Genomic DNA, 55,000 nt, shown 5'->3' on the forward strand with positions numbered 1-55,000 from the left:
TTTTTTTTATTGGTTAAAATAAATATTACTACCACCCCCCAGGGGGGTGGGGATATATTATAGGAAGGTGAAGTTTGTGTGGGTCTTGCTCAAAAAAGTTAATCAAAACCTGATCATAGCTATACCCGTTGCTATGTTGCTGGGATTTCTGGCAGGTATAATTGCCGATACAGCCATGCTGAAGCCATGGATAACACCTTTGACTATTGTTATGGTATATCCAATGATGGTTACGCTTAACTTCAAAAAAGTATTGGTAGGGAAAGATACGAAAGCACAAGTTCTGGCGTTATTAGTAAACTTCGGAATGATACCGCTATTGGCATATCTGACAGGACAAATCTTTTTCCCGGATGAGCCCTATCTTCAGCTTGGGTTATTAATAGCGGGTTTGGTGCCGACCAGCGGCATGACTGTATCGTGGACAGGTTTTGCTAAGGGGAATGTTGAAGCGGCGACCAAGATGACAATTATTGGCCTCCTCGCAGGGTCGTTAGCAACGCCGTTTTACCTTCAATTCTTGCTCGGAACGGTAGCTAACGTTGATTTTGGCGAAGTCTTAAGTCAAATTTTAACTATAATCATCGCCCCAATGATCGCCGGGTTCTTTACCCGACAGCTATTGGTCAATAGATACGGGCAAGCGGCATTTCAAAAGGAAGTTGCTCCTAAGTTTCCACTTGTATCAACGGTGGGGGTTCTAGGAATCGTCTTTATCGCCATTGCTTTAAAGGCGGGTACAATTATGCAAAGCCCGGAGCTGTTAATTCGTATCTTTATTCCGGTCATGGTTATTTATATAGCAAATTTTGCCGTGAGCACGCTTGTCGGTAAGAAGCTACTGCCGAGAGATGATGCCATTGCGCTGGTGTACGGAACGGTAATGCGTAATTTATCCATTGCTCTGGCGATCGCAATGAACACTTTCCGCGAAGCGGGGGCAGAGGCTTCCTTAGTTATAGCTGCGGCGTACATTATTCAAGTGCAATCGGCCGCCTGGTATGTCCGGTTTACGGATGCGCTATTTGGGCCTCAAACTGGCATCCGGGATAGATAGTCAAACCTGACTCTCAATCTTTCGATATATGTCGGAAGTTGTTTCTTTTTGCGCATTGTATTCTGCCTACGGTTGTATATCATGAAATTATCAGTGGTTCTATTTTCTGTTAGCCCTGCTTGTTTTATCCAAAAATAAGCCGGAAGAGGCGCCGCGGGTGCAGCCACCTCTACCGGACAATAGAAGTGACTATCCTGTGTATTAACCGGCAAAGGCCGGTTATCGATTATTCCGATAAAAATTAAGGGCGGAGGAGTAAAAACTCCTCCGCCCAAACGCCCCATCCCTACAGATAACGTTGGCCGAAAAGGAAGCAAACCAGGGTTAAGTCAATCCGGCAACTCTGGGGAATGGTATCACGCGGCATAAGTGGGGTTAAATATAGAGAAAACACTATCCCACGAACTGGTCAACACATTGCAATCCACCGAGAAACACTCAAATAAACTTGCACGGGTTTAAACCAGAGAATGTAGGGATGGTGCTTACTTAAAGCATAGCACGAACTGACAAAAAGTGCAATACTTATCTGAAAATTTCCGCTAATTTTTTGCGGCCTTGCCCAGAATTTTCGCGGCAGGTAGTACACCAGCCGTTGACTCACCTGTCCATCTATTGTAAATTAAGGAAAAGTATGTAGAAAGGAAGGCAGGTATTAAGCATGAACAAGATCAATTGGGGGATTATTGCAACAGGCACGATTGCGAAAAAGTTTGCCGCCACGATTGCCCAGCTCGCTGACTGCGTGGAGATGAACGATAAGGCCTGCCAAGTGTTTGAAAAATACGGCGGTAGCCAGCTTATCGGTCAAAACGTGTTTACCTGCCATTCCGAGCCTTCCCGCAAGAAATTAGCGTATTTAATCACTAATCAGGAAACCAATTGCTATACCATTGAAAAAAACGGCATAAAAAAGCTCATCTATCAGACGCCGTGGTATAAAGACGGCCAATTCGGCGGTTTGGTCGAATTATCACTGGAAATTCCCTTCGAGATGCCGCACTTTGTACGGACATAACCCTTCCTTGCGGAAGGGTTTTTATATTTATCCTGCCTGGCCGCTAGCCGTCTGCGTTATTTGGTCACGCAAGAGGCGTTTTAAGATCTTGCCTGTCTGGTTTTTCGGCAGAGCATCAACGAGAATGAAATCACGGGGGATCTTGTAACCGGCCAGGTTGGCTTGGAGGTATTCCCGAATTGCCCGTTTATCAAAGGTATAGCCTTCTGCCATGACAAGGTAAGCACGTACGTTATCTTCAGCACAAACTGGCAGCACATCCCGGAAAGCTCCGGCGTTGCTGACAAGGTTCTTATGGGTCAGGACTGCCCCTTTAGGATTGCCTGTTGTTCCTGAAGTATAGATGATTGCACAGGGATGGTCGGCGAGTAAAGCCGGTGGTCGGCGGTGTAAGACTGTCAATAGTTTCTTGAGTTAGGGCTTGTTTGAAATCGGGGATAACGGGGTGAGTTAATTCTTGCGCATAGCCGTAATTTTTTTGAATATGAGAAAATATACTATGCTTTACGCAATTTTTTTGTTTACAGGTAAAATCCTCGAGTAGTTGCAGCCTATGAATTCTAGTTTATGGCCTACATACTTTACGCCTGGCGATGACATACTAAAACTAAAAAGCTTGTTTAGCTTGGGCGGAGGTAGTTCAATGGAAAAGATTCGTTACTTTATTACCAAAAACTGCAAGAAGTGTGACGCTTGTTTGGAACATTGCCCGGAAGGCGCCGTGAGTGCCGGTAAAGACGGGAATATTGTCAATGACAATTGCACTGGCTGCGGTGAGTGTGAAGCGGTATGCCCTAATGGCGCCATTGTCAGGGAAACCGACCCCTACCGCACGATTAACCGGGAGATGGATTCTTTCTTTGGCGGCGGGGCATGGCCGCTGGGTGACCGAAAATGGTGAAGTAGGCGAAACTGTTGACGAAAGGGTGGTTTTAGTATGAATGCGATATACCTTGTCTTAATTTCGGCTCTTGTTTTAACGCTGGCCTACCGTTACTACGGCTATTTCCTTGTTACCAAAGTCCTTGTCATCGATTCGCAAAAAACAACGCCAGCCCACCGGTTAAATGACGGGCGTGATTACATCCCAACCAACAAGTGGGTGGTTTTTGGCCACCATTTTGCCGCTATAGCCGGGGCAGGTCCGCTGGTAGGACCGGTGTTGGCCGCTCAGTTCGGCTATGTGCCGGGTATGCTATGGCTGCTTATCGGCGCTGTGCTGGCCGGCGCTGTCCACGATACTGTCGTCCTGTTCGCTTCGGTGCGTCACAATGGCCGGTCACTAGCCGAAATTGCCAAAGATGAGGTCAGTAAAGTGACAGGCGTAGCAACAAACTTTGCGGTTCTCCTAATTGTATTGCTGGCCATGGCCGGTCTGGCGATCGTCGTTGTTCATGCTCTGCATGACAATCCTTGGGGCACTTTTACCGTGGCATCGACTATCCCCAGTGCTATGCTTATCGGCATTTATATGCATATGCTGCGTCCCGGGAACATCCGCGAAGCTTCGATTATGGGCGTGATATTGGTGCTGCTGGGAGTCATCGCCGGACCGTATATAAAAGCTTCTGCCATTGCCAATTGGTTTTTGTATGACGAAAAACAGCTTAAAATCTTGCTGCCAACCTATGGTTTTCTTGCCGCCGTTTTACCGGTTTGGCTGCTGCTTGCCCCCCGTGACTATCTTAGTTCGTATATGAAAATAGGTACCATTGCCGCTTTGGCCCTGGGAATTATCATTGTGCGGCCCGAAATTCACGCCGAACCTTTTACCCGGTTTATAAACGGCGGTGGGCCCATTATCCCCGGTCCCGTATGGCCGTTTCTAATGATTACCATTGCCTGTGGCGCCATTTCGGGTTTCCATGCCCTCATTGGATCGGGGACAACGCCGAAACTGATTGACAACGAACGCGACATCCAGCTGGTAGGCTTTGGCGCCATGCTGACCGAGTCTTTCGTTGGGGTCATGGCCCTTATTGCTGCCACGGTACTGCTGCCTGGCGACTATTTTGCTATCAATACGCCCAAAGCCGTTTTTGACAAATTGGCTCCTCTTGGTTATACCATGCAAAACCTGCCCGAACTTTCCGCGCTGGTCGGAGAAAACGTGGCTCATCGCCCCGGCGGCGCCGTTTCGCTGGCCGTTGGCATGGCCTATATCTTTTCCAGCATTCCCGGCCTGAAAGGGATAATGGCTTATTGGTACCAGTTTGCCATCATGTTTGAGGCCTTGTTCATCCTGACCACCATTGATGCTGGCACGCGTGTCGCCCGCTATATCGTTCAGGATATCCTCGGGCGGGTATATGAACCTTTTCGGAAAGTGAATTGGTGGCCGGGCGTGCTTATCACTAGCTTCCTTGTCTCTTTCGGATGGGGTTACTTGCTCTACGGCGGCAGTGTATCAACCATCTGGCCGATTTTCGGCGTGTCTAACCAACTTTTGGCTACCCTGGCGCTGGCCATTGGTACTACTATTATTCTCAAGCACCACAAGCGCTGGGATTATGCCATGATTACCCTCATTCCCACCATTGTGCTGTTTGTCACCACGGTAACAGCGGGGGTGCAGTCAGTTATTACCAATTATTGGCCTAATGGCATGATCCTTAATACCGTACTTATGGTGCTGATGATCATTGCTGTAATTGTGATTATTGTTGACTCCGCTTACCGGTGGACAAAAATTAAATAGCCCGGCAGGGCTTTTTTTTGAGCGGCAGGTACCGGTCGGTTTTTTGCCGAATGATTGAGCATCTCTTATGAGGATGAGGAGGGGTTTAGTTGGAACAAGTCTTGCCCAATCTTTACCGGGTGGAAGTTCCTTTGCCGAACAATCCTTTGCGGGCGCTCAATTCTTATCTGGTCGTTGGACCGCGGCGCAGTCTGCTGATTGATACCGGGCTTAACCGGGCAGAGTGTCGGGAAGCTCTGCTTGGTGCACTGACCAATTTGGGAATCGATTTGGCGAGTCTTGACTTTTTCATTACCCATTTACACGCCGATCATTCCGGACTGATTGGTGAGCTTGCCGGCCAGGAGGCGACAATATATGCTTCGGCTGCCGATGCGGCGGTCATTAACTCCATGGGCATTTCGACCGAGCATTGGGATCGCATGGCTGCTTATGCGCGTCGCAGCGGTTTTCCTGACGAAATCCTGGCGGAGGCAATTCGCAAGCATCCAGGCGTGCGGTTTTCTACCCGCCGGCCGGTGCCGTTCATAGCGGTACGCGAAGGTTATCGCCTGGTTATTGGCGACTATGAGTTTACGTGTATTACTACCCCCGGACATACACCTGGGCATGTATGTCTTTATGAACCTAACCGGAAAATTCTTTTTTCCGGCGACCATATTCTCGACCATATTACGCCGAATATTTCGCTTTGGTCAGATGAAGAAAATGTATTGGCCGTATATCTTACCAGTCTGGAAAAAGTCCGCCGACTGCGGGTTGAGCTTGTACTGCCCGGTCATCGCCGTATATTTTCCGATTGCCGGCGGCGGATTGACGAGCTGGCGGAACACCACCGGCAGCGCCTTGTGGAAATCATAGGCATCCTGGAAGACAACGGTGCCCTCAGTGCTTACGAAGTGGCGGCACGGATGCGATGGGACTTGTCCTATTCTACATGGGAAGATTTCCCGCCGCCCCAGAAATGGTTTGCCGTTGGCGAGGCGATTGCTCACCTGCGGTACTTGGAGGAGCGGGGACAAATCCGCCGCGCTGGCTGCGATCCGGTGATAACCTTTGCTCATAGCGAGAACATCTGCCCAGGTTAAAACAAACGAGCTGCCAGAGGTTGGCAGCTCTTAAATTATATCTGGAGACACCGGCCTACGCCATTTACATCAAATCAAAGTGTTGGTTTTTCGTTCTTTTGGCGTTCAGATAGCTTTCAATCTGCTGCGTCAATAGTTTGTTATTCGCTTCGATCATCTCAGCGACGGCGGCGGTAATATCCTGCGATGCCTGCATTTTTTGCCCCGCAACCTGGAGGAGCTGTTCTTTGTTCATACCCAGCATGGTTTCACCTCCTTGCTCCTGTTAGTATGTGCGCTTACCTGGCTGTTCCATCAGAATACCGTTTAACATTATTTAGCAGGTAAAGCAAATTATCATTATCATTACCTGGGGAAAACTAAAAACGTCGGTTTTGGTCTGGTGGACAGGAGGTTGAGGCGATGATGGACGCGAGTTTCTGGGTTGGCGTGTTCAGCATTACTACAATCAATTTATTGCTAAGCGGCGACAATGCTTTGGTGATTGCTCTGGCCAGTCGCAATCTGCCCGCCCGGCAGCAGCGCTCGGCCGTTTTTTGGGGAGGCGTCGGCGCAATTATTTTGCGGATTATCCTGACCTTAATTGCTATTTTTTTATTGCAAATACCATATTTGCAACTATTGGGCGGACTATTACTGCTGTGGGTAGCTATTAAGCTTATTAGCGACAAGAAAGAACCCTATGAAGAAATCGAGGCAGCAAACAGCTTATGGGCGGCGGTCAAGACCATCCTGGTTGCCGACTTAGTTATGAGTCTTGATAATGTATTGGCCATAGCCGGTATTGCCAAAGGCAACGTTCCACTGCTGGTTATTGGTCTTGGTATTAGTATTCCCATCATTATCTGGGGCAGTAAAGCTATTATGTTATTGATGGAGCGCTGGTCGGTTATAATTTTACTTGGTGCGGCGTTTCTTGGCTGGACAGCCGGGGAAATGGTGTTGGCCGACAAGCAAGTTGAAATTTGGCTGGCGGCCTATTCTTGGGCTTACTGGGCGGTCCCAGCGCTGTTCGCCGCCGTCGTGGTTGTCATAGATCTAATCCAAAAACAACGGGACAAGGAAAGAGGTTCTGCTTAAAGCTACACAAGGCCTAGCCTCCCGCTGACGGAGGTTAGGCCTTGTGTCACGATTTCACAAATAAATCGCTGCTCAAGTATTTCATGCCGCTATCGCAGAGGATAGTGACAATCGTTGTTCCGGGTGCACACTCTTTAGCCAGTTTGAGGGCAGCGGCCACGTTACCGCCGGCCGTATACCCGACCAGTAATCCCTCTTCTGCTGCCAGGCGGCGGGCAGTTGCCACCGCTTCCTCGTCGGTGACGGTCAGGTAACCATCACATAGATCTTGCCGCCATAATCCCGGAATCATGGCATAGCTCGAACCTTGCAGCTTGTGCTGGGGGCTAGTGACAGGCTTGCCGGCCAGTACCGGCGCCGACGCCGGCTCTACAGCGAGGCAGCGGATGGCCGGATTTTTTGCTTTCAGGGTGCTCGCCACGCCGACAAAAGTACCGGCCGTACCCACGACGTCTAAAAAAATGTCTATTTTTCCTTCAAGCTGATCCCAGATCTCTTGACCGGTGGTTGCGGCATGGGCGGCTACGTTGCTGGGGTTATGGAACTGATCCACAAAAAAGGCTTGTAATTCTTGGGCAATTTGGCGTCCGCGTTCTTCAACGAGTTTCAGGTCTTGTCCTGTTACCTGGCCGGGTTTTCCACCTGGCCCTTGCGGGACAAGTTCAACTTTGGCGCCCAGAGCCTGCAGGATCATCCGCCGTTCGGGACTGTTGCCTTCCGACATAACGGCAATGAAGCGATAGCCTTTGATGGCGCAGACAATGGCAAGGCCAATGCCGGTATTACCGCTAGTTACTTCGACAACGGTGTCACCCGGTTTGAGTTTTCCCGCACGTTCGGCATCCTCAATCATTTGGCGGGCGATACGGTCTTTCATGCTTCCGCCTGGACTAAGGAATTCGGCCTTGGCGTAAATTTGCCCTGGTAAGTCGGCGTCCAGCCGGGCTAGGCGAATTAGGGGCGTGTTGCCGATGGCCTCGAGGGCAGACGAGCAAACTTTGGACCGGTTATTCATCTCCTGGCCTCCTCGCACTTGTACTCTATAAAAAATTCTCTATTTGTAAATCCTCCCGGAATTTAATTGGTGACTTTAGCGGAATGTATTGCATAGGATGTAAAAATAGCTACGCTAAGACTGAAGGAGGGTAAAGCAGTGCGTCGGATTGAACTCGTTGATGTCTGCCGTCTGGCCAGCGAAGCGCGCGGCGAGATTGACCGCATTTTTCTCCACTGGTCCGCCGGCCATTATGGACAGCCATATCCGGATTACCACATTAATATCGACAAAGAGGGAGAAATCTATACCCCTGTCGAAAGCTTGACCGAAGTGCTCCCCCATACCTGGCGGCAAAACACTGGCTCCGTAGGGGTAGCTTTACTGTGCTGCGCCTATGCTACCTCAAATGACCTGGGGCCAGAGCCGCCAACCGAACTGCAGATTGAGTGCATGGCCCAAATCATCGCCATCTTATGCCGCGAGCTGGGGCTTCCTATCGATTATGACCATGTGCGTACCCACGCTGAACAGGCGAATATTGATAGCTATGGGCCGGATACTACCTGGGAACGCTGGGACCTCTGGTTTTTGCATAATGGCGACGAACCAGGGAGCGGCGGCGATATTCTACGGGGCAAAGCCATTTTCTATCTTGAAAGAGAACTCCAGGATTTTAATTGCGAATAAAAAAGTGATGAAAGTCCACGTATGAAAGATTTGCAAAAAATCCGTTCCTTTGCCACATGAATTAAAATTTCATTATAGCAAACTTGGAACGGATGTAAGATCGCTAGATGTTTGGTCTGATTTGCAAGATTATACCCTGTTTGGGTTACTTTTTTTGCTGGCTGACATACGATGACGGCGAAAGTCTAAGTTTTTCAGCATATCTGGCCGGCTGTATAGCGGGCGTCGGTCTGGGTAGTCAGCGCCGCTTGGATGGCCAGCTCCAGCCCTTTGACAATAGTCTCAATGCTCATGGAAGGCTGACCGGGGTTGCGTACGGCCTGTTCCGGCAGGTACGGGATATGGACGAACCCGCCGCGGCGGATGTTGCCCTCCTGGGCCAGGTGGTGCATCAGGCCGTAGAACAGGTGGTTGCAGATAAAGGTGCCGGCGGTATTGGAGACGGTGGCCGGAATGCCGCCGTCTTTCATTTTTTGCACCATGGCCTTGATCGGCAGGGTGGAAAAGTAGGCAGCAGGACCGCCGGGCACTACCGGTTCGTCGATGACTTGGTTGCCGGCGTTGTCTTTGATGCGAAAATCGTCGACGTTGATGGCCACCCGCTCGGGCGTGATATCTAGCCGCCCGCCGGCCTGGCCGACAGCCAGCACGATGACCGGATCAATTTCGGCGATGTAGCGGATAATGGCATCAATGCACTCCTGCCGCACTACCGGCAGCTCGCGGGTGACAATGCAGGCGCCGGCGAGCTCACGGCCATTCAGCAGTTTGATGGCCTCAAGGGCCGGGTTGACCGGTTCGCCGCCAAAGGGGCCGAATCCGGTGACAAGAACTTTTTTCATATCATTTCACCTCCGAAAAGCTAGGAAATACATCAGGCAGATATTGATAATAAGGAGCGGTATGGCGGTGAGCACCTGGGCCTTAATAACCCCGTTTTTGTCCTTTATTTCCAGCAGGGCGGCCGGCACAATGTTGAAATTGGCGGCCATGGGCGTCATAAGTGTGCCGCAATAGCCGGAGACCATGGCAATGACGCCGGCGATGGCTGGGTCGGCGCCGTGGACTTTGATGACCAGCGGGATACCGATGCCGGTGGTTATTACCGCGAAGGCGGCGAATGCATTGCCCATGATCATTGTAAACAGCGCCATGCCGACGCAGTAGGCGACCACTGTTGCTAGCAGGCTGTCCGCTGGCACGACCGAGCTTACCAGATCAGCCACTACCTTGCCTACGCCGGCTTTGTCAAAGAGAAAGCCGAGCGCGGCCAGGAATTGGGACAAGATAACCGCCCAGCCGATGGCGTCCAGTAGACGGCGGCCTTCATTGAACGTCTGGCCGACCTTTTCCCGGGTAAGAGCCAGGGCTAGTGCCAGGCCGACTACTGAGCCGATGCCAAAGCCCACCAGGGCGCCCAGTTTGGTGTACTTGGCGATAAGGAAGGTGATGATGGGCACCGCCAGCGCCGGCACAAACAGCCACTCTTTAAATTTGTGGGCCATGGCCAGGCGAGTCTCGCGGCTGGCTTCGTTGTAAGATCCGAGTCCCATCCATTTGGCGCCGGCGATGACAGCCATAAGTACGACCACGCCGCCGACAACACCTGGTGGCAGCTGCGTCCCCCAGATGAACGTAATGCCGTATAGGCCCCAGAACAAGGCTGTGCCCCACTTGGCTTTATGGGCGTTGTCAACTAGGGTATACGCGGTGAACACTAGCAAAAAAGCGCCGGTCAGGTAGTAGACATGGTCAAGCGTGATGTTCATTAGCGGGCCACCTCCTTGCCGGCGTTGCCGGGCGGGGTATTGGCGGCGTCATTCAGTTCCCTGGCTAGCTGGCGGTCGAACAGGGTAAAACGTATGGCAGCGATGAGCAGCGCGGCGATACCGGTAGGAATGGCGTATTTGGCCATGACTAACAGGTCGGCTTTGTAACCGGCCTGCTCCAGCACGCCTTTGATGAGGAGGAGACCGCCGGCAGCGATAAAGATGAGTTGGCCGAAGAAATTGCCGTAGTTTTCCGCTGAGGCAGCCATCGCCCGCACCCGGTCAAGCAGCGCTGGCGGCAGAGGTTTTCCCCGACCGGCGGCGGCTTCGGCCATCGGGGCGATAAGCGGCCGGATGAAGGTGGGGTGGCCGCCCAAGGCCAAGCCCAGGGCTACTGTGACTTGGCGGAATACCATGTAGGTAAGCATGATTCGCCCGGCCGTAACGCCTTTCATTCTGGCAATCAGCATTTCTGCCCGCTCGCGCAGGCCGTAGCGCTCAAGGATACCGATGACCGGCAGGATGAGGATGAGAAGACTCATGTAGCGGTTAGTGACAAAGGCATTGCCGATGGCTTCCAGGATTTCCAGCGGGGTCATGCCGGCTACCAAACCGGTAGCAAAACCGGCGACGATGACTACTAGTAGCGGGTTGAACCGGAACATCAGCCCCAGCACAACGATAATGACACCGATGAGTTTGAGCAAAAATAAGACCTCCTTTACCAACGAAAGGATAATAGGTATCATAGTGTTGGGAATACTTGTTGGGAAAGAAAAATCCTGCCGGAAAAATGACGGCAAAAAAAATAAATTTATAGTGAAAAGTGGATTGATCGCTGGCAATTTATGGTAAGGTGTACAATGGGAATTGTTGTGGTCAGCAACCCGCTTTTTAAGTGGGTTGTTTTGCATTTTAGTGCGCCCGGCGTGGGCGCAAGATTACTTTTAGTAAGCATGGACGAGCTGTTGCGTAATTATTTATTTTAAAACCGAGCAGGATAAAAATTGGTACGCACGAATAATTTAGCGGACTTGTAGTAGGTAACTGACGTTTCAGGCAAAAGGAGGAAAAAGCAGCTTGAAAACTTGGCATAACAATAATCGGATCCCGATAAAATGTTGGACTGATGACATTGAGGATGAATGTTTAAAACAGGCCAATAACCTTGCTAATTTACCATTTGCTTTTCACCACATCGCGTTAATGCCTGATTGTCATAGCGGTTACGGCATGCCAATAGGTGGCGTGTTGGCAGCTCACAATGTAGTCGTACCAAACGCTGTGGGCGTTGATATCGGGTGCGGCATGGTTGCGGTTAAAACTTCAGCTAAGGAAATTACTACCGAACAGATTAAGAAAATACTTGGCAAAGCCAGGGAAGTTATTCCTGTCGGCTTTAATCACCATAAAGAGCCGCAAGCGAGTGATGTGTTTAAAGAGGCGCCTAGCCATATTCCTATAATTAGGCAAGAATTGCAGTCTGCTAAGTACCAGTTGGGAACTTTAGGCGGTGGCAATCATGTTATCGAAATTCAAAAAGGCGACGATGGTTTTATCTGGTTAATGCTTCATTCGGGTAGCCGAAATTTAGGTAAAAAAGTGGCTGACTACTTCAACAAAAAAGCTGTTGAGTTGAATAAAAAATGGCGTGCGGAAGTACCTAAAGAGTGGGACTTAGCTTTTCTGCCCGCAAATACAGAAGAAGGGCAAAATTACATTGAGGCTATGAACTTCTGCCTGGCTTTTGCTTACGCCAACAGAAGTAAAATGATGGATCGCTTTATTGAGATTTTTTACGATATTACAGGTCACACACCAGTGGAGCAGATTGACGTTCATCACAACTATGCTGCTTTGGAAAAACATTATGGCGAGAAGGTATGGGTTCACCGTAAAGGTGCAATCCGGATGCGTAAAGGCGAAATAGGGATAATTCCTGGAAGTATGGGAACACCTTCGTATATAGTTGAAGGCCTTGGAAATCCAGAGTCATTCCATAGCGCTTCGCATGGCGCTGGCCGCAAGATGTCGCGCCGAAAAGCTAATGAGGTAATTACTGAGGAAATGGCGCAAGAAGCAATGAAGGGGATTGTCTTCGGCAGGTTTAATGGTAAATACGACGAGTGTCCGCAAGCATACAAAGATATCGACGAGGTAATAGCTAATGAGTTGGATTTAATTAAACCGCTGGTAAAACTAGTGCCTTTAGGCGTGATGAAGGGGTAGCAGGTAAAAATATTTGCTTTTTATTAAAACAAATAAGTCGCATATTCGTGGAAAAAGCGCCGCTCCCTATTTGTAGGATTCTAGTAAAATTTACTAAAATAAAGCCCGTTACCGGGTTGGTAACGGGCGGATATTAAAAGTGCAGCGCCTTTTTAGGACAGGCTACTACGCAGCGGCTGCACTTAAGGCAATCAGGATGCAGGTAGCCGCTATCAGTGCTTTTGGCTTCATACGGCGTTAGTCCGAACGGGCAGACTCTGCTGCACAGCTTACAGTTTACGCAAGTAGCGTCTACCTGGAGTGGCTTAGCTTTGGCGCTAAACCAGCTGGCCATCGTCCCCATGGGGCAGAATGAACACCACGTCCGGTGATGAAAAAGAAAGCCAAGAATAATGCCAACCAGCGTGGTGATAAAGATTAACCGGAGGAACACCATGCCCATGGCTGGCCAGTCACCCCAGGCATAATACATTTGCACGGTGAAAACCGTCATAATAAAGAAAATCATAAACAGGCGAAAACCCTTACTGCGGAAAAAGGCAGGTATTGGCTTTTTGGGTGAAAACTTAGCCAGAACGGTGTCGTAAAAACTGCCGCGCGGGCAGAAATTGCCGCACCAGTAGCGGCCTTTGAACGGAGCCAGCAATACCGGCGCCAACATGCACACAATGGCAATGACCCCGATTGCGGGATAGAAATAACCAATAGCCAGAAAGGCCAGCAAGATCCAAAATAGGTATGGTTGAATTTTATTTGGCATGATTGATAACCTCCTTAATTTATATTGGCTTTACTAGGGGAATTTATGCTAAGTCCAAACCCCTCCCCTGGGGGGCGGTATTATTATACTAAAAAAAAACCTCCTGTGCAAGTAGTTGCGACAGGAGATAGTATCTGCTTTTGAGCTTGCTTTTTTACGGGCGTTAACACGGAACGCGAAATTTACGGCCATACGAGTGAATATAGGCAGCGCGAGGAATGTTCGCATCATCAAAGTATATGGTGGCGCGATGGCGGAATTCCTCACCGCAAAAGTAACGCAAGTCATAAATATGAACGGCTTTACCGTTTTCGTTCTGTTCTTCCTCCACATGCCTGAATGGAGTAAAGGTCTGAAAAAACTGACCGAGAAAGGTATTTTGCGCCGTAGCGGCTGTTTCGGAAATCTTTGTTTGGATAATTCGGCCCGCACGGCAAGTACCGGATAGAGGGCGCCAACTTGACCCACAAAATAACGATCAGTTGTTTCAATTACAAAGTCCCAAAACAAGATTCGCCGTAGGGATGGCATAATGGTAATCCGTATAACCATATGACCGGCAAAATAGGCGGTTAGCCATTTTGCTGCCCGGTAGCGCAAGGCCAGACGCAGACCCAGATAAGAAAATAAAAGGGTAAACGTCGCCAGTGCCACATGGCGCATCGGTACGGGATAAGCATACAGGCTAAGCATTAGCAGGATAAGAATTGGATCAAAGACGTTAAGCAGGTGGCAGCTTTTGCGCTCCTTGCGCACCGGCCAAAGAACGGCGGCGCCGTGGGTATTAAAATAGTCGACCAGAATATGGGAAAGGCCGCCGGCAAATGCCCAACCGCAGACAGTGGTAAAAGATACGCCGGGCATAAAAAAATAAAGGCCGGCGGCAATTAGCGCCGACCAAACGGTCACGCCCGGTACGGAGTGCGACATGGCGCGATGTTGTCGGAGATAAGCCATGCCGCCGCGGAGGCCGGCGATAATATCCAAGTCTGGTGCTTGTGCGCCAAGGACTGCGGCAATATAAACAGGGTCACTGGGCGATAGAGGGTGACCAGACAGGCCCGCGACCGCCATGCCAATAAGTGCGTGTGACAAAGTGTCCATAGTACCACCTTTCCAAGAAAGTCCGCATAAGTTTACATAACATTATAACATAGATTACGGGAAGGTGGTCTATGGTAAGTTTTGGCGTGTCGGTTTTTAGATTGTTTCACTGTAGGGCGGGCAAAATAAAACTAAACTAAACTAAACGGAGGTGAAAGAAAGGTGCGACCAAAAGCAAAAGGCGATACCCGTCCGCTCCTTATGAACAAAGAAGGCGAGTTTACTCATGTGGGCGGCATTGCCGACGATTTAGGCGGCGTCGATCCGGCGGCGGACGCCAACCTTGTCCGCTTATCCGGGGGGCCATGAAAAAAGAGCAATTGTATACAACATCCGCTTATCCGGACGTCTTGACCGGGCAAGGGATTTATATTATTATTGGAATATAACTGAATAGTCCCTAAAGGGGAGTAGCTGTAAGATAAGGTCAACAACTCTGCACTTGCTGCATGGCCTTATCATTGGTTAGCCAATAGTGAGACCTTTAGTATATTTCCGGAATATACTAGCTGTAAAGGTCTGCCCCCTGGGGAAGAGTTCAAAAGACCTTACGCGGTAAGGTCTTTAATTTTTTGATACGGAGGTGCACCATCAAGTGCAAGACGGCCTTTTAAACTGATCAGATTAATGCAATTGGCACAAAAAAATATAGAAAGGGGTTATTTCGATGGAACTATTGGCAGCGTTAGGTAGTATTACGTTTATCAACCTGATACTAAGCGGTGATAACGCGGTCATCATAGCTCTGGCTAGTAGAAACTTACCCCCAGCACAACGCAAAAAGGCCGTTATTTGGGGTAGCGCCGGAGCAGTTATCTTGAGAATTGTCCTGACCTTGGTTGCAGCTTTGCTGCTCAAAATACCTTATGTGCAGTTTGCAGGCGGTTTGGCATTATTATATATTGCGATTAACCTGCTGGCCGAAGATAAAAAGGAGGTTTCCTGTCAGGAAGCTTCCAGTTTTATGGAAGCAGTGAAAATCATTTTGTTTGCCGACTTAATTATGAGCCTGGACAATGTGTTGGCTATCGCCGGCATTGCCGACGGCAATATGATGCTGCTGATCTTCGGCCTGGCCATGAGCATTCCGCTCGTGGTATTCGGCAGTCAAATGTTAATGACTCTTATGGACCGGTTTCCGATTATTATCTATGTCGGCGCCGGTATTTTAGGCTGGACGGCGGCGAAAATGATTGTAGCCGACCAAGCGCTGGGAGCGATGCTTCAGCCCTATGCTTTGATGGTCGAAATCGGCCTGACGGCACTGGTTATCGCTGTTGGCCATTGGCGTAAGACCCGTGGTCACAAGGAAGCTATTACGGGCTCGGAGACGACCTCTTTCCCCGGAGATACGGAAAAATAATAAAAGGGCGCCTAACCGTAATGTTAGGCGCCCTTTTTCCGGGCATTAGCCCTTTTGGCCGGCCTGGTAAGCCTTATCGAGGAGTTGGACGGTATGAACGGCGTCTTGCCGCAGGTTATTCTGGACCAGGCCGTCAATGATATGCATACGGCACAGGCCGCAGCTTGTTGCAACCAAATCAGCGTCAGTGGCGGCAATGTCGGCGACTTTGCGGTCATTGATTTTCCGGGACAATTCATAGTGCGCCAGGCTGAATGAGCCGCCGGCGCCGCAGCAGCGGGCCGGTTCTTTCATTTCGACGAATGTCAGGCCAGGAATGGCTTTGAGGACTTCCCGCGGCTGGCTGGTCACTTTAATGCCGCGCGCCATATGGCACGGGTCATGCATAGTGACGGTAGCTTTGACTTCACCCAAATTGTCACGGCGGAATTTCACTACATCTACGAGAAACTCGCTGATTTCGTAGGTCTTTTTCGCCAATTTTTCGGCTTTGGTTTTCATGTCCGGGTCAGCGGGGAACAATTCGGGATACTCCAGTTTCCAGGCTTCCGTACAGGTGGCGCAAGGGGTAACAATATAGTCGAGATTGTAGCCTTCGAAAGTTTCAATGTTGTGTTTGGCGAAAACCCGCGCCAAGTCCGGTTCGCCGTTCATGTATACTGGGATGCCGCAGCAATGCTGGAGTCTTGGCAATACCACTTCCACATCGTTGGCTTTCAGGACATTAATGACCGACTGGCCAATGTCGGTATAAATATAGTTGACTACACAACCGGTGAAAAAGCCAACTCGCAGCTTGGGTTTGGCGACTTTTACGGTCTCGGGATACTGGCTGCGCAGCGGAGTGGCAGCGATAGGGGCGGTAATGCGCTTGCGGTCGAGGCCGGGCATGGGGAAGCGAGCGATAGTCGCCAGCCGTCCGGGCAGTTTTTTGAAGGCCAGGGGTCCGAAGATGCCGGCCATTCGCATACCCAAATCAAAGAGGGCGCGATTTTGGAGGAAAGTAAAAACCGCTTTTTTCACAGGGTGCTGGCCGCGGGCCTTGACAGCGGCTTCCCGGCCCCGCACAATGAGTTCGTCGGCTTTTACGCCGCAGGGACATTTCATGGCGCAGGACTTGCACGAGGTGCAGACCGTCATCAGCTTGGCGAACCGGTCGGTAAAGCCAAGCTGGCCGTTATTTACCGCTTCCAGCAGCGCCAGTTTACCGCGGGCGACGCCGGTCTCGGTTTTGAGTTCTTTATAAACCGGGCATACTTCCATGCAGTTGCCGCATTTCATGCAATTGGCCAGGGCATCGCTGATTTGAGCCAATACTTGTTTGGCGTCCGTTTCGGCCATGTTTTACCCCTCCCCAACAAGTTTTCCGGGATTGAGAATGCCGTTGGGATCAAGGGCCTGTTTGATAGCCCGCATAGCCGCCATTCCTACCGGACCAAACTGTTTTTCCATATATTTAAGTTTGCCAAGGCCAATACCGTGCTCGCCGCTCAGGGTGCCGCCAAGATTTAAGGCGGTAGTGAAGATTTCATCCATGGCTTGGTATACCCGTTCCATTTCCTCCTGATTGCGAATATCGCAGACAATGGTCGGATGAAGGTTGCCGTCGCCGGCGTGACCAAAAGTGCCGATGGTTACGCCATACTTGATGGCGATTTGGCTGACGGCGCGGATCATGTCGGGAACCTTGCTGCGCGGCACCGTAGCGTCCTCGACAAAGGTGGTCGGGCGCAGTTTGGCCAACGCCGGCAGTGCGGCGCGGCGGGCCGCCCAAATTTTGTCCCGTTCGGCAACATCTTTGGCCACGATGATTTCAGTTGCCTTGTTGGCTTTTAGTTCTTCGATGACCTTTGTCCCATCCTTTTCCACTACTTCCGGAATGCCGTCTACTTCAATGAGCAGTACGGCTTCGGCGTCGGTAGGCAGGCCTATATGGGCATAATCTTCCACGGTGCGGATGGTGGTGTTGTCCATGATTTCGAGCGTCGCCGGGATAATCCTATTGGCGATGATGCTGGCGACGGCCTTGCCGGCGTTGTCCAGGTCGTCAAAGATGGCGAGAATGCTTTTTTTCGCTTCCGGAGCAGGGACGAGTTTCACCATGATTTTGGTTATGACCCCTAGTGTTCCTTCTGAGCCGGTCATGAGTTTGGTCAGATCGTAGCCGGCGACGTCTTTAACATTTTTACCGCCGGTATTGAGGATACGGCCATCGGCCAGCACTACCTCGAGTCCCATGACATAGTGCTTGGAAACGCCGTATTTCAGGCCGCGCAGGCCGCCGGAGTTTTCGGCCACCGTTCCGCCTAAGGTTGCGGTGGCTACCGTGCCCGGATCGGGAGGATAAATGAGACCCAGTTTTTCTACTTCCCGGTTCAAATCGGCCACCACAATCCCCGGTTCGGCTACGGCAACCAGGTTGGCGGCATCGATCTCAATAATTTTGTTCATCCGTGTCATAAGCAGCACGATGCCGCCCTTCATGGGTACAGCGCCGGCGCTGAGATTGGTGCCCGAGCCGCGGGGGTAGACAGGGATTTTTTCGCCGTTGGCCAGGGCAAGCACTTGCGAAACTTCGGCCGTACTGCCGGGCATAACTATCGCATCGGGCAGTTGGCTGAAGCCGGGTGTGGCGTCATAGGAATAGCATATTAGCTCTTCCTTTTGCGTCAGAACATTTTCCGCCCCGACGATTTGTACCAACCGGTTGATTATTTCCCTCTCCATACATTACTCCTTTATAAAAATAATGATATCAGGTGTAGCAATTCGCGAGCCATACTGTTTTTTCCTGCGTGCCGCGGTTTATCGGTCATCCGACTTTTGAATTTTTCGATAATGATAAATAATGATGATAAAATTAATGCCGCTGCTAGCGCATTGACATAGCTGGCGGCATCTGATACGCTAATGATGTAGTATTGTAGAAAGGGCCCCCAAGACCGGCAGAATGGTAGGATGGTAGGAGAAAGAGCAGCTTCTTGCACTCCTAGCCGGAGTGTTTTTTCTTTTTCTCGCTACCGGGAAGAGGGGTGATATGGCGCTTGGCGGGGGACCTGGCCTGCAGTACGCCAGTTTAGGTAGAAAGGTAGGATGGTTAGTATGTCTATCCAGTTGTCTATTGTCATCGGCTATATTGTTCTATTATTTGCCATTAGCGTTTATGCCAAAAAGAAGGCTTCCTCCGGCAGCACTGATTTTCTGTTTGCCAGCCGAAAATTGAACACGGCCTTAGTGGCGGTAAATATTGCCGGCCTGGCTGTAGGCGCGGCTTCGACCATTGGCGTGGCGGAAAATGCTTTTCAGGTTGGTATTGCCGCCGGGTGGTACAATGCCGCTTGGGCAGCCGGTGCGGCGGTTATGGGGCTGGTAGCTGCCAGCAAATACCGCGACCTGAATTGTACTACGGTACCTGAATTATTCGAACGGTATTATGATGAAAAAGGTAGAATTATCAGTGTCATTGGCCTGATTACCATTCAAGTTGTAATTACATCGCTGCAGTATTTGGCGGGGGGCGCCATTCTTTCCTCGCTGCTTCCCGAAGTATTTACCTTTAAGAGCGGGATGATAACCAGTGCCGTGGTGTTTATCGGCATCACCTTAATTGGGGGTCTTTGGTCGTCTGGTCTGTCTAATATCGTTAGTGTTGCTTTGATTTATTTGGGCGTGCTGGTAGGCACTGCCATGACGATTACGCAACAAGGCGGGCTGGCCGCCATTGCTGCCAAACTGCCGGCAGGGACGGATTGGTTCGGCCCGGTTGGCGGTCTTGGGCTGGCAACCATTGCCGGCTGGTTTGTCGTTATGATTACGCAAACGATTACGGCGCAGGGGCCGGTGCAGATTGCTTGTGGCGCGGAATCGGCGGTGGCAGCCCGGCGAGGGTTTTTATGGGGGGCTTTACTGATTTTCCCGATTGGATTTTTGTGCGCCTTGATGGGCCTGGCGGCAAAAGTTGCCTATCCTTCCGTGCAGGCGACCATGGCTTTGCCCAAGATTATCATGAGCCTTGGTCCTGTTATCGCCGGTACGACATTAGCCGCATTATGGGCCGCCGACGTGTCGACGGCATGTACGCTTTTGCTTGGCGCCGGCACTTTATTTGCGCAGGATATATATAAGCGCTTTATCAACCCTTCCGTCGATGACAGGACATACCTTTTAATTAACCGCCTTACAATTTTGGGGCTTGGGGTCGTTACGCTGTGGATGGCTTTTAACGCCGTCGGCATCCTTAAGACGCTGTTAATTGGGCTAAGTCTAACGACGGCTTTTACCCTGGTATTTTTATGCACGATTTTTATGCCGTGGTTATGCCGGCGCAATTCGGCCTTTTATACTACGCTGGCGGGAATGGCCGCTCTGCTGGCGTGGCAATTTATACCCGCGATCCGGATTTTTGCCCATCCCATTTATTTGGAGTGGCTGGTCTGCGTTATTACCTTCCTAACTGTGGCGGTTATCGATAAGCAAAAAATCGCCCATGGTGGCGAAGAACCAGCCGTGGGTGCCGAGATAAGGGTGAATGACATTCATGGATAATGGTCTTACCAGCATTGACGTTGGCCGCGCCGCCCTGCGCATGGCCCTCAGCGAGACGCGTCAGGACGAGCAGGAAGTGAGACTAGCTCTGTCGCGCCGCGGTATTCAAGCCGTCGCGGTTGATTTTGGCGGCGAATTTATTTCGTCGGTGAAAAAAATTATTGAGCGGGCGGTGGTGGCTGCTCAACGCCAGGGCGTTGTTGCTGCTAACCATGTCGGCGAAGGAGCCGTCGCAGGGGCGGCCCGGGCGGCGCTTGAGCAAATTAGCGGCAAGGCCATCGGGCTCAATGTAGGGGGGAAAATCGGCATTGCCCGTCATGGCGAACATCTTTGCGTGGCCATTTACGCAGGGGTCGGCGTACTTAATCTGAATGAAGTCGCCGTCGGCCTTGCGCACCGGTCACTGCCGCTGGAATAAGGCCTCAATGGTGACAGACGTAAGAATGTTAATTGCAAATAATGTAGTAATGCCGGATCAAGATATATTTCCAGGGAAATTATGGCAATGATAAAATGATAATAGGAAGAAAAAAGCGGCTGGTGACGCCAACCGCTTTTTCTCATCTGAATTTCTTAACTGAATAATATTACTTTTGTTTTCCGTGCTTTTTGGGTTCATTGATGCGTTCGCCGTATAGACCGCACCAGATGAATAAGGCGATGCCGATGATGATAACGGTTAGGCTAGTCAACTGGGCCGATTTCAGGCCAAAGAGCAGCGTGCCATAGTCACCGCGGAGAAATTCGAGGAAAAAGCGGGCAGTGGAGTAGAGAACGGCATATAGGATAAACACCTGGCCTTTGGCATGATTGGTGGTACGGAAAAGGAGCAGAAGGACAAAAATAATGACGTCAATTTGTCCCTCCCATACTTCGGCCGGCCATAACGGCTGGTCGCCATAAACCTGATAAGCCAAGGTCGTCGGGGGATAGATAATACCAAAGTTACCGCCGGTAGGGCGGCCAAAGGCGTCGCCGTTGAGCAGGTTAGCCATCCGGCCGATGGCTTGTCCCATGATAACCGCCGGCGCGGCTACGATGTCGGCAAAAGCCCAGGTGTCGATATTATGCCGTTTGGTGTAAATATAACCGACGATGGCGCCCAGGATAACACCGCCCTGAATGGCCATCCCGCCTTGCCAAACAAAGGGGATTTCCCAAAGATGGTATTTATAATAGTCCCAATCAAAGAAGAAGACATCCCACAGCCGAGCACCCACAAGACCGGCTAAACCGCAGTAAATCCCCATATCAAGGATGTGATGGTGCCAGCGGCCGTCCTGTTTAGCTAAAAAATAAGCCGTCGCGGTGGCGAGCAGAATACTGAGACTGAGGATAAGACCGTAAGCGCGGATTGGGAAATCGCCGATGAAAAAGAGGTATTGATGCATTTGGGAACCTCCTGCCGTGCTAAATATTTTATAGCAAGATATTTTAATCAACAAATTGTCAAAAGGAATTAATTGCCAAAAGGAATTAATTGACCGTACCGGGAATAGTATTCCCGTAGATGATGCAGTTTTGGAGGTAATATATGCACAAGCGCTTTCTGATTATTGCCCTGGCCGTTATTCTGGCGGCGGTCGGACTGTGGCATCTGGCGGCAGTAAACAATTCAAAACAAGACGCTGTTGCCGAAACAGGGGTTACGGTAGGGACAAAGCTAACGCCGTTTACCCTTCCTGATCTGGAAGGCAAAAGTATTGCCCTCGGTAAACCCGGTAAGGTGACCGTAATTAATTTTTGGGCAACCTGGTGTCCGCCATGTCGGGCCGAAATGCCCGAACTGGACCGGTTTTATCAAAAATACCGGCAAACAGTGGATTTTTATGCGGTAAATGTGCAAGAGCCGCCTGGGCAAGTGGCGGAGTTTCTCGCCAAGAACCAATACAGTTTACCGGTAATCACCGATAAAGACGGCGCGGTAGCGAGAATGTATCGCATAAACGCCATCCCCACGACAATTGTCGTCGATGCCCATGGCGTTATCCGCTACCGTAAGTCGGGCGGTGTTACAATGGCCGAACTGGAAGGGGTCATGAAAGGATTATTATAAGGGGGGGGAAGGGTTTGGCCGAAAATAGCCTTACTTTGCTTACGGCGTTTGCCGCAGGCGTCGTATCTTTTTTGTCACCCTGTGTGCTGCCCCTTTTGCCCACATATACGGCAGTCCTGGCCGGCACGGGCACACAGACCGGTCGCATTAGCCAATGGCGATTTTTAATGAACGCGGCGTGCTTTTTCAGCGGGTTTATTATTATTTTTGTCGCCATGGGGGCAACGGCATCCTATTTTGGGCAAGTGTTTTTCAAGTACCAGGATATAATCCGCAAGGTGGGCGCCGTGTTTATGATCCTGATGGGAATTCATTTGGCTGGATTTATCCGTCTGCCGGCCTTGTACCGCGAGTACCGACCGCTGCTTAGTGGCGCTTTTGAGGGGCCGTTGGGCGCGTTTATTTTAGGAATCGCCTTTACAGCCGGCTGGACACCCTGCACCGGCCCTATTCTCGCCTCTATTTTAATTTATGCAGGCGCTTCCGCCACGGTAGCTCAGGGCGCCTTCCTCCTTTTTATATACGCCATCGGTTTTTGCCTGCCGTTCATCGTCCTCGCGCTGCTATTCAACCGCTATTTACATAAAGTGCGTCGTTTGTACCAGTGGCTTCCGGCCATTCAGCGCGCAGCAGGCGTAATCCTTATTATTGTCGGCTGTTTTATCTATTTTGATTGGCTGCAAAAGGGCCTTGGTTTTATCTGGAATTTGCTTTAACCCAAATAGAAACCACCCCCGGACGGGTGGTTTCTACTACTTTAAGAAGGTAATTATTTGTTTGACAATTTGGTCAATTTTCTGCCGGTCTTCCGGAGTGGCGTCAGGGTTGTTGAGCAAACACTCGACAGCATTGTTTTCGAGGATAAAGATGCCGATTTTTTCGATGGAAGAACGGATTGCAGAAAGCTGAATCAAAATATTGCTGCACGACTGCTCTTCCTCGACCATGCGTTCAATACCGGCGATATGGCCTTTGACGTTGCGCAGCCGGTTTAAGACCTCAGTGCGGATGGATGCATTCACCATAGGCGGACACCTCTTCCTTGTCCCCCTGGGGGGTGGGTTAGTTACATTATAAAAGATTTGGTTTAAATATGCAAACAGTTACCCGGCACAACTACCGGGGCGAGAGAAATTTCTGCGGGAGGGCCTGGAAAGGAAAAATCATATACAAGGGAGAAAATGTTAAAAATAAAACTTAGCCGCCAAGGAGGGAACCATGTGAAGGTCAATGTTGTTTGGAAAGGTCAACGAAAGTTTGCGGCCACTGGTGAGTCGGGCCATAGTGTTCTCATGGATGCCAGTATCGAGGCCGGCGGTGAAGGCAAAGGCGTTAAACCGACGGAAATGGTGCTAATGGGTGTAGCCGGTTGCAGCGGCATTGATATTGTCATGATTTTAGAAAAGATGCGGGAAAAAGTCAGTCGTTTCGCGATTGAGGTGGACGGAGAGCGGGCAGACACTGAACCTAAGCGTTTTACCACGATCAAAGTGACTTATAAGCTGGAAGGCGAGATGCGGCCGGCCAATGTCGAAAAGGCGATTCGCCTCAGTCTTGATAAGTATTGTTCTGTTTCCAACAGTATGAATGCCCGCTTTGCGTTTGCCTACGAAGTAAACGGTATACGCTATCCCGAAACAGGCTTTATGGCTTAATCCTAACCCGGCCACTGGTAAGGCGCCGTTTTTTACCCGTTTTTTCACCGCCTGCTCTAATTAGGACATGCGCCGCAGCCATATAAGCTACATAAAATGTAGTAAATATATTATTAGGGGGTGCCCTAATGCTAATGCGGCTGCATCGTCCCCTCCTAATTTTTGTCGTTATCTTCGCGGTGGCCCAAGTTCTCCATGTTATCATGGCTGTTACCGCCGGCGATACTATTAGTTCCACCAGTTATCTCTTACACACCGGCGCTTTGTTAATTATTACTCTTTATGTCGTGCATACGCAGAGCGAACTGGGGCTGACAAAGGAAAAAGTCGCAGTCTACCGGGAGCTGTGGGCGCGGTTGCCGTTTGCTGCTCTGATCACTAAACAAGGACAACCCGAATTGGTGAACGACAGCTTTACTAAGCTTATTTCGCCTGACGGCGATGATGCGGTGAAGTGCCACAATTCGAACTTGTTGTGTCCATTTACGGAATGTCTTGTCGAGAAAGCTTTGGCTATGAGAGAAACGCAGGTAAAGGAAGAGCGGCTTGATGATGCCAAAGGTGGCAGCAAGTTTGTCCGGCGCTACGCCATTCCTGCCGTTTTGGGCAAACAGTGTCACTATGCCGCGGAGATTATTCTTAATTTGACGCCGCAAAGCCTGATGGCTGCCAACCGGGAGCAAGACTATCGCCAGATGCTTACAATCTTAGTGAATATGTTTGAAATGAAGGATCCCTACGGCCAGGGACATTCGCAAACAGTCTGCAACCTGGCGCAGGAGCTGGGGACGGCTCTTAACTTATCGCCGGAAGAAATGGAAGTGCTGGCCACGGCGGCAATTCTCCACGATATCGGCAAGATCGTCATTCCCGCCAATATCCTTAGCAAAATGGAACCCCTGACCGAGGATGACTATGTGATCATCCGCCGTCATCCTATTGTCAGCGCCGATATTGTGGAGGGTATCGCCGCTTTTCAGGCAGCGGCGCCCATTATTCGCCATCACCACGAGCGTTATGATGGCCAGGGCTATCCGGACGGTCTGTGCGGCGAGGAAATTCCGCTTGGCTCCCGTATCCTGGCGGTAGTAGACGCTTTTGACGCCATGACGGTGGGACGGACTTACCGGGGAAAAGCAGATGTGAATACAGCCATCGATAATATTATCCGCGAAAAGGGCCGACAGTTTGATCCGGTTGTGGTGGATGCATTTACGGTCTTGGTCAAAACCGGGCGGGCCCAAAAATAAAGCCCGCTAATGCGGGCCTTCTACATAATTTATATCGTTTTTGACCATTGGGCGAATTTGGCGAGGAGTTCGCTGCGAGCCGTTTCTACTTCGCTGCCGTGCCATTCCTGCCCGGTATCGCCGTCATACCACACGTCTTTCTGAGCAAAGGTCCCGGTTGGGTAGAGTTTTTCGCGGATTGCCGCGTGCATGCCGTCCAACATGCTCTGTTTTAGCGTCTTACGGGTTACTCTGGTGCCGGTTTTTTCCGTCGTCTTGATTTCAAGCCCACTATCTCCCAAGTCAATTTCGACATGGCTGAGCAGTTTGCCCTGTTGGTTGGCGGCGGCAATTGCCTTTTTGGCCGCGGTGATGGCGTCGCTGCGGCTGATATTATCATCGGCGACGGTAATCCGGACGGTGCCAATAATTAACTTATACATAATCCACCTCCCCTTCAATCATTTTATGAATGATTTTCCGCCTTAGAACTCCCTTAAAACTAGTGGTTTTGTTGACTTTTGTTTTACGCTGCTATATAATGGTAGACGATAATCCGAAGACGCAGGGTAGTAAGCACATAAAGATAGTCCAGAAAGTTGGCGGATGATGCGAGCCAACCTGTCGGTGTGCTGAACTCACTGCCGAGGAGCGGTCGTGAAGGAACTTTAGCGACTGACGGCTGACCGGCGTTAACGGTCCTAGAGCGGGCAGCGATAGCTGCCAAGCAGGGTGGTACCGCGAAGTATTTTCGTCCCTGGCTGCATCAGCCGTGGGGCGTTTTTTAATATACAAAGTTTAGACAGGAGGTCAGCATGAACGAACGCTATAACCCCCGTGAAATTGAAGCAAAATGGCAAAAGGTATGGGCTGAGGAAAAAGCTTTTGCCTGTGAAATGAACCGGCAAAAACCGGAGTATTATGTACTTGAAATGTTTCCGTATCCTTCCGGCCACTTACATATGGGCCATGTGCGCAATTATTCCATTGGCGACGTGATTGCCCGCTTTAAAATGATGCAAGGTTATAATGTCCTGCATCCCATGGGGTGGGACGCTTTTGGCATGCCGGCGGAAAACGCCGCGATCAAACATGGCATTCATCCCGCGAAATGGACATGGGACAATATCGCCAATATGCGGCGGCAGCAGCAGGAGCTCGGTCTTTCTTACGATTGGGACCGGGAAGTTGCGACCTGTCACCCCGATTATTATCGCTGGACGCAATGGTTGTTTTTGCTTTTTTATCACCGCGGTTTGGCTTATAAAAAGAAGGCGGCAGTTAACTGGTGCAATGACTGTAACACAGTACTTGCCAATGAACAGGTGGTAGACGGACGGTGCTGGCGGTGCGATTCCGTAGTCGTCAAAAAAGAGCTTGAACAATGGTTCTTTAAGATTACCGCCTATGCTGACCGGCTGCTCGAAGACCTCAAAGAACTCAAGGGCTGGCCGGAGCGGGTAAAAGTTATGCAGGAAAACTGGATCGGCCGCAGCGAAGGGGTTGAATTCAGTTTCGACGTTCCTGAAGTGGGTGAGAAAATCACGGTTTATACTACGCGCCATGATACCGCCTTTGGGGTGACGTATGTGGTCTTGGCCCCCGAGCATCCGCTGGTGAACAAGCTGATTGCCGGCAAGCCTCATGAGCGCGAAGTGCGTGCCTTTATCGAGCGCATCCGCAATATGAACGAAATAAACCGGACTTCCACCGAAACGGAAAAAGAGGGGATGTTTACTGGCGCTTATGCCGTTAATCCTTTCAATGGCGAGCAGGTGCCTATTTGGATTGCCAACTATGTTCTTGTAGATTACGGCACGGGAGCCGTTATGGGTGTTCCGGCCCACGATGAACGGGACTGGCAGTTCGCGACCAAATATGATCTGCCCAAACGCATCGTTATCCAGCCCCAGGGTGCTGAATTGGATCTGGCAAGCATGACCGGCGCTTATGACGGTCCAGGGATAATGATTAATTCCGGGCAGTTTACCGGCCTGGACAACGAGGCGGGCAAAGCGGCCGTCGCCGACTGGCTGGAGGAAAAAGGACTGGGTAAGCGGCGTATCAACTACCGGTTGCGCGACTGGTTAGTATCCCGCCAGCGTTATTGGGGCGCGCCTATTCCGATTATTTACTGCCCTGTATGCGGCATAGTACCCGTTCCCGCAGAGGATTTGCCGGTACTGCTGCCCGAGAATGTCAGCTTTGATACCGGCGCCGTTTCCCCGCTGGCCCAAGTGGAAGAATTCGTCAACTGCACTTGCCCGCAGTGCGGCGGTAAGGCCCGGCGGGAGACAGATACTATGGATACTTTCATTTGTTCTTCTTGGTACTATTACCGCTATACCAGCCCGCACAGCGATACGGAGGCCTTTAATTCGGCCAAGGCCAATTATTGGATGCCCGTGGATCAATATATTGGCGGCATTGAGCATGCCATATTACATCTATTGTATTCGCGCTTCTTTACCAAGGTGCTTAAGGATGCGGGCCTTATTAATGTAAACGAGCCCTTTAAGAATTTGCTGACCCAGGGCATGGTTATCAAGGACGGCGCCAAAATGTCGAAGTCCAAAGGCAATGTTGTGTCGCCGGAGGAAATCATCGGCAAATACGGGGCTGATACGGCTCGACTCTTCATTCTCTTTGCCGCCCCGCCGGAAAGAGACCTGGAGTGGAGTGACCAGGGTGTGGAAGGGGCCTTCCGGTTCCTAGGACGGCTGTGGCGGATTGTTCATCACTACGCGCCTGTCGCCGGCGCTGCTGACGAAAGTTATGACCCCGCGGTCCTCGGCCCAGAAGAACGTGAGTTACGGCGGGTGCTGCACAGTACGATTAAAAAAGTTACGGAGGATATTGGGGAGCGCTTCAATTTCAATACTGCCATCAGCGCCATTATGGAACTGGTAAACGCGTTATACGCCTTCCGGGAGCAGACAGCGGCGCCCAATCCCGGCCTGGTGCGCGAAGCCCTTTCTGCCCTTCTTCGGCTGCTAGCGCCGTTTGCCCCTCATATTACCGAAGAACTTTGGAATCAGACCATTGCCCAGGGCAGTGTTCATAAGCAGGCATGGCCCAGCTTTGATCCGGAAGCCATCAAGGTTGACGAGGTAGAAATCGTTTTGCAAATTAACGGCAAGGTACGGGAAAAAATTAAGGTTCCCGTCGGATTGGACGCGAAAGAACTGGAAGCAATTGCCCTGGCGCAGGAGCGGGTAAAAGCGCTGATAGCGGACAAACAAATTGTGAAGGTCATTTGCGTGCCGCAAAAACTGGTGAACATTGTTGTAAGATAAAACATTCGCCGGCCTGGTTTACCAAGCCGGCGATTTTCCTTAAGGAGGAGAGATTTTAGCCGCCTGTAACGAATAATGTATCTTACAACGCTTCAGGAGGTATGGCTTTGAATGCACAGACACTCGGGGTTCTGCTGATAATTTTTTCGGCCTGTGGTTTTGCCACGCTGGCCATCTTTATTAAATTTGCGTATGCGGCCGGCGCCAATACCGTCACGGTTTTGGCCTATCGCTTTACTATTGCCGCTCTTCTTTTTGGGGCCGTTATCCGGCTATGCGGCCTTGACTTTCGGGTAACGGGCAAGCAGGCCGTGCAGCTTTGCTTACTGGGGGGTATCGGCTACGGCCTTATGTCAACGCTATTTGCTCTCACGGTACTTTACTTACCGGCCAGCCTTGCCGGAATAATTTTGTATACTTACCCTGCATTGGTTAGTGTCTTGTCTTTTCTGGTCGGAGACGAGTTGTTTGGATGGCGAAAGGGGGTGGCGTTGGTTATTTGTTTTACCGGTCTCGTGCTGGTGCTCGGCGTGTCCTTGACCGGTCTTAACACTACTGGCGCCGCATTTGGCCTTGGTTCAGCCCTGGTTTATTCCTGTTATATTGTTGCCGGCAATCGGCTGCTTAAAGGGATCGATCCACTGGTATCCACTTTCTACGTTTGCACGGCGGCGGCCGTCGTCTTTGTGGCTGGCGGCATGCTTAGCGGCACCCTTATATGGAGCCTTTCGCTGCAAGGATGGCTTGCCATTTTGGGTATTGCCGTTTTTGCTACTTGTATCGGTATTCTTGGTTTTTTTGCCGGCATGTACCGGATTGGCGCGACCAATGCTTCGATCATCAGTACTTTTGAACCGGTAATTACGGTGCTGTTGTCTGCTTTGTTGCTGGAAGAAAGAATTACGGCCATACAGGGCTTTGGCGGTCTGCTTATTCTTGCCGGGGTGCTTGTCCTTCAACTAACAGGGGGTTCGACTGCCGTTGCTAAAACGTGTGATGAAAGAGGAAATATGGATAAATTTGGAGAAATATAGCTGCATTACCGTCAAGGAGGAGATCAAGTGGACGGGGTGCAGAAACGGCTGGTCATTATCTTGTTGATGGCAGCTCTGATTGTTGCCGGCAGTATTTATCATTATTGGCAAAAGACGACGGTGACGGAAACGGTCGCCAGCGGACCGGTTGTGACGGCTCAGTCACGGACTGACGAAATAGTTATTTACGTCAGTGGTGCGGTGAATAAACCCGGTGTTTTCAAAATGCCGGCCGGGGGACGGGTATTGGATGCGGTGAATTACGCGGGCGGGCTCGCCGCCGGCGCGGATAGTACCCGGGTAAACCTGGCCCAGCCATTAAAAGATGGAATGCATGTTCATGTGCCGGTAGTAGTGCTGGCGGCCGGCCCCGGCGGATCTAACTCGGCCGGCGGTGCCGGCAAGGTGAACGTTAACACGGCCAGCGCAAATGAACTTGACAAACTGCCAGGGATTGGGCCGGCGTTGGCCCAGCGCATTATTGACTATCGCCAAAGTATTGGCGGTTTTAAGGATCTGGAAGAAGTAAAGAAAGTTCCGGGAATTGGCGAAGCCAAATTTAATCAAATTAAAGATAAAATTTCTCTGTAACGCGGGCGATGAGGAATGTTACGCTTTTTATAACTGCCGCGTTTGCTGCCGGAATATGGGCAGCTGATTTAGCCAACTGGCCCTGGCCGGCACTGGTTATTTCCTTTGTCGCGCTCCTATTGGCTGCTGCTTGGCAGGTGGGCCGCTGCCCCGCCCGCGCGGCCTGGCTGCTGGCCGGACTGTTTTTTGTGGCCGGTATTATCCGCTTTCTTCATGCCGATATGCTGCCGGCGAACGACATCAGCCGCTATGCCGGAAACAGCGTTGTCTTATCCGGCACGGTCGCCGAGTCGCCGCGCGTAACGCCGGTCAGCGACGAGCAGGTGAAAGTGCGGTACCGCCTAACGGCAGAGTTGGTCCAAACTGAGCGGGATTATAAAACGGTTAGGGGCGGCATTATCGTAACTGTCCGTCAGCCGGCTAACCAGACAGTGGCGGGATATGGCGACAAGATTACTGTTTCCGGGATAATAGCTGCGCCTCGCGGCTATCAAAATCCTGGCGCCGCTGATTGGGCCGCCGCGCTTAAACGGCAGGGCATTACGGCAATACTCTTTTCCCCCGGCAAAGTGATAGTTACACCGGCGCCGGCTTCATCCTGGTACGGGCGGCTACAAGCCTGGCGGCAAGCGCTGAAAGGACAAATCGCCGCCACACTGCCCCCCAGCGACGCGGCGATTCTGACTGGGCTTGTTTTTGGCGGCTATGAGGGAATTAAGAAAGAGGTCATTGCCGACTTCGCCACAACAGGCATTATCCATATTTTATCGGTATCGGGAACGCATATCGCTTTGGCGGCCGGGGTAGCCCTCTGGCTGGGCAGGGTATTAAAGCTGCGCCCGCGTATTAGTGCGGCCCTGGCGGCGGTGACGGTTCTTTTTTATATGACGTTGGCGGGCTTGGTTCCGCCGGTGGTTCGTTCGGGCTTGATGGGACTGACGGCGTTAGCGGCGCTAGCCGCCGGCCGGGAGCCGGATGCGCCCACGGCATTGTCCTTATCGGCGCTAGCTATGCTAGCCGTTCAGCCTGCCCTGCTTTATGATATCAGTTTCCAACTGTCGTTCGCCGCCACGGCCGGACTGGTTTTTCTTTACCGTAAGACTTTGGCGGTGTTAACCACTGTTTTACCGGAGTTGCTGGCCGGACCGTTTGCGGTGACGTTGGCGGCCCAGCTGGGCGTGCTGCCTTTTCTGGCCTGGTATTTCAATACTTTGTCCTTAAGCGCTTTTCTCGCCAATCTTATCATTGTACCCCTCGTAGAGGGTGTAGTAATTTTGGGTCTTGCGGCATGCCTGGCCAGCTTGTTTACCGGATGGGGGGCGAAAGTCCTCTTGGCCTTGTGCGGGCTGGCAATCGGCGCCGTGGTGCAGCTTGCCGCATTTTTGGCCGCTTTGCCTGGCGGTGTCGTCTATTTGCCGCCCTTTACAATTTGGGCTGGTCTCATATATTATTTTCTCATAGCTTGGGCCTACGGGTACCGGTTTGGCATTTTACCGTCCCTGCCGGTGGTGATGCGGCGGTGGCCGCAGGCTATCGCCATGGTTGGCCTGGCGGCTGCTGTCTGCTTGGCTGTGGCTCTGTGGTATCCCCGGCCCGTCAGTGTCCATTTTATTGATGTTGGGCAGGGTGACGCTACTTTGATAACAACGCCGCATCGGCGGGCCATATTAGTTGATGCCGGCGGCACAAGCGGCGATGCCGACGGTTTTGACGTCGGCGAACAGGTGGTGCTACCTTATCTTCGCCATCACGGCGTCCAGGCGCTTGACTATCTGATTTTAACCCATGGCCACAGCGACCACGCCGGCGGTGCTGCCGCTATCGCTGCGTCCCTGCCGGTCAAAACGGCCCTGGTGGCGCAAGAGGAGCAAATTTCGCCGGTGATGCAGGCTTTTCTGAGGGGCAAGAAATCCGCGGTCGCCGTTCCCGCCTTTACCGGGCAAAATATTATTATCGACGGAGTTTCCCTAACAGTTGTCCATGCGCCGGTTGGCGGTGCCGCCAGGAATGAAGCTTCCGTTGTCGTCCGGGTGGATTACGGCCGTCATAGTTTTTTGCTTACCGGCGATTTGGAAAAAGCGCAGGAGACGGCCCTGGTAGCCGACGGTATCGAGCCCTGCAGCGTTTTAAAAGTCGGACACCATGGTTCGAAAACGTCAACCTCATCGGAATTTCTCGCCGCCTTGTCGCCACAGTATGCCGTTATTTCCGTTGGTTATCAAAACCGTTTCGGGCATCCGCACCCGGAGACCCTTGCCCGCCTGGACAGGCAGGGCGTCAAAGTTTACCGGACGGATCGGGATGGCGCCATATTATTTACGACGGACGGCAAGACGCTCACGGTGAGTACTTTTGGCGACAGACATGCGGCCAGCCCAAATAGGGGAGGACAGCGATGAATTATCAAGAAGCAGTGCGGCAGATCCGGTCAGGCCGGGTGCTGCCGGTTTATCTTTTACACGGCGAGGAAGTCTATCTTGCCCGGGAATTTGAAGCGGCTATTATCAATGCCGTTCTCTCGCCGGAGGAGCGGGATACTAATCTTATTATATTTGATGGCGATCCGGCGCCGGCCGAACTGACGTCTGTGGTGGAAACGGCGCCATTTTTAGGCGACAAAAATGTCGTAGTTGTCAGGGAAACGGCCTTGTTTCGGGCCAGTCGCAAAAATACTGACGAAAGTGACGCTGGCGACCGCGATGCTGAGCGTATCCTTAAGTTGGTGCGCAACTTGCCGGAATATACCCTGCTTATTTTTCAGACGGCAGAGGCGGCCGATAAACGGCGAAAACTGTTCAAAACCGTAGAAGAACGAGGGGCGGCGGTCGAACTAGCGCCGCTAAAGATAAAAGAGCTGCGCGGATGGGTGGTGGACAAGCTGGCGGCAGCGGGCAAGAAGATCGCACCTGATGCCCTGGAACACCTGTTAGCGGTGGTTAGTATGATGCCGCAGGTGTCACTTGGCTTTTTAGCGGGGGAACTTGCCAAACTTGCCTTGTATACAGAGAACCGTGCGATAATTACACGCCGGGATTTGGCGGAAGTACTGTCAGCTGTACCTGAAGTTTCTGTTTTTGCGCTCGTTGACGCTATAACCCAGAAACAGGTCGGCAAGGCCCTTTCATTATTATCCGACCAATTGGCAATAGGCGAGCACCCGGTGCGGTTAGTGGCTCTTTTGGCCCGCCAGGTGAGGATGCTGTGGCAGGCCAAAGAATTAGCCGAAAAGGGGCTGGGGGCGCGCGAGATCGCAGAAAAACTGGGTGTTCATCCTTTTGTGGGCGAAAAACTTGCTCGTCAATGCCTGCAGTTTACCGCCGGGCGTCTGAAGGAAGCGGTCTTGGCATTAGCGGCCGCGGACCGGGATTTTAAGTCCGGCCGGGCCGGCGCTTTTAGCCTGGACAAGATTATAATCGATTTATGCCGATAAATAATAAAAATCCCTGTTCTTCTGAGAACAGGGATTTCATATTATTGAGCCAGTGCGTTAACTTTTTGCGCCAGACGAGATTTCTTCCGGGCCGCGGCATTTTTATGAATAACGCCTTTCGCGGCGGCTTTGTCAATAATGCTGCTGGCTTTGGTCAGGAGGGTTTTAGCCTCTTCTACTTGGCCGGCTTGAACCGCTTCGGCAACTTTGCGGGAAATGGTGCGGATAGCGGTTTTCACCGGGAAGTTGCGGGCGCGGCGTTCCGCATCGGTTTTTACGCTGCGAATGGAAGACTTGATATTCGGCAAGTGTTTCACCTCCTTTGACCGTGTCGCTTAAAACATTTTAGCATGGACAAAACTAAAATGCAAGCAACAATTCCCAGACTGCACAAAATTCCCGCCAAGTTCATGGTGTTAGCATGACAGCTCCTGTATAGCCTTTTTTTGTTCCGGACACGCTAGTTTCATCATAAGAAAATGGATAGGTGCACTATTAAGCCGAGGAGGAAGGATATGCAGCAGGCAAATTTTACCCCGCGCACAGACTTGGCGTTGGAAGCAAGAGAGGTTTTAACCCGCCGCGTGCGGGAAGATATACCCGGCGTCATTGTCGAAACGTCTGAAGACGAAGATGTGCTTATTACCCGGGTTAACATCACCACGCCTGAGGCGGAACGGTTGATGGGCAAATTGCAGGGCACATATATTACTATTGAAGCACCAGGCCTACGGTATAAAAATACGCCCCTCGAGAAAAAAGTCATGAATTTTTTGGCTCAGGAACTAGGCCAGCTCGTCCAACTGCCGCGTAATGGCACCGCTTTGGTGGTGGGGCTGGGAAACTGGAATGTTACCCCTGATGCATTGGGACCCCGTGCAGTAGATAAAATTGTTGTTACCAGGCACCTCCAGGAAATGCTATCGCCTGAGCTAAAAGGCGGTGTCCGTTCCGTGTGTGCCATTGCCCCTGGCGTACTCGGCATAACCGGTATGGAGACCGCCGAGATTATCCAGGGTATCGTAAGCCGCGTTAAGCCTGATGTGGTCATAGCCATCGATGCCCTCGCGGCGGCATCCAGCCATCGCGTCATAACCACCGTGCAGATTGCCAATACCGGGATTCATCCTGGTTCCGGTGTAGGCAATAAACGCTTCGGCCTTACGCAGCAATCCCTTGGGGTACCGGTTATTGCTATCGGTGTTCCTACCGTGGTCCACGCTTCCACCATCGCCATGGATACCATTGACACCCTGCAGGAGCATGCCGCCTTTGCCCGCTATTTCCGGAGCATGGCCAATCTAACCGACCAGGACCGACAGGTTATTGTTCGGCAGGTGCTGCCTGACACGTTGGGCGATCTAATGGTGACACCGAAAGAAATCGACCGTCTTATTAACGACATCGCCAATGTGGTGGCTGGGGGTATCAACCAGGCAATGCACCCTCACATTGACTATGAAAATATTCATCTTTACCTCCATTAGCGGGTAGGAAGGAAGTAATATCGCTTTGCCGTCAAGCATATACATTGTATGTAAACACAAGACAGGGGGCAGCAAGCTTGAGAAGACGGCGGCGGTACCATTCCCAAATAAAACCTCTTTATATTACTTTGTGTGTTGCAATTTTCTTCTTGGTTATTGCGGCAGGATACTGGATGCTTCACGAGGCGGCGCTGCCGGTTAGCACCAGTGCCAGCACGGAAATCCCTAAATGGCGTGAAATATTTTTTGCCAGTATTCCGGGAATATCAGGGGCGTCGCAGCCCGTAAAGATTGCGGCAGAGCTGACGCCGCAAAAGTTTTTAGGGAGGATTGTTTTATTCCTTACCAATATTGATATCGGCGACAGCAAGTCCTTGCTGCGGATGGAAATTCCGCTGCTAGCTGCAGTTAAGTCAAGCATCCCCATAGTGAGCGCGAAAAGTCTGCCCAATTTCCCCAAGTTTGATCCGCAGACTTTTTTATTGCCTGGTAAGCCGCTGATTGGTATCTATCATACTCATACTTCGGAATCGTTTGTTCCTAATTCCGGTGTTACCCATAAACGCGGTGGACAGCCAGGGGACATTGTCGATGTGGGCAAAGCCCTTGTGGCTCGCTTGGATAAGCATGGCATCAAAGCGGTTCACAGCACGACCGTTCATGATTATCCAAGCTTTATGAAAGCATATGGTCCGTCGGAAAATACGGTAAAGAAAATGCTGGCTGACTATCCTTCCATCCAAATGGTTTTTGATATTCACCGGGACGCCGATAAGCGAGAAAATTCAGTTGTTCAGATTAATGGCGCGACCGTGGCGCGAATTACTATCGTGGTAGCTACCGGGCAACAAGATCTGGTACAGCCCCATTGGCAACAAAACCATGCCTTTGCCAAGTTAATTGATGCCAAGCTCGACCAGCATTTCCCCGGGTTGTCGCGGGGGATTCAGCTTGTTGATTGGCGCTACAATCAGCATCTGCACCCTCGTTCCCTGCTGATTGAGGTAGGGTGCCAAGATAACAGCAAGGAGGAAGCTGTGCGCAGTATTGAGATGTTTGGCGACGTGCTGGCGGAAATTATTGCGGAGAATAATAATTGACCGGAAAGTCCCTCTAGAGGGTCGAAAGCGCCTTTTAGGGGGAGTTTTTATTGGGATGTATAAACTTGCCCTGCTCGTGACATGTTTATTTGATAGGGAGGAGGGCGACAGATGTTGGTCCGGTTGAGTGTTGCCGATGCGAAGGTCATCCTTCGGGGGCTGCTCGTTATGCTGGCTGTTATCATTGCCGGCGTCTCCGCGGCGGAATATCAGATGAATAATATGACCCAGCAACGCAATTTTGTGCAGGCCGTAAATATTCGCCGGGAACATGGTGGGTATGAGGTTTACTTATTTGGCCAGGTCACCAATTTTTCGGCGCTCTATCCGCTCGGAAAGATAAAAACTGCCGGTGGAGACGTCATCTTTGAATACAATAGCACCCGCCTGGCCCTGCCAACGGTGGTTTATCTTGATCTTAACAAGGTTGTCTATTGGTTAAAGATATGGCGGAACCAATTTATTGATGAAGCCATCAAGACCAAACGTGACCTGGAATGGTATATTGCCATGTTACGCCCCTATTTAGTGCTAGCCGGTCAATTAATGCGTGAATGGTGTGAGTGGCTGGCTGGACTCTTTAAACCATTATCCGGCTTTTCCCTGCCGGGCGAATGATGGTAGTATTCTCCTGATGCTTGCAGGCACTAAACAGCCAATGATATAATTATTGGAAGCAACCCATGTACGTTTGCGAGAGGAGCCTGCAATGAATACGTCGCATATCCGTAATTTTTCCATTATCGCGCATATTGACCACGGTAAGTCGACCCTTGCTGACCGCATAATAGAATATACCGGTGCGCTGTCTGAACGGGAAATGGAGGACCAGGTGCTGGACCAGCTGGAGCTGGAACGCGAACGCGGCATTACCATTAAGGCCCAAGCCGTCCGGCTTAATTATACCGCCCGGGACGGGCAAACTTATATGCTTAACCTTATTGACACACCGGGGCACGTTGACTTTACCTATGAGGTTTCACGCAGCCTGGCGGCCTGTGAAGGAGCACTGCTGGTTGTCGACGCCTCCCAGGGGATTGAGGCCCAAACCTTGGCCAACGTCTATTTGGCCCTCGAGCACAACCTGGAGATTATCCCGGTTATAAACAAGATTGACCTTCCTAACGCCGACCCGGAAAAGGTCAAGCAGGAAATCGAGGATGTAATCGGCCTTGACGCGTCGGAGGCTGTGCTGGTCAGTGCCAAGGCGGGGATTGGTATCGAAGATGTACTAGAAGCTATCATTAAAAAAATTCCGCCGCCGCGCACCGATGCCACGAAACCCCTTCGGGCGCTTATTTTCGATTCGCATTTTGATTCGTATAAAGGGGTCATTGCCTATGTGCGGGTGATGGATGGCAAAATCGTTCCCGGTATGAAGATTAAAATGATGGCGACCGATAAAAAGTTCGAAGTCACCGAAGTAGGGGTATTTCGTCCTTACTTGGCCAATGTAGACGAACTGGGGCCCGGTGAGGTGGGTTTTGTCGCCGCTAGCATAAAAAACGTCAAAGATACGCGCGTCGGGGATACCATTACCGATGCTGACAACCCGGCCACCGAGCCGCTACCTGGTTACCGCAAGATTACGCCCATGGTGTATTGCGGCTTGTATCCGGTCGACAGTTCCGATTACGACGCTTTGCGCGACGCGCTGGAAAAACTCAAACTGAATGATGCCTCGCTTGTCTTTGAACCCGAAACTTCCGTTGCGTTGGGATTTGGTTTCCGCTGCGGCTTTTTGGGTCTATTGCATATGGACGTCATTCAAGAGCGCCTCGAGCGCGAGTATAACTTGACGCTGATAACTACGGCGCCGAACGTAATTTACAAAGTATACAAGACAAACGGGGAAATTTTGGATATCGACAATCCTGCACGGCTGCCTACGCCTCAGGAAATCGACCATATTGAAGAGCCGTATGTTCGTGCCAGTATCATCGTGCCTAATGACTATGTAGGGGCGGTTATGGAGCTGTCGCAGGAAAAACGCGGCGAGTTTAAAGATATGCGGTATCTTGATATGACGCGCGTAATGTTGACTTATGAACTGCCGCTTAGCGAAATTATTTATGACTATTTTGATCGTCTCAAGTCAGCTACCCGGGGTTACGCATCGCTTGATTACGAACTCATCGGCTATCGCGCGTCCAACCTTGTCAAGTTGGATATCCTGCTCAACGGCGATCCTGTGGACGCCCTGAGCGTAATTGTCCATCGCGACCGGGCCCAAGCACGCGGGCGGCAGCTGGTAGAAAAACTGAAAGAAATCATTCCGCGGCAAATGTTCGAAATTCCTATCCAGGCGGCGATTGGCAATAAAGTCATTGCTCGCGAAACAGTCCGCGCTCTCCGCAAGGACGTGCTTGCCAAATGCTATGGTGGTGACATAACGCGTAAGCGGAAACTGCTGGAAAAACAAAAAGAAGGCAAAAAGCGCATGAAGCAGGTTGGTAGCGTAGAAGTGCCGCAGGAAGCCTTTATGGCGATTTTGAAAATGGATTGACCCATGAAACTCGGGCTTTACATTCATATTCCTTTCTGCCGGCAAAAGTGTTTGTATTGTGACTTCCCTTCTCATGACAACCTAGCTCACCTGTACCAGGACTATATTGACGCTTTGTGCCGGGAAATTGCCGAGCAGGGAAGGCGTTTTGCCGGTTGGGTTGTTGATACCGTCTATATTGGTGGCGGCACCCCTACTGTGCTGCCGAGTGAACTCTTAGGCCGGGTGTTTGCCAGCCTTGCTGCCGCGTTTTCGCTGGAACCGGCTGTTGAAATTACGGTAGAAGCTAATCCGGGCACGATAGATTTGCCGCTTTTAAAGGCCCTGCGGGCTTGGGGGGTAAATCGCCTGAGTTTCGGTGTTCAGACGTTTGTTCCGCATCTTTTGCCCCTGCTCGGGCGCGTTCATACGGCCGAACAGGGGATTGAGGCTGTTGAATTGGCGCGAGCGGCTGGTTTTGACAACATCAACCTTGATTTAATGTATGGCCTGCCCGAGCAGCGCCAGGCGGACGTGGCGGACAGTCTAAGCAGGGCTACAGAACTTGGGGTGCCACACCTTTCGGTGTACGGCCTGAAAGTGGAGGAGGGCACCCCTTTCGCTGTTAGCCATGCTGCCGGTAAGCTTGCTCTGCCTGATGAAACAGAAGAAGAAGCAATGTACGACTTGGTAACTGCTTTTTTACGGCAAGCGGGCTACCGCCGGTATGAAATTTCCAACTATTGTCTGAGCGGCTACGAATGCCGCCATAATCTCAAATATTGGCACTATCAGCCTTTCTTGGGGTTAGGCGCCGCTGCTTATTCTTTCGTAGACGGAGTGCGCTGGGCTAATACTCCCCAAGTGACAGAATATATCCAGGCGCAGCGACAGGGCGCTTTGGCCGTCCACGACCGCGAAGTATTGGACAGACAAACGCAGATTACCGAATTTATTTTTCTGGCCCTGCGCACTGCCGCTGGGCTTGATAGCGGAATATTCCAAGAACGTTTTGGTATCTCTTTTTGGGACGCGTACCGCGCCACGATTGACACCCTCTCGCAGCGCGGGCTGGTAGAGCGGTGCGGCAACAGGCTGCGCCTCACCGACTTAGGGATGAAATTTGGCAATATTGTTTTTGCGTCCTTTTTGCCGGACAAGGCTTGAAATTACACGATTATCTTGACAGCGGCAGGTCACGGTGGTATGTTTTAATTAGGCATTAGCACTCTAATCGAACGAGTGCTAACAACAGGAGGTGTAAGGGGTGGACGAGAGAAAGCGGAAAATTCTTCAGGCCATTATTGATGATTATATTTCTACCGCGGAGCCAGTGGGGTCGCGCACAATTGCTCGCAAATACAACTTGGGGGTTAGTCCGGCTACTATTCGCAATGAAATGGCCGATTTAGAATTATTAGGTTATCTCGAACAACCCCACACTTCTGCCGGCCGCATACCTTCGGCCAAAGGCTATCGCTTTTATGTTGATTGTTTGCTGGCGCCGCAACCTCTTTCTGAAAAAGAAATTGCCCTGATTGAACGCTGGTATCAAACCAAGGTGCGACGGCTGGAAGAGGTCTTTCAGGAAACGGCAAAAATTCTGTCGCGCATCACCCGCAACATTTCCCTGGTACTTGCGCCGCAGCTTTCACAATGTGCTTTCAAATATATGCAGTTTTTACCACTGGATGAACGGCGCGCCATCCTTGTTGTTGTTTCCGATACCGGTTTTGTAGAAAATAAAATTATTGAAATCCCTGAGGGTATCGGTTTTCAAGAGCTGCAGAAAATTGCCGGCGCCATCAACGAGCGCCTGGCCGGTCTGGCTTTTGACCGGATAAAATCTTCCCTTTTGCGGGAAATTAAGCACGATATTATACCCAACCGCGCTCTTTTTGAAACAGCGTTAGAATTTATTAAGGATGCGCTGGCGGTAGAAAGAAAAGACCGGGTGTATACGGGCGGAACGACCCAGGTTTTGGACCAGCCGGAATTCCGCGATGTGGATAAGGTCAGAGGTTTGCTGGCCATGCTGGAAGAAGAGCAGCTCCTGGTCGATATCCTGCATATGCGGGAAAGCGACGGGGTGGTTGTCACTATCGGCGGGGAAAACAAATATACCGGCATTCATGACTGCAGCATGGTGCAAGCTACCTATCGCGTCGACGGGCAGGTAGTTGGCACAGTGGCTGTTTTGGGTCCTACCCGCATGGAATATGGCCGAATAATGTCGGTGCTGGAATTCATGCACCGGCATTTGGGGCAAATCTTGAAAAAATACGGAATTTAGGGCGGCATAAATGCCGCCCGTACCTATGGGAGGAATGGGCTAGATGAATCTTAAGCAAGCTGGCAGCGGCGCAGAAGTAGATGAACGTCTCGCGGCGCTGCTTACCAATGCCAACGCAGTACGCGCCATTACGGCGGCCGTTGAGGGAACCATCGGCCCGAAAGGGCTCGATACCATGCTCGTGGACCGTTTTGGCGAAGTCATTATTACCAATGATGGAGTAACCATTTTAGATAAAATGGATGTAAACCATCCTGCCGCCAAGATGCTGATTAATATTGCTAAAGCTCAGCAGGCCGAGGTGGGGGATGGGACAACGACGGCTACCATCATGGCCGGCGGGCTTGTTGCCGAAGGTGTCAACCAGGTATTGCGGGGTGTGCCGGTGGCCCGGGTCATTGAAGGGGTTCGTTATGGCGTCGCCCGAGCGATTGAGGAAATAAAGCGGCGAGGTCGCAAGGTAACCGATTTAAACGATCCTGTTTTACGGAATATCGCGATGATTGCCGGCCGGGAGCATGCGGATATTGCCGACCTGGTGGTAGCTGCGGCACGCCTTATTGGGGCGGAAAAATTATGCGAACCCAACTTTAAACTTTCGGATATTATCACGGCCGAAGAAGGCGCCGAAAATGAAGTATTCATGGGTGTCATTGTTGATAAAGAGCGCATGAACAAAGAAATGCCGGAAGAGCTTACGGATGTGAAGGTGCTGGTCATTGACGATGCGCTCGAGCCCGAGGAAATCGGCGATGAAGCTCTTAGCACCGAGTCAGGGTTTAAACGGTACATAGAGCTTCAAGATGAGTTCAAGCGCAATGTGCGTAAAATCGTTGAACTCGGGGTCAGGCTCGTCCTTGTTGACCGGGGCGTCCATGATGACGCCGACGAAATTCTGACCGATGCCGGCGTGATGGTAATCCAGCGCGTCCCAGCCAAAGATTTGCGGCGAGCGGCTGAGCACACCGGGGCGCGGATGATGAAACGCACCGGTCTGAAGAAAGACCTGGCTGATATTGAGAAATATCTTGGTTATGCTGAACGCGTCTACGAAGACGAGAAGCTTGAACATGTCCGTATTCTTGGCGGCCAAGGCAAGCCGATGGCCACCATTTTAGTAGGGGCGGCCACGGAAGAAGTAGTTGGTGAGCGCGAGCGCATCGCGAAAGATGCCGCGTCCAGTGTTCAGGCGGCAATCAAGGGCGGCTACGTTCCCGGCGGCGGCGCCTGCGAAATCGCCATTGCTCGGGCGGTGGAAAAAGCGCGGGAGGAAATTAAAGGCATGGCTGCATATGGTGTGGACTGTGTAACCAACGCCTTGAAGCGGCCATTGGCCCAAATCGTCGAAAATGCCGGGTTTAATCCGCTGGAAAAAGTCGAGGAGGTTATAGCAGCCCAGGCGGCAAAGGGCAGTGACTCGCTTGGCATTGATTGCGACACAGGCGAGGTAGCCGACATGCTAGAGCGGGGCGTCGTCGACCCAGTGCCTGTTAAGCTGCACGCTATTAAAGCGGCGGGCGAAGTGGCAGTGGCAATTTTGCGTATTGATACTATTATAAAAAAGAAAGAGGAAGGCGCTGCTGCCGGAAAAACCGCGGCCAGTAGCGATGCGGCCGGCATGCCGGACTTTTAAGCACGAGGTGAAATATAGTGAGTATGGGCGAAAAGCTCGAGGAGACGATCAACCAGGCGGGGGCCGAACCCCAGGCGCAAATGGCGGCGGGGGCAGACGCAATAGAAGAGAAAGACCAGGAAGAGATAAAAGACCAAGAGGTCTGCTTCCCACAAGAAGACGTGGAGCGGCTTCTGGCCTCTATCGCCGAGAAAAACCGCCTGCACGAAGAAATGATGGAGCGGCTCAAGCGGCTGCAAGCCGACTTTGATAACTTCCGCCGCCGCACCCGTCAGGAAAAAGACGATTTATCCAAAGTGGTAACCGAAGGCATCGTACTGCAACTCTTGCCTGTTCTGGATAACTTTGAGCGGGCGCTCAGCGCGGCGACGGAAGATGCGGCAGCCCTCCGTGCCGGAGTGGAAATGATTTACCGCCAGTTTACCCAAGCCTTGGAAAAAATGGGAGTACAGCCGATTGAAGCAGCGGGCGCCGTTTTTGATCCTCAGTACCATGAGGCGGTCATACGGGTCGAAGACCCTGATCGGCCGGATAATACGGTGGTCGAGGTGCTGCAAAAAGGCTATATGGTTCATGGTAAAGTCATTCGTCCTAGCATGGTCAAAGTAGTTAGCAATTCCTAATAAATTAAGGAGGAATAGAAATGGCAAAAGTAATCGGTATAGATTTAGGGACTACTAACTCCGTCGTAGCGGTTATGGAAGGCGGCGAGCCGGTTGTTATTCCTAATGCCGAAGGCAGCCGTTTGACTCCTTCTGTCGTCGGTTTTTCTAAAACAGGCGAGCGGCTGGTCGGTCAACTGGCCAAGCGTCAGGCTGTTTCCAATCCGGAGCGCACCGTTATTTCCATAAAGCGGCATATGGGTACGAACCACAAAGTGCGTATTGATGAAAAAGAATATACGCCTCAAGAAATTTCAGCCATGATTTTGCAAAAGCTCAAGCAAGACGCTGAGGCTTACCTCGGGGAAAAGGTAACCAAAGCGGTCATCACCGTACCGGCCTATTTTACTGATGCCCAGCGCCAAGCTACCAAGGATGCCGGCACTATCGCCGGACTGGAAGTGCTGCGCATTATCAACGAGCCTACGGCGGCCGCCTTGGCGTATGGTCTTGACAAAGGTGAAGACCATACCATCCTGGTCTTCGACTTGGGCGGCGGTACTTTCGACGTGTCTATTCTGGAACTGGGTGACGGCGTTTTTGAAGTTAAGGCGACCAGCGGCAATAACCGTCTGGGCGGCGACGACTTTGACGAGCGTATTATGCAGTGGCTGATTGCTGAATTTAAGAAAGAGCATGGCATTGATCTTTCGGCAGACCGCATGGCCATGCAGCGCCTCAAAGAAGCGGCGGAAAAAGCCAAGATTGAGTTGTCCGGCGTATTAACCACCAATATCAATTTGCCGTTTATCACCGCCGATGCCAGTGGGCCGAAACACCTGGACGTCACTCTTACCAGAGCCAAGTTTGAAGAGCTGACGGCGGACCTGGTTGAAGCCACAATGGGTCCTACCCGCCAGGCTCTGAGCGACGCGGGATTGACGCCCAAAGATATCGACAAGGTTATTTTGGTCGGCGGTTCGACCCGGATTCCGGCCGTTCAGGAAGCGATTAAGAAGTTCCTGGGCAAAGAACCCTACCGCGGCGTGAATCCCGATGAGTGTGTGGCCATCGGCGCAGCCATTCAGGCCGGCGTCCTGGTCGGTGAAGTCAAGGATGTACTCCTTCTTGACGTAACGCCTCTATCCTTGGGCATTGAGACGCTAGGCGGCGTATTCACGAAGATTATTGAACGCAATACGACCATTCCTACTTCCAAGAGCCAGATTTTTTCCACGGCTGCCGATAATCAGTCCTCTGTTGAGATTCATGTCCTGCAGGGCGAACGGGAAATGGCAGCTTATAACAAGACGCTCGGCCGGTTTGAGCTCTCGGGAATTCCGCCGGCGCCGCGCGGTGTTCCTCGCATTGAAGTTACCTTTGACATTGATGCCAACGGTATTGTCCATGTGTCGGCCAAAGACCTTGGTACCGGCAAGGAGCAAAAGATTACCATCACTTCTTCCAGTGGCCTGAGCAAGGAAGAAATCGAGCGGATGGTCAAAGAAGCAGAAGCCCATGCCAGCGAAGACAAAAAGCGCCGCGAGGAGGCCGAAATACGCAATAACGCCGACTCGCTCGTGTACCAGGCCGAAAAGACCATCAAGGAGATGGGGGACAAGGCCGATAAAGCGCTGGTGGAAAAGGTGCAAAAAGGCATCGATAAATTAAAAGAATCTCTGAAGGGCAATGATATTGCGAAGATCAAGGCCGATACCGAAGAACTTACCAAACCGCTGTATGAACTTACGGCCGCCGTGTATAACCAAGCGGGCGGTCAGGGCACGCCGGGCTCTCAAGGATTTGGTCCGGGCGCGGCTGGCGCGTCAGCACCAAATGACGATAAGGTAGTAGACGCTGAGTACAAGGTAGTAGACGAAGAGAACAAGAAGTAGAGAGTCAAAGTTTGGGATGGTGAATTGTGAGCAAAAGAGATTATTATGAAGTGTTAGGCGTGCCCAGGACGGCGACCGAGGAAGAGATCAAGAAGGCCTTTCGCAAGCTGGCACGGAAATACCATCCTGATGTCAACCGTGATAACCCTAAAGAGGCAGAGGAGAAATTCAAAGAAATAAACGAAGCCTATGAAGTTTTGTCCGACCCCGAGCGGCGGGCGCAGTATGACCAGTTCGGCCATGCGGCCTTTGACCCCGGCCAAGGCGCCGGGGCAGGCGGCTTTGGCGGTTTTGGCGGATTTGGCGCCGGCGGGTTTAGCGATATTTTCGATATGTTTTTCGGTCAGACCGGTTTCGGCGCCCGTCATGCCGGCCCGGAAAAAGGCGCCGATTTGCGTTACGACTTGGAGATTGCTTTCGAAGAAGCCGCTTTTGGCGTGGAGAAAGAAATTCAGGTGCCGCGTACCGAAGAATGTCCCGCTTGCCATGGCTCAGGCGCCGCCCCGGGAACCCATCCCGAGACATGCCCGCAGTGCCGCGGAACGGGACAGCAGCAGATCGTTCAAAACACGCCGTTTGGGCGCATGGTTAACGTGAAGACCTGTACCCGCTGTCGCGGCGAGGGCAAGATAGTGCGCACGCCCTGCAAAGAGTGTCAGGGACGTGGCAGAGTCCGCAACAAGCGTACTATAAAGATAAAAATCCCTGCCGGTGTTGACAGTGGGTCCCGCCTCCGTGTTGCTTATGAAGGCGAGGCCGGTATACGCGGCGGGCCGCCTGGCGATTTGTATGTTTATATTTTTGTAAAACCGCACAAACTGTTTACACGTGAAGGCAGCGATGTCATTTGCGAAGTGCCAATAAGTTTTGTGCAGGCTGCCTTAGGCGACGAAATCGAAGTGCCCACCCTGGACGGGAAAGTCAGTCTTAAGATTCCCGAAGGTACCCAGTCCGGTACGACTTTCCGTCTCAAGGACAAAGGCATTCCGCACCTTAGAGGCCATGGCCGCGGCGATCAGCATGTGCGGATCAAAGTGGTTACTCCCAAGAACCTGACCGAACGTCAGCGCGAGCTTTTGAAGGAGTTTGCCCGTGTGAGCGGTGAAAATATTAATCCGGAGCAAAAGAGTTTTTTTAAAAAGGTCAAAGATTTTTTGGGATCGTAACTGAAAAAAGGGGCGATTATGCTTGAAGTGGGCTGAAATTAGTATTCAGACGACCCATGAGGCCACCGAAGCGGTGGCCAATATTTTTCACGAGTTAGGTGCCAGCGGGGTTGTCATCGAGGACCCGGAGGTTATCAATGCCTACCGGCGGTCCGGTGCGTGGGATTATTGCGCTCTACCGGAGGCGGAAAACCCGGAAATCGTTACTGTCAAAGCCTATTTGCCAATGGATGATGAGCTGGATGACAAACTTCGCCTCTTTGAGGCGCGGGTCAATGAACTCGCCCAGTATCAATTAAACAAAGGGCGCGGGCATATTTACTGGCAGGAAGTGCAGGAAGAAGATTGGGCCAGTTCGTGGAAAAACTATTTTCACCCGGTTAAAGTGGGAGAAAAAATTGTCATCAAACCATCGTGGGAAGAATATAACCAAGCCGAAGGCGAAATCATCGTTGAACTTGATCCCGGGATGGCGTTTGGGACAGGTACGCACCATACTACCGCTATGTGCATTCGTATCCTGGAAGATGTCATTAAACCCGGCGATGTTGTTTTTGACGTGGGAACCGGGTCGGGCATCCTGGCCGTTGTCGCCGCCAAACTGGGGGCTGGCGCCGTCTATGCCGTCGATTTGGATCCGGTTGCGGTAAACGTGGCGGTTGAAAATGCTTCTGTAAACGGCGTCTCACATGTCGTGAAGGTTGCGCAGGGCGATTTGCTGACAGGTTTTACCGGAACGGCTGACGTGGTTGTCGCTAATATCATCGCCGATGTGATTATTCGATTGGTTAAAGACGTTCCCCAGAAATTAAAGGAAGGCGGCGTGTTTATCGCCAGCGGCATCATTGCCGAGCGGCTGGGCGATGTAACGGCAGCCATACTGGCGCAGGGCTTAGTTATTGACCGCGTTGTCGAGGAAGGCGGTTGGGCGGCCATTGCCGTTCGCCGGGGAGGCGATTAGGGTGCGGCGGTTTTTCTTTCCTGGTCCGCTCGCCTCCGAGATGATAATTACCGGTGATGACGGGCATCACATTGCGCGGGTACTGCGGCTGAAGCCAGGTGATTATATTATCGTGGCAGGCCAGGATGGACAGGCTTGTAAGGCGGAGATTATTAGTGTGGACGGCAGCAGCGTGAAGGTAGCTTGCCGGCAAGCCCTTACCGAGAGCAATGAGCCGCCTGTTGAGGTCTGGCTGGCCCAGGGACTGCCGAAAGGCGATAAGATGGATTTTATTATTCAGAAAGCAGTGGAGCTTGGCGTAACCCGGATCTTGCCTATTGAGACTGCCTATACGGTGGTGCGGTACGATGCCGGGAAAAAAGCGGCCAGGCGGGAGCGGTGGCAAAAAATTGCTTATGAAGCTGCCAAGCAATGCGGCCGGGCGGCTGTGCCGGAAGTGGCTTCTGTCCAGACCTTTTCCTCGCTGCTAAAAATGACTTTGCCGGAAACAGTTATTATGCTGTATGAGGGACAACCGGCGTGCGGTCTTAAACAAGCGCTGAGGATGACACCGAGTGAGTCCTATCTTCTGCTAATCGGCCCTGAAGGCGGGTTTAGTCCCGACGAGGTTTTACTTTGCCGGCAGCGCGGTGCCCAAATCGTCACGATGGGGCCGCGCATTTTGCGTACCGAAACGGCAGCGCTTGCTGCCCTAACCGCGGTGCTGTATGAGCGGGGCGATTTAGGCGGAACCTAAGGTAGGAGGGGTGATTATGCCGCGGGCGGCTTTTACGACGCTAGGCTGTAAAGTAAATCAGTTTGAAACCGAGGTTATCGAAGGATTATTCAAGCAGCGCGGGTATACAATTGTTTCCTTTGACGAACCGGCCGACGTTTATGTTATTAATACTTGTTCGGTTACGCACTTAGGCGAAAAAAAGTCGCGCCAGCTGATCAGGCGGGCAGCCAGAGTTAATCCTGAGGCTGTTATCGTCGCCACCGGCTGCTATGCTCAGGTCTCGCCGGATAAAGTAGCGGCTATTCCCGGGGTAGACGTGATTGTTGGTACACAGGACCGTGGCCGGATCGTTGATTTGGTGGAAGAGGCACGCAGAACCCGCGGCCAAGTTAATGCCGTAACTGATATTATGGAAGCGGAACAATTTGAGGACATTCCTATTTTTGACGCCCCCGGCCGAACGCGTGCTTTTTTGAAAATTCAAGAAGGGTGTACCAATTTTTGTACATACTGTATTATCCCCTATGCCCGCGGGCCGCTACGTTCCCGTTCCCTTGACAGCGTTAAACGGGAAGCGGAAAAATTGATCGCCACCGGCTTTAAAGAAATTGTTTTGACAGGCATTCATCTTGGCGCTTATGGCCGCGATATGGGCGATGGCCTGGAACTGGCCGATGCCGTAGAGACGGTGCTTAGTGTTGCGGGGTTGGTGCGTCTGCGTCTAAGTTCGCTCGAATCAGTCGAAGTTTCCGATCGGCTTGTCGCGCTGATGCGCCGTGATGCTAAGTTGTGTCCGCATCTGCATCTGCCGCTGCAAGCAGGTGATGACCATGTACTAAGCCAAATGAACCGGCACTATACGACCGAAGAATATAGCCGCTTGGTAGGCGACATTCGCCGCCGGGTGCCGGACCTTGCCGTTACCACCGATGTTATCGTCGGTTTTCCCGGGGAAACGCCGACAATGTTTGCTAACTCGCTGGCCTTTGTCGAGCGTATGGCTTTTGCCAAAGTTCACATTTTTCCCTATTCGCGGCGTAGCGGCACGCCGGCTGCCACTTATCCCAACCAGGTACCGGAAGAAGAAAAAAAGCGGCGCGTCCGGGAAATGCAGCGGGTGGCCGAAAAGGGGGCGGCTGCCTTTCTCGCCGCCTTTGTCGGCCGTGAGATGGAGGTGCTGTTCGAGACGGCTAATGACGGTGTTCTTGATGGGCTTACGGGAAACTACATACGGGTGTATACCCGCGGCGGCGTGGACTTGGTGGGTACGCTGGGCGTCGTTCGTTTAGAGAAACCGTACAAAGACGGATTATGGGGTACACTGCTGGCGTAAAATTTTATTAGCGCTGACAGTTTTGGCAGGATAATGCAGGAATAAGCAGAATATTTTTGAATACGGGTGTAAAATCTACTGTTGATTGCGACTCATTTTTCAGCGAGAGGAGGTGCATTATGCAGCAGGACTGTATTTTTTGCAAAATTGCCCAAAAAGAGGTGCCGGTGCAGCCTGTTTACGAGGACGAGCAAATCATCGCTTTTCCCGATATTAATCCGGCTGCGCCGGTTCATGTGCTGGTTATTCCCAAGAAGCATATTGCCAACCTCCTGGAAATCACGCCCGATGACAGGGCGCTTGCCGGGCATATCATGGCTGTCATTCCGCAAGTTGCCGCTAGGCTCGGTCTGGCGGAAGACGGTTTTCGCGTTGTCATTAATACTAAAGACAACGGAGGGCAAACAGTCCACCACCTCCACTGCCATATCCTGGGAGGTAGGTTCATGACATGGCCTCCAGGCTAACATTGACAATGTTTGTCAGTTTGAGTATAATAGTTAGGTGTATGTTTGAGCAAACATACTTCCCCGTAGGTTGGTGTGGAGGGAGGGAGATAGATGTCAGAAATCAGAGTTGGCAAAAACGAAACATTGGACAGCGCACTCCGCAGATTTAAGCGCTCTTGCCAAAAAGCAGGCGTGTTATCCGAAGTCAGAAAACGCGAGCATTACGAAAAACCGAGTGTGAAACGCAAGAAAAAGTCCGAGGCGGCCAGGAAACGTAAGCATAAAAGTTAACCTTCTTTCCGGAGGTATTTATGTCGATCAAGGATAGGCTTACAGAGGACATGAAGCAGGCCATGAAAGACAAAGAGGCCGGTAAATTGCGGCTCTCTGTCATTCGCATGGTACGCGCCAGCATCAAAAATGCGGAAATCGACCAAAAAAAGGAACTCAATGACGAAGAAGTCCTGGAAGTCATCGCCAGAGAAGTTAAGATGCGACGGGATTCTATCGCAGAGTTCCAAAAAGGCAATCGCCCCGACTTGGTCGAAACCCTGGAACAAGAGATTGCCATTCTGATGCAATACCTTCCCCCACAGTTAAGTGAAGCGGAGATTCGGGACTTGGTGATGGAAGCCATTGCCCAAACGCAGGCGGCTAGCGCCAAGGATATGGGCAAGGTAATGGCGGTACTGATGCCGAAAGTAAAAGGTCGTGCTGATGGTAAGACAGTAAACGCTATCGTGCGGGAACTGTTGAATCAATAAAAACCAATCCGGTACTTCAGATGGAGTACCGGATTTTATATTGTGTAAAAAATAAACAGACAGGCAAACCTGTCTGTTTATTTTTGGTGAAGCGCCTATAGCAATGGACGTTGTTGCTGCAATCGATTTACCAGCTTTTTCTGTGTAGAACAAGTAGTTGATGGTGCGTATGCTGCTGTTTAAAACCAATAACGATTATGGTGTATAAACAGGCTTCACTGTCACAAACAATATCATACAAGTTTCGACAAGTCAAGAACTTGATAGTATTAGATAAGTATTCGAAACTATCTTTATTTTGCGAAGAAGAGAAGATAGGAATGTATGCTCTCTTTAGCGAATAGAGTAAGGGGAGACAGGGTGAGGGCAGGTGTAAGGTATGCGGTATAAGCCGTTAGCAGTTGTTTTTTTGCTTATACTTGTATTTTCCTTTGTCGAGCCAACCGTTTTGGCAGCCGACGACCGCCAGCCCGTACTCCTCATACCCATCAAAGGGGAAATTAACGGCAGTCAGGCGGCATTGGTGCGGCGGGTGCTGACCGAGGCTTCAGCCCAAAAGGCGCAAGCCGTCCTGATTGAGATTGATACCTTTGGCGGTCTGGTCGACCCGGCGGTTGCGATTAGAGATATTATTATTGATTATCCTTTACCTACTATTTGCTACGTAAAAAACCGAGCTTGGTCAGCAGGAGCCTTGATTGCCTTAGCCCATAAACATATTGTCATTGCTCCTGGCGGCAGCCTGGGGGCGGCCGAGCCTATACCCGCAACGGAAAAAACCATTGCCGCATTAAAGGCTGAATTTGCCGCGACCGCCAATAAACGGGGCCGTGATCCCCGCATCGCCGAAGCAATGGTGGATAAGACCCTTGGCCTGCCCGGCTATGCGCAGCCCGGTCAGATTTTAGCGTTAACCGATTACCAAGCCCAGCAGGTCGGCTATGCCGATTTGGTGGCGCCTGATCGTGAGACTGTACTCAGGCGCTATGGCTTGGAAAACGCTCCCTTAATAGAGCATGCGCCGGGGTGGGCGGAACGGGCGGCGGGATGGTTATCTGATCCAATGGTCAAATCACTGCTGTTGTCGATAATTTTTCTGGCAGTATTGACCGAAATAAAGACTGCCGGCATGGGCGTGGCCGCCCTGCTCGGACTGGTCGCCGCGTTGCACTTCTTTGGCAGTCAGTGGTTGACGGGTTTTGCGGGCTGGCTGGAGATTTTGCTGTTTGTCGGCGGCCTGGTTTTGCTGGCAATTGAAATTTACGTCCCCGGGTTTGGTTTTTTCGGGATTATCGGTACCGTTTCCATTTTGGTCAGTTTTTTTCTTACATTGGGTGGTGGCCTTTTCGCGCTCAATGTTTTAGCCGGTAGTCTTATCTTAGCTGTTATCATCTTTTTGGTAATTGTAAAACATCTTCCTACCAGTAAGCTGTGGACCAAGTTGGTGCTTAAGGAGAGTGAAACGACGCAAGCCGGTTTCGTTAGTGCCCGTGATTATAGCCAGTTTATTGGCAAAACGGGCACAGTTATTTCTTTTTTACGCCCGGCAGGTGTGATAGAAATTGAAGGAACGCAGCTTGACGTCCTGTCCGAAGGACGGTATGTACCGCCAGGAACCAGGGTTATGGTAGTAAGTGTTAACGGCAGTCGTATTGTTGTGCGACCAATAAATGATAAGGAGGAACGGTAAATGGTTCAGTTAATCGGCCCTATTTTAGTTTTGTTTCTATTCATTGTCGGTATCGCCGTATTTCTCCATTTTGTCCCGCTTGGACTGTGGATATCGGCTATGGCCGCCGGTGTTCACGTCGGCATTATGACCTTAATTGGCATGCGCCTGCGGCGCGTGCCGCCGGCCCAAATCGTCCTGCCGCTTATTAAGGCCAACAAAGCAGGTTTGGACGTAAACGTCAACCAGTTGGAGGCCCATTATCTTGCCGGCGGTAATGTCGACCGGGTGGTCGATGCCCTCATTGCGGCTCACCGCGCGCAAATTCCGCTTACCTTTGAACGCGCTGCCGCCATTGATCTTGCAGGGCGTAATGTTCTGGAAGCGGTGCAAATGAGCGTGAATCCGAAAGTGATTGAAACGCCCGTTGTTTCCGCCGTGGCGAAAAATGGCATTGAACTCAAGGTAAAAGCACGGGTTACCGTGCGGGCAAATATTGACCGTTTAGTTGGCGGCGCCGGCGAAGCAACCATTCTGGCCAGGGTTGGCGAAGGAATTGTCACGACCGTCGGTTCGGCCGACGACCATAAGGAAGTGTTGGAAAATCCGGACCATATTTCGCGCACTGTTCTTGCCAAAGGACTTGATGCCGGTACGGCCTTTGAAATATTGTCGATTGATATTGCCGACGTCGATGTAGGACGCAACATTGGTGCTGAGTTATTAACCGACCAGGCCGAAGCGGAAAAACGCATTGCTCAGGCTAAGGCGGAAGAGCGACGGGCTATGGCGGTTGCCAAAGAGCAGGAGATGAAAGCTTTTACCCAGGAAATGCAGGCCAAAGTGGTGGAAGCCCAGGCCGAGGTGCCGCGTGCTTTAGCTATTGCGCTGCGCGAAGGACGGATGGGAGTAATGGATTATTATAATATGAATAATATTATGGCCGACACCGAAATGCGTGAAACCATTGCCAAAGCCGGCCCGGTGATGGCGCAAGCGCCGGCGAAGGCTGATGAATCGCCGAAAAAGTAGGTGAGATGGTTTGGATTTCGGATTATTAATCATTTTGATGCTGGTGCTATATGTCTTGCCGGAACTCTTAAAGCGCCGGCGGCCCCCAAAATATGAATATCCGCATATACCGCAGCCCGCGCCGCCCGAGCCGGAACCAACCGGCCAAGCTGGGGCCGGGATGCCGCCGGCGATGCCTATTAAACCGCCGCTGCCACCGGAAGTACATGTTCCGGCGCCGACGAAAGCCCCTGAAACCTCCCCATGGGAGGGCAAGCTGAACAACGCCCTGCTGGTCAATGGGGTAATTTTTGCCGAAATCCTGCTGCCGCCGCGCGCAAAAAGGCCGCTAGTTTTGCGCGGACGGCGATAAAAATAACCCCTGGAGTGGTTTGGCCAATCTCCAGGGGTTTTATTACTTGTGCACTGTTGCCTTTATAAAGTAGTAGTCATTGTTATCGACGGCGGCAAGGACGGAAAAATCGGCCTGTTGTAACATTTGCGCCACTATATCGCTAGGCGGCAGGCGGTCGTCTTGTACGGTTGTATTGCCGGCGTGAATAGCATTAACCGCCTGGCGCGATAAATCATGCATGATTACCAGTATGCCGCCGGTTTTTAACATAGATTTCATTTTCGCCAGAAAAGCGGTTTTGTCTTTAACATGCGGGAAAAAGTTAAAGCAAATAATTTTGTCGAAAGCTTGGGGTGGCTGATAGTCAAGTATATCGCCGGTGACATAGGTAATGCCGCTGAGATGGCGATGTTTGGCGGCGGCGCGGGTGATCATATTCGCAGCAAAATCTATAGCGGTAATGTTTCCGGTTTCACCTAAAACTTTTTTGAGAAAGGGAAGCAAAATACCGGTACCGCAACCCACATCAAGGACGGTGTCGCCTGTATTGATGCCAATCATAGCGACCAAAGCTGCAATTTTGTTATCATCGGCACAGCGGAGGTCATCCCACTGCTGTGCGAGTTGGTTGAAGAAGGCTTGTTCGCTGTTCATAAGATTGTTTCACCTTACAGTTTATACCGGTATACGACACTTACCAGTCGACCCGGCATGGGATAGTTGTTTTGTTCGGCGTAATGCTTGTCAAAGAGATTGTTTATCGACAAAGTAAGTGAACTATCTTCCGTGAGGTCGCGGGTTACAGCCAGGTCGTGGACAACATAGCCGCCAAGTCTAATGATGGCGGGTGTTCCGTAGGGGTAGTTGGCTGATTGCTCACCAGTATAGTCAACGGTGTAGCGAATGTGCCATGGTTTGGCGTCGTACTGGTAGCCCAGCGTTGCCTTGTGCCGCGGACGATAGTCCAGTTCGTGGCGTAAACCTAGATTGTCGCTTGGGTCTACGCCCTCTTTTTTTGTATGTTGGTTGGTGTAATTTAAAAATACGCGTGCGGCCTGATTTAGCTGGTAGCTGTTTTCCCACTCAACGCCCCAGAGCTTGGCCTTGGGAATATTATAGCAAGAATACGGATATTGGTGAGTAAAATTTATGTAGTCATTTATATTTTGATAGTAAGCGGTGAGTTTGGTCGTAAGCTGGGGAGACACCTTGCGCTCTACGCCCAGTTCATATTCCCAGCCTTTTTCGGGATTGAGCATCAGGCCATCGCCAATAACCTTTGGATCTGTGCTGGTGTAATTTTTCGACCACCAGTAAAATTCCGCCATCGACGGCGAACGCCACAAACGGTTGACTGAGATGAAGGTGGTGGTTTGCTGGTCGTTACGGAAGG

Annotated in this window: 56 protein-coding genes, 1 pseudogene and 1 other annotated feature (1 of these 58 cut by a window edge); of the genes and pseudogenes, 40 read left to right on the top strand and 17 right to left on the bottom strand. The window is 51.4% G+C overall.

What is annotated here, in order from left to right; genetic code table 11:
- Window positions 1-76: 76 nt before the first annotated feature.
- Together TCARDRAFT_RS07590 and TCARDRAFT_RS07595 are read left to right on the top strand one after the other, a co-directional pair.
- Complete coding sequence (locus tag TCARDRAFT_RS07590) at window positions 77-1,057, top strand: arsenic resistance protein (protein WP_007289430.1); 981 nt, start codon at window positions 77-79, stop codon at window positions 1,055-1,057.
- Between the two features lie 661 nt (window positions 1,058-1,718).
- Window positions 1,719-2,075 (top strand): hypothetical protein, encoded by a 357-nt coding sequence (locus tag TCARDRAFT_RS07595; protein WP_007289431.1) that lies wholly within the window; start codon window positions 1,719-1,721, stop codon window positions 2,073-2,075.
- Between the two features lie 27 nt (window positions 2,076-2,102).
- Here TCARDRAFT_RS07595 and TCARDRAFT_RS16500 read toward each other — a convergent pair whose 3' ends face one another.
- Both TCARDRAFT_RS16500 and TCARDRAFT_RS16505 read right to left on the bottom strand, forming a co-directional pair.
- Window positions 2,103-2,333 carry an AMP-binding enzyme gene (locus TCARDRAFT_RS16500; RefSeq protein WP_040683184.1) on the bottom strand — a complete coding sequence of 77 codons (231 nt, stop codon included), beginning with the start codon at window positions 2,331-2,333 and terminating at the stop codon, window positions 2,103-2,105.
- A 30-nt stretch (window positions 2,334-2,363) separates the two neighbouring features.
- Window positions 2,364-2,477, bottom strand: a pseudogene (locus TCARDRAFT_RS16505) (AMP-binding protein); the annotation flags it as partial.
- A gap of 241 nt (window positions 2,478-2,718) precedes the next feature.
- Here TCARDRAFT_RS16505 and TCARDRAFT_RS07605 point away from each other — a divergent pair.
- From TCARDRAFT_RS07605 to TCARDRAFT_RS07615, 3 genes are all read left to right on the top strand, one after another.
- Window positions 2,719-2,976, top strand: a complete 258-nt coding sequence (locus TCARDRAFT_RS07605) for a DUF362 domain-containing protein (RefSeq protein WP_040683185.1) — start codon at window positions 2,719-2,721, stop codon at window positions 2,974-2,976.
- A gap of 36 nt (window positions 2,977-3,012) precedes the next feature.
- Window positions 3,013-4,773, top strand: a complete 1,761-nt coding sequence (locus TCARDRAFT_RS07610) for a carbon starvation CstA family protein (RefSeq protein WP_007289433.1) — start codon at window positions 3,013-3,015, stop codon at window positions 4,771-4,773.
- Window positions 4,774-4,862: 89 nt separating this feature from the next.
- Window positions 4,863-5,861 carry an MBL fold metallo-hydrolase gene (locus TCARDRAFT_RS07615; RefSeq protein WP_007289434.1) on the top strand — a complete coding sequence of 333 codons (999 nt, stop codon included), beginning with the start codon at window positions 4,863-4,865 and terminating at the stop codon, window positions 5,859-5,861.
- Window positions 5,862-5,925: 64 nt separating this feature from the next.
- Here TCARDRAFT_RS07615 and TCARDRAFT_RS07620 read toward each other — a convergent pair whose 3' ends face one another.
- A complete protein-coding gene (locus tag TCARDRAFT_RS07620) occupies window positions 5,926-6,105 on the bottom strand; it encodes a hypothetical protein (protein WP_040683186.1) in 180 nt (59 codons plus the stop codon).
- Window positions 6,106-6,263: 158 nt separating this feature from the next.
- Between TCARDRAFT_RS07620 and TCARDRAFT_RS07625 the strand changes: the two genes are divergently transcribed.
- Complete coding sequence (locus TCARDRAFT_RS07625; protein ID WP_007289435.1) at window positions 6,264-6,941, top strand: TerC family protein; 678 nt, start codon at window positions 6,264-6,266, stop codon at window positions 6,939-6,941.
- 46 nt (window positions 6,942-6,987) lie between these two features.
- On the opposite strand, the gene TCARDRAFT_RS07630 is transcribed toward TCARDRAFT_RS07625, so the two are convergent.
- Window positions 6,988-7,956, bottom strand: coding sequence for a PLP-dependent cysteine synthase family protein (locus TCARDRAFT_RS07630; protein ID WP_007289436.1), 969 nt, complete (start codon window positions 7,954-7,956; stop codon window positions 6,988-6,990).
- Between the two features lie 138 nt (window positions 7,957-8,094).
- Between TCARDRAFT_RS07630 and TCARDRAFT_RS07635 the strand changes: the two genes are divergently transcribed.
- The gene (locus tag TCARDRAFT_RS07635; protein ID WP_007289437.1) at window positions 8,095-8,625 is read left to right on the top strand and encodes a peptidoglycan recognition protein family protein; all 531 of its coding nucleotides are present in this window, start codon (window positions 8,095-8,097) and stop codon (window positions 8,623-8,625) included.
- Between the two features lie 194 nt (window positions 8,626-8,819).
- On the opposite strand, the gene pcp is transcribed toward TCARDRAFT_RS07635, so the two are convergent.
- From pcp to TCARDRAFT_RS07650, 3 genes are read right to left on the bottom strand one after another with little or no spacing between them, the layout of a single operon-like run.
- Window positions 8,820-9,467 carry a pyroglutamyl-peptidase I gene (gene pcp, locus TCARDRAFT_RS07640; RefSeq protein ID WP_007289438.1) on the bottom strand — a complete coding sequence of 216 codons (648 nt, stop codon included), beginning with the start codon at window positions 9,465-9,467 and terminating at the stop codon, window positions 8,820-8,822.
- A gap of 6 nt (window positions 9,468-9,473) precedes the next feature.
- Complete coding sequence (locus TCARDRAFT_RS07645; protein WP_007289439.1) at window positions 9,474-10,394, bottom strand: DUF979 domain-containing protein; 921 nt, start codon at window positions 10,392-10,394, stop codon at window positions 9,474-9,476.
- Entirely contained in the window at window positions 10,394-11,101 is a 708-nt protein-coding gene (locus tag TCARDRAFT_RS07650; protein WP_007289440.1) for a DUF969 domain-containing protein, read from the bottom strand. The genes TCARDRAFT_RS07645 and TCARDRAFT_RS07650 overlap by 1 nt, the downstream gene beginning before the upstream one ends.
- A 373-nt stretch (window positions 11,102-11,474) precedes the next feature.
- On the opposite strand from TCARDRAFT_RS07650, the gene TCARDRAFT_RS16005 reads away from it, so the two are divergent.
- Complete coding sequence (locus tag TCARDRAFT_RS16005) at window positions 11,475-12,623, top strand: RtcB family protein (RefSeq protein ID WP_007289441.1); 1,149 nt, start codon at window positions 11,475-11,477, stop codon at window positions 12,621-12,623.
- 133 nt (window positions 12,624-12,756) lie between these two features.
- Here the strand turns inward: TCARDRAFT_RS16005 and TCARDRAFT_RS07660 are convergent, their stop codons facing one another.
- Together TCARDRAFT_RS07660 and TCARDRAFT_RS07665 are read right to left on the bottom strand one after the other, a co-directional pair.
- Window positions 12,757-13,383 carry a 4Fe-4S binding protein gene (locus TCARDRAFT_RS07660; protein ID WP_007289442.1) on the bottom strand — a complete coding sequence of 209 codons (627 nt, stop codon included), beginning with the start codon at window positions 13,381-13,383 and terminating at the stop codon, window positions 12,757-12,759.
- A gap of 48 nt (window positions 13,384-13,431) precedes the next feature.
- Window positions 13,432-14,487 carry a metal-dependent hydrolase gene (locus TCARDRAFT_RS07665; RefSeq protein ID WP_007289515.1) on the bottom strand — a complete coding sequence of 352 codons (1,056 nt, stop codon included), beginning with the start codon at window positions 14,485-14,487 and terminating at the stop codon, window positions 13,432-13,434.
- 162 nt (window positions 14,488-14,649) lie between these two features.
- On the opposite strand from TCARDRAFT_RS07665, the gene TCARDRAFT_RS15495 reads away from it, so the two are divergent.
- On the top strand, window positions 14,650-14,796 hold the full coding sequence (locus TCARDRAFT_RS15495) for a hypothetical protein (RefSeq protein ID WP_156784658.1): 147 nt from the start codon (window positions 14,650-14,652) through the stop codon (window positions 14,794-14,796).
- A gap of 358 nt (window positions 14,797-15,154) precedes the next feature.
- Window positions 15,155-15,850 carry a TerC family protein gene (locus TCARDRAFT_RS07670; protein WP_007289443.1) on the top strand — a complete coding sequence of 232 codons (696 nt, stop codon included), beginning with the start codon at window positions 15,155-15,157 and terminating at the stop codon, window positions 15,848-15,850.
- Between the two features lie 45 nt (window positions 15,851-15,895).
- On the opposite strand, the gene TCARDRAFT_RS07675 is transcribed toward TCARDRAFT_RS07670, so the two are convergent.
- Together TCARDRAFT_RS07675 and TCARDRAFT_RS07680 are read right to left on the bottom strand one after the other, a co-directional pair.
- Window positions 15,896-17,191, bottom strand: coding sequence for a (Fe-S)-binding protein (locus TCARDRAFT_RS07675; protein WP_007289444.1), 1,296 nt, complete (start codon window positions 17,189-17,191; stop codon window positions 15,896-15,898).
- Window positions 17,192-17,194: 3 nt separating this feature from the next.
- A complete protein-coding gene (locus TCARDRAFT_RS07680) occupies window positions 17,195-18,577 on the bottom strand; it encodes an FAD-binding oxidoreductase (RefSeq protein WP_007289445.1) in 1,383 nt (460 codons plus the stop codon).
- 375 nt (window positions 18,578-18,952) lie between these two features.
- Here TCARDRAFT_RS07680 and TCARDRAFT_RS07685 point away from each other — a divergent pair, with 375 nt between their 5' ends.
- Both TCARDRAFT_RS07685 and TCARDRAFT_RS07690 read left to right on the top strand, forming a co-directional pair.
- Window positions 18,953-20,395, top strand: coding sequence for a sodium:solute symporter family protein (locus tag TCARDRAFT_RS07685; protein ID WP_007289446.1), 1,443 nt, complete (start codon window positions 18,953-18,955; stop codon window positions 20,393-20,395).
- Window positions 20,388-20,813, top strand: coding sequence for a HutP family protein (locus TCARDRAFT_RS07690; protein WP_007289447.1), 426 nt, complete (start codon window positions 20,388-20,390; stop codon window positions 20,811-20,813). Before TCARDRAFT_RS07685 ends, TCARDRAFT_RS07690 begins: the two co-directional genes overlap by 8 nt.
- Before the next feature lie 169 nt (window positions 20,814-20,982).
- Here the strand turns inward: TCARDRAFT_RS07690 and lgt are convergent, their stop codons facing one another.
- Window positions 20,983-21,786, bottom strand: a complete 804-nt coding sequence (gene lgt, locus TCARDRAFT_RS07695; RefSeq protein WP_007289448.1) for a prolipoprotein diacylglyceryl transferase — start codon at window positions 21,784-21,786, stop codon at window positions 20,983-20,985.
- 143 nt (window positions 21,787-21,929) lie between these two features.
- Here lgt and TCARDRAFT_RS07700 point away from each other — a divergent pair, with 143 nt between their 5' ends.
- A complete protein-coding gene (locus TCARDRAFT_RS07700; RefSeq protein WP_007289449.1) occupies window positions 21,930-22,451 on the top strand; it encodes a TlpA family protein disulfide reductase in 522 nt (173 codons plus the stop codon).
- Between the two features lie 14 nt (window positions 22,452-22,465).
- The gene (locus TCARDRAFT_RS07705) at window positions 22,466-23,167 is read left to right on the top strand and encodes a cytochrome c biogenesis CcdA family protein (RefSeq protein WP_007289450.1); all 702 of its coding nucleotides are present in this window, start codon (window positions 22,466-22,468) and stop codon (window positions 23,165-23,167) included.
- A 36-nt stretch (window positions 23,168-23,203) separates the two neighbouring features.
- Here TCARDRAFT_RS07705 and TCARDRAFT_RS07710 read toward each other — a convergent pair whose 3' ends face one another.
- A complete protein-coding gene (locus tag TCARDRAFT_RS07710) occupies window positions 23,204-23,476 on the bottom strand; it encodes a metal-sensitive transcriptional regulator (RefSeq protein WP_007289451.1) in 273 nt (90 codons plus the stop codon).
- A gap of 195 nt (window positions 23,477-23,671) precedes the next feature.
- Here TCARDRAFT_RS07710 and TCARDRAFT_RS07715 point away from each other — a divergent pair, with 195 nt between their 5' ends.
- Both TCARDRAFT_RS07715 and TCARDRAFT_RS14595 read left to right on the top strand, forming a co-directional pair.
- Window positions 23,672-24,106 carry an OsmC family protein gene (locus TCARDRAFT_RS07715; RefSeq protein WP_040683187.1) on the top strand — a complete coding sequence of 145 codons (435 nt, stop codon included), beginning with the start codon at window positions 23,672-23,674 and terminating at the stop codon, window positions 24,104-24,106.
- 128 nt (window positions 24,107-24,234) lie between these two features.
- Entirely contained in the window at window positions 24,235-25,356 is a 1,122-nt protein-coding gene (locus TCARDRAFT_RS14595; protein WP_007289453.1) for an HD-GYP domain-containing protein, read from the top strand.
- A gap of 29 nt (window positions 25,357-25,385) precedes the next feature.
- Here the strand turns inward: TCARDRAFT_RS14595 and TCARDRAFT_RS07725 are convergent, their stop codons facing one another.
- Window positions 25,386-25,778, bottom strand: a complete 393-nt coding sequence (locus tag TCARDRAFT_RS07725; protein WP_007289454.1) for a hypothetical protein — start codon at window positions 25,776-25,778, stop codon at window positions 25,386-25,388.
- A gap of 107 nt (window positions 25,779-25,885) precedes the next feature.
- Window positions 25,886-26,097 (top strand) — a binding site (T-box leader).
- Between the two features lie 53 nt (window positions 26,098-26,150).
- On the opposite strand from TCARDRAFT_RS07725, the gene leuS reads away from it, so the two are divergent.
- From leuS to holA, 5 genes are all read left to right on the top strand, one after another.
- Window positions 26,151-28,631, top strand: a complete 2,481-nt coding sequence (gene leuS, locus TCARDRAFT_RS07730) for a leucine--tRNA ligase (protein WP_007289455.1) — start codon at window positions 26,151-26,153, stop codon at window positions 28,629-28,631.
- Between the two features lie 101 nt (window positions 28,632-28,732).
- Window positions 28,733-29,665: a DMT family transporter gene (locus tag TCARDRAFT_RS07735; protein WP_050769602.1), complete on the top strand. Its 933-nt coding sequence runs from the start codon at window positions 28,733-28,735 to the stop codon at window positions 29,663-29,665.
- A gap of 27 nt (window positions 29,666-29,692) precedes the next feature.
- The gene (locus tag TCARDRAFT_RS07740) at window positions 29,693-30,256 is read left to right on the top strand and encodes a ComEA family DNA-binding protein (protein WP_007289457.1); all 564 of its coding nucleotides are present in this window, start codon (window positions 29,693-29,695) and stop codon (window positions 30,254-30,256) included.
- A gap of 8 nt (window positions 30,257-30,264) precedes the next feature.
- Window positions 30,265-32,655, top strand: coding sequence for a DNA internalization-related competence protein ComEC/Rec2 (locus tag TCARDRAFT_RS07745; protein ID WP_007289458.1), 2,391 nt, complete (start codon window positions 30,265-30,267; stop codon window positions 32,653-32,655).
- A complete protein-coding gene (gene holA, locus TCARDRAFT_RS07750; protein WP_007289459.1) occupies window positions 32,652-33,686 on the top strand; it encodes a DNA polymerase III subunit delta in 1,035 nt (344 codons plus the stop codon). Before TCARDRAFT_RS07745 ends, holA begins: the two co-directional genes overlap by 4 nt.
- Before the next feature lie 41 nt (window positions 33,687-33,727).
- On the opposite strand, the gene rpsT is transcribed toward holA, so the two are convergent.
- On the bottom strand, window positions 33,728-33,994 hold the full coding sequence (gene rpsT / locus TCARDRAFT_RS07755) for a 30S ribosomal protein S20 (RefSeq protein ID WP_007289460.1): 267 nt from the start codon (window positions 33,992-33,994) through the stop codon (window positions 33,728-33,730).
- A gap of 207 nt (window positions 33,995-34,201) precedes the next feature.
- On the opposite strand from rpsT, the gene gpr reads away from it, so the two are divergent.
- The 19 genes from gpr (at window position 34,202) to TCARDRAFT_RS07850 (ending at window position 53,625) form a co-directional block, all read left to right on the top strand.
- Window positions 34,202-35,173 carry a GPR endopeptidase gene (gene gpr, locus TCARDRAFT_RS07760; protein ID WP_007289461.1) on the top strand — a complete coding sequence of 324 codons (972 nt, stop codon included), beginning with the start codon at window positions 34,202-34,204 and terminating at the stop codon, window positions 35,171-35,173.
- Between the two features lie 77 nt (window positions 35,174-35,250).
- A complete protein-coding gene (gene spoIIP, locus TCARDRAFT_RS07765; protein ID WP_040683188.1) occupies window positions 35,251-36,273 on the top strand; it encodes a stage II sporulation protein P in 1,023 nt (340 codons plus the stop codon).
- A gap of 111 nt (window positions 36,274-36,384) precedes the next feature.
- A complete protein-coding gene (locus TCARDRAFT_RS07770) occupies window positions 36,385-36,891 on the top strand; it encodes a hypothetical protein (protein WP_007289463.1) in 507 nt (168 codons plus the stop codon).
- Window positions 36,892-36,982: 91 nt separating this feature from the next.
- Window positions 36,983-38,779, top strand: a complete 1,797-nt coding sequence (lepA, locus tag TCARDRAFT_RS07775; RefSeq protein ID WP_007289464.1) for a translation elongation factor 4 — start codon at window positions 36,983-36,985, stop codon at window positions 38,777-38,779.
- 3 nt (window positions 38,780-38,782) lie between these two features.
- On the top strand, window positions 38,783-39,925 hold the full coding sequence (gene hemW / locus TCARDRAFT_RS07780) for a radical SAM family heme chaperone HemW (RefSeq protein WP_007289465.1): 1,143 nt from the start codon (window positions 38,783-38,785) through the stop codon (window positions 39,923-39,925).
- Between the two features lie 100 nt (window positions 39,926-40,025).
- On the top strand, window positions 40,026-41,051 hold the full coding sequence (hrcA, locus tag TCARDRAFT_RS07785; protein WP_007289466.1) for a heat-inducible transcriptional repressor HrcA: 1,026 nt from the start codon (window positions 40,026-40,028) through the stop codon (window positions 41,049-41,051).
- A 43-nt stretch (window positions 41,052-41,094) separates the two neighbouring features.
- Window positions 41,095-42,684 carry a TCP-1/cpn60 chaperonin family protein gene (locus tag TCARDRAFT_RS07790; RefSeq protein WP_007289467.1) on the top strand — a complete coding sequence of 530 codons (1,590 nt, stop codon included), beginning with the start codon at window positions 41,095-41,097 and terminating at the stop codon, window positions 42,682-42,684.
- A 23-nt stretch (window positions 42,685-42,707) separates the two neighbouring features.
- Window positions 42,708-43,307: a nucleotide exchange factor GrpE gene (gene grpE, locus TCARDRAFT_RS07795; protein ID WP_007289468.1), complete on the top strand. Its 600-nt coding sequence runs from the start codon at window positions 42,708-42,710 to the stop codon at window positions 43,305-43,307.
- A 20-nt stretch (window positions 43,308-43,327) separates the two neighbouring features.
- Window positions 43,328-45,181, top strand: a complete 1,854-nt coding sequence (dnaK, locus tag TCARDRAFT_RS07800; RefSeq protein ID WP_007289469.1) for a molecular chaperone DnaK — start codon at window positions 43,328-43,330, stop codon at window positions 45,179-45,181.
- A 26-nt stretch (window positions 45,182-45,207) separates the two neighbouring features.
- On the top strand, window positions 45,208-46,347 hold the full coding sequence (gene dnaJ / locus TCARDRAFT_RS07805; protein ID WP_007289470.1) for a molecular chaperone DnaJ: 1,140 nt from the start codon (window positions 45,208-45,210) through the stop codon (window positions 46,345-46,347).
- A gap of 22 nt (window positions 46,348-46,369) precedes the next feature.
- Window positions 46,370-47,308 carry a 50S ribosomal protein L11 methyltransferase gene (gene prmA / locus TCARDRAFT_RS07810; RefSeq protein ID WP_007289471.1) on the top strand — a complete coding sequence of 313 codons (939 nt, stop codon included), beginning with the start codon at window positions 46,370-46,372 and terminating at the stop codon, window positions 47,306-47,308.
- 1 nt (window position 47,309) lies between these two features.
- Entirely contained in the window at window positions 47,310-48,044 is a 735-nt protein-coding gene (locus tag TCARDRAFT_RS07815) for a 16S rRNA (uracil(1498)-N(3))-methyltransferase (RefSeq protein ID WP_007289472.1), read from the top strand.
- A gap of 16 nt (window positions 48,045-48,060) precedes the next feature.
- The gene (gene mtaB / locus TCARDRAFT_RS07820; protein WP_007289473.1) at window positions 48,061-49,359 is read left to right on the top strand and encodes a tRNA (N(6)-L-threonylcarbamoyladenosine(37)-C(2))-methylthiotransferase MtaB; all 1,299 of its coding nucleotides are present in this window, start codon (window positions 48,061-48,063) and stop codon (window positions 49,357-49,359) included.
- 119 nt (window positions 49,360-49,478) lie between these two features.
- Window positions 49,479-49,826 carry a histidine triad nucleotide-binding protein gene (locus tag TCARDRAFT_RS07825; RefSeq protein WP_007289474.1) on the top strand — a complete coding sequence of 116 codons (348 nt, stop codon included), beginning with the start codon at window positions 49,479-49,481 and terminating at the stop codon, window positions 49,824-49,826.
- Between the two features lie 93 nt (window positions 49,827-49,919).
- Window positions 49,920-50,099, top strand: a complete 180-nt coding sequence (gene rpsU, locus TCARDRAFT_RS07830; RefSeq protein WP_007289475.1) for a 30S ribosomal protein S21 — start codon at window positions 49,920-49,922, stop codon at window positions 50,097-50,099.
- A gap of 20 nt (window positions 50,100-50,119) precedes the next feature.
- On the top strand, window positions 50,120-50,572 hold the full coding sequence (locus TCARDRAFT_RS07835) for a GatB/YqeY domain-containing protein (protein WP_007289476.1): 453 nt from the start codon (window positions 50,120-50,122) through the stop codon (window positions 50,570-50,572).
- A gap of 379 nt (window positions 50,573-50,951) precedes the next feature.
- On the top strand, window positions 50,952-52,262 hold the full coding sequence (locus TCARDRAFT_RS07840; RefSeq protein ID WP_007289477.1) for an NfeD family protein: 1,311 nt from the start codon (window positions 50,952-50,954) through the stop codon (window positions 52,260-52,262).
- A complete protein-coding gene (gene floA, locus TCARDRAFT_RS07845) occupies window positions 52,263-53,273 on the top strand; it encodes a flotillin-like protein FloA (RefSeq protein ID WP_007289478.1) in 1,011 nt (336 codons plus the stop codon). It begins immediately after the preceding gene.
- A 10-nt stretch (window positions 53,274-53,283) separates the two neighbouring features.
- The gene (locus TCARDRAFT_RS07850) at window positions 53,284-53,625 is read left to right on the top strand and encodes a hypothetical protein (protein ID WP_007289516.1); all 342 of its coding nucleotides are present in this window, start codon (window positions 53,284-53,286) and stop codon (window positions 53,623-53,625) included.
- 42 nt (window positions 53,626-53,667) lie between these two features.
- Here the strand turns inward: TCARDRAFT_RS07850 and TCARDRAFT_RS07855 are convergent, their stop codons facing one another.
- On the bottom strand, window positions 53,668-54,261 hold the full coding sequence (locus tag TCARDRAFT_RS07855) for a class I SAM-dependent methyltransferase (protein WP_007289479.1): 594 nt from the start codon (window positions 54,259-54,261) through the stop codon (window positions 53,668-53,670).
- A 14-nt stretch (window positions 54,262-54,275) separates the two neighbouring features.
- Window positions 54,276-55,000 carry the 3' end of a TonB-dependent receptor plug domain-containing protein gene (locus TCARDRAFT_RS07860; protein WP_007289480.1) on the bottom strand. Its footprint extends 1,285 nt past the window's final position, so only the last 725 of its 2,010 coding nucleotides appear in the window; the start codon falls outside the window, past its right edge; its stop codon occupies window positions 54,276-54,278.

It is taken from the genome of Thermosinus carboxydivorans Nor1 (genome assembly GCF_000169155.1).
GTDB lineage: Bacteria > Bacillota > Negativicutes > Sporomusales > Thermosinaceae > Thermosinus > Thermosinus carboxydivorans.

Bases quoted from the DNA above. Each gene is read 5' to 3' on its own strand.
- TCARDRAFT_RS07595 (WP_007289431.1), top strand. From the start codon at position 1,719: ATGAACAAGATCAATTGGGGGATTATTGCAACAGGCACGATTGCGAAA.
- TCARDRAFT_RS07605 (WP_040683185.1), top strand. From the start codon at position 2,719: ATGGAAAAGATTCGTTACTTTATTACCAAAAACTGCAAGAAGTGTGAC.
- TCARDRAFT_RS07610 (WP_007289433.1), top strand. From the start codon at position 3,013: ATGAATGCGATATACCTTGTCTTAATTTCGGCTCTTGTTTTAACGCTG.
- TCARDRAFT_RS07620 (WP_040683186.1), bottom strand. From the start codon at position 6,105: ATGCTGGGTATGAACAAAGAACAGCTCCTCCAGGTTGCGGGGCAAAAA.
- TCARDRAFT_RS07625 (WP_007289435.1), top strand. From the start codon at position 6,264: ATGATGGACGCGAGTTTCTGGGTTGGCGTGTTCAGCATTACTACAATC.
- TCARDRAFT_RS07630 (WP_007289436.1), bottom strand. From the start codon at position 7,956: ATGAATAACCGGTCCAAAGTTTGCTCGTCTGCCCTCGAGGCCATCGGC.
- pcp (WP_007289438.1), bottom strand. From the start codon at position 9,467: ATGAAAAAAGTTCTTGTCACCGGATTCGGCCCCTTTGGCGGCGAACCG.
- TCARDRAFT_RS07645 (WP_007289439.1), bottom strand. From the start codon at position 10,394: ATGAACATCACGCTTGACCATGTCTACTACCTGACCGGCGCTTTTTTG.
- TCARDRAFT_RS07660 (WP_007289442.1), bottom strand. From the start codon at position 13,383: ATGCCAAATAAAATTCAACCATACCTATTTTGGATCTTGCTGGCCTTT.
- TCARDRAFT_RS07665 (WP_007289515.1), bottom strand. From the start codon at position 14,487: ATGGACACTTTGTCACACGCACTTATTGGCATGGCGGTCGCGGGCCTG.
- TCARDRAFT_RS07670 (WP_007289443.1), top strand. From the start codon at position 15,155: ATGGAACTATTGGCAGCGTTAGGTAGTATTACGTTTATCAACCTGATA.
- TCARDRAFT_RS07675 (WP_007289444.1), bottom strand. From the start codon at position 17,191: ATGGCCGAAACGGACGCCAAACAAGTATTGGCTCAAATCAGCGATGCC.
- TCARDRAFT_RS07680 (WP_007289445.1), bottom strand. From the start codon at position 18,577: ATGGAGAGGGAAATAATCAACCGGTTGGTACAAATCGTCGGGGCGGAA.
- TCARDRAFT_RS07685 (WP_007289446.1), top strand. From the start codon at position 18,953: ATGTCTATCCAGTTGTCTATTGTCATCGGCTATATTGTTCTATTATTT.
- TCARDRAFT_RS07690 (WP_007289447.1), top strand. From the start codon at position 20,388: ATGGATAATGGTCTTACCAGCATTGACGTTGGCCGCGCCGCCCTGCGC.
- lgt (WP_007289448.1), bottom strand. From the start codon at position 21,786: ATGCATCAATACCTCTTTTTCATCGGCGATTTCCCAATCCGCGCTTAC.
- TCARDRAFT_RS07700 (WP_007289449.1), top strand. From the start codon at position 21,930: ATGCACAAGCGCTTTCTGATTATTGCCCTGGCCGTTATTCTGGCGGCG.
- TCARDRAFT_RS07710 (WP_007289451.1), bottom strand. From the start codon at position 23,476: ATGGTGAATGCATCCATCCGCACTGAGGTCTTAAACCGGCTGCGCAAC.
- TCARDRAFT_RS14595 (WP_007289453.1), top strand. From the start codon at position 24,235: ATGCTAATGCGGCTGCATCGTCCCCTCCTAATTTTTGTCGTTATCTTC.
- TCARDRAFT_RS07725 (WP_007289454.1), bottom strand. From the start codon at position 25,778: ATGTATAAGTTAATTATTGGCACCGTCCGGATTACCGTCGCCGATGAT.
- leuS (WP_007289455.1), top strand. From the start codon at position 26,151: ATGAACGAACGCTATAACCCCCGTGAAATTGAAGCAAAATGGCAAAAG.
- TCARDRAFT_RS07735 (WP_050769602.1), top strand. From the start codon at position 28,733: ATGGCTTTGAATGCACAGACACTCGGGGTTCTGCTGATAATTTTTTCG.
- TCARDRAFT_RS07745 (WP_007289458.1), top strand. From the start codon at position 30,265: ATGAGGAATGTTACGCTTTTTATAACTGCCGCGTTTGCTGCCGGAATA.
- holA (WP_007289459.1), top strand. From the start codon at position 32,652: ATGAATTATCAAGAAGCAGTGCGGCAGATCCGGTCAGGCCGGGTGCTG.
- gpr (WP_007289461.1), top strand. From the start codon at position 34,202: ATGCAGCAGGCAAATTTTACCCCGCGCACAGACTTGGCGTTGGAAGCA.
- TCARDRAFT_RS07770 (WP_007289463.1), top strand. From the start codon at position 36,385: ATGTTGGTCCGGTTGAGTGTTGCCGATGCGAAGGTCATCCTTCGGGGG.
- lepA (WP_007289464.1), top strand. From the start codon at position 36,983: ATGAATACGTCGCATATCCGTAATTTTTCCATTATCGCGCATATTGAC.
- hemW (WP_007289465.1), top strand. From the start codon at position 38,783: ATGAAACTCGGGCTTTACATTCATATTCCTTTCTGCCGGCAAAAGTGT.
- TCARDRAFT_RS07790 (WP_007289467.1), top strand. From the start codon at position 41,095: ATGAATCTTAAGCAAGCTGGCAGCGGCGCAGAAGTAGATGAACGTCTC.
- grpE (WP_007289468.1), top strand. From the start codon at position 42,708: ATGGGCGAAAAGCTCGAGGAGACGATCAACCAGGCGGGGGCCGAACCC.
- dnaK (WP_007289469.1), top strand. From the start codon at position 43,328: ATGGCAAAAGTAATCGGTATAGATTTAGGGACTACTAACTCCGTCGTA.
- mtaB (WP_007289473.1), top strand. From the start codon at position 48,061: ATGCCGCGGGCGGCTTTTACGACGCTAGGCTGTAAAGTAAATCAGTTT.
- TCARDRAFT_RS07825 (WP_007289474.1), top strand. From the start codon at position 49,479: ATGCAGCAGGACTGTATTTTTTGCAAAATTGCCCAAAAAGAGGTGCCG.
- rpsU (WP_007289475.1), top strand. From the start codon at position 49,920: ATGTCAGAAATCAGAGTTGGCAAAAACGAAACATTGGACAGCGCACTC.
- TCARDRAFT_RS07835 (WP_007289476.1), top strand. From the start codon at position 50,120: ATGTCGATCAAGGATAGGCTTACAGAGGACATGAAGCAGGCCATGAAA.
- TCARDRAFT_RS07840 (WP_007289477.1), top strand. From the start codon at position 50,952: ATGCGGTATAAGCCGTTAGCAGTTGTTTTTTTGCTTATACTTGTATTT.
- floA (WP_007289478.1), top strand. From the start codon at position 52,263: ATGGTTCAGTTAATCGGCCCTATTTTAGTTTTGTTTCTATTCATTGTC.
- TCARDRAFT_RS07855 (WP_007289479.1), bottom strand. From the start codon at position 54,261: ATGAACAGCGAACAAGCCTTCTTCAACCAACTCGCACAGCAGTGGGAT.